Origin of the sequence: Mycobacterium sp. MFM001 (assembly GCF_003402475.1) — a bacterium.
GTDB lineage: Bacteria > Actinomycetota > Actinomycetes > Mycobacteriales > Mycobacteriaceae > Mycobacterium.
Genome location: NZ_BFAB01000015.1, coordinates 56,323 through 105,109, shown reverse-complemented (window position 1 = coordinate 105,109; position 48,787 = coordinate 56,323). Strand labels below are relative to the sequence as shown.

The following is a 48,787-nucleotide window of genomic DNA, read 5'->3' as shown; positions in this document are numbered from 1 at the left end:
CTATTTTCGAGAGAGACGCAGAATCGCGTTGTCGCGCACCAAATCGTGCGATTCTGCGTCTGCTCGCGCAAGGGAACTCAGTCGGCCAGGTCCAGAATGCCCTCGGCCACGGCATGTTTGATGCTGTCGGTCAACTTGGGGCACGACTTGGTGCGTGCGCTGTCGCCGCCGGATGCGCGAAGTTCGGCGAAATACGCGCAGCGCTGCGCTGCTTCGGTGTTCCATTGCACCGCGGTGTGGCCGGGCCCGAGTTTCTTGACGTCGACGGTGACGTGGCAGAACCGGCAGTCCACCGGCTGCAGACCGGACTTCAGGTAGCGATCGCGGTCGGCCTGGGTGGCTTCGCGCACCGCGGCGGCGCGTTGTGGATCGTCGGCGAAAGCCGGTGCCTTGGACCAGGATCGACGATCCTGCGGTATCGACGGGTGGTCGTCGTCGTGCGCCCCGTGCAGCAGCAGCATCGCCCGGGCCAGCCGGTCGACGTCGGGCGGTTCGGGGCTGCCGGTCACCCTGAAACCTGAGTCGGTTGTCCTTTTGACTCGGCTTGCCGCTTGAGGTTTTCCTCGACCTCGACGTGCCAGCGCTCGTTGGCAACCGTAGTGTCGACCTCGATCTCGAAGCGGTCGGTCATGTCCGGCGTCACCTTGTCGGCATCGACGTAGAACTGCTGATACCAGCGCCGCATCTGGTAGACAGCGCCGTCCTCCTCGACGAGCAGTGGGTTGTCGATGCGGGTCTTGTGCTTCCAGATCTCGACATCCTGCAGGAAGCCCTTGCTGACACCCTCGGTGAACGTCGCCGCGAGCTTCTCGGTGGTTGCGTCGTCGAGCCCCTTGGGTTTTTCGACGATGACGCCCCACTGCAGCACGAACGAATCCTGCGTCACCGGGTAGTGGCAGTTGATCAGGATCGACTCGGCCTTGTAGTCGCCGTATTTGTTGTGCAGCCAGTTGATCATGAACGACGGACCGAAGTAGGAGGCCTCCGAATCCAGGTGTGCCTCACCGTAAGTGGTACCCATGTCGTCGATGTCGGGGCGGCCGACGTTGTGCAGGTACTGCGAGGCGATGTGGCCCTCGAAGACGTTCTTGAAGTACGTCGGCAGACCGAAGTGGATGTAGAAGAAGTGCGCCATGTCGGTGACGTTGTCGATGATGTCGCGGCAGTTGCTGCCCTCGATCAGCATCGAATTCCACCGCCAGTCGGTCCACTCGTCGCTGGAGGCCTCGGGGATCTCGGGGATGCGCACTTCCGGCTGCGGCGGGTTGCCCTCGTGGTCGTGCCAGACGAACAGCAGTCCACCGCGCACGTCGGTGTGCCAGGCCCGCGTGCGGGCCAGCTTCGGAGTGCGCTTGGCGTAGGGGACGAGCTTGCATTTGCCGTCGCCGCCCCAGCGCCAGTCGTGGAACGGGCAGGCGACTTCGTCGCCCTTGATCGTGCCCTGGGCCAGGTTGCCGCCCATGTGCCGGCAGTACCCGTCGAGGACCTTCAGGTCGCCGTGCGAGTCGGCAAACACCACGAGGTGAGTGCCGAACGCCTCGACCCCGTGGGGCTTGCCGTCCAGATAGTTCGTGACCGGGCCAAGGCAGTGCCAGCCGCGGGCATACCTGTCGGGCAGGGTGCCGGTGTCGATCTCGCGAATGCCGGCGGTCTCGGTAGCCATGACGCCTCCAACTCGATGTCTCTAACTAGAACACGTTACAGTTTTTCCGCCGGATCGCGCAACGACGGCCGCGCCTGTCTGCGATTACCCGTGCTGCGGTATATCTGAACGATGCCGCTATTCGCATTCGAGGGCCGGTCGCCGAAGGTCGACCCGACCGCGTTCGTCGCCCCTACCGCCACGCTGATCGGCGACGTCACCGTCGAGGCCGGGGCTTCGGTGTGGTTCAACGCCGTGTTGCGCGGCGACTATGCGCCCGTCATCGTGCGTGAGGGCGCCAACGTGCAGGACGGGTCGGTGTTGCACGCACCGCCGGGCATTCCCGTCGACATCGGCCCCGGAGCGACCGTCGCGCACATGTGCACCATCCACGGGGTGCACGTCGGCGCGGAGGCGTTGATCGCCAACCACGCCACCGTGCTCGACGGCGCGGTGATCGGGGCGCGCAGCCTGATAGCGGCGGGCGCGCTGGTGGTGGCCGGCACGAAAATCCCGGAAGAGGTGCTGGTGGTCGGGGCGCCGGCCACCGTCAAGGGGCCGATCGCCGGGACCGGCGCCGAAACCTGGGTGAACGTCAATCCGCAGGCGTACCAAGACTTGGCCCGGCGCTATCTGACCGGCCTGGAGCCGCTTTAGATCTTGCGGGCGGTCGCGGTCGCGCGGTCGACTTCCCAGTAAGCCCGCAGTGCCACCAACCTGCCGTCGTCGTCGGCCCTGTAGGTGAACACTCCTTCGGCGGTGACCTGATAGCCGGCCGTCGTGATCACGATGTTGCCGACGTTGGCTTCCTCGTTGCCGCACTGGAAGGTGTCGACGAAGTTGAACTCGATCTTGTCCGTCGGTGCAATCGCCTTGTCCCAGAACGCCGAGATCGCGTCGCGGCCGCGGTGGCCTTTGCCTTCCGGGTCGAAATGCGACGGCCCGATCGGGTCCTCGACGATCGCGTCGTCGGCGAACACCGAAAGCCACGCGTCTTTGTCACGCGCGATTACCGCTTCGCGGGAACGCTTTCCGGCTTCGTGAGCCGCGTTGTCGGTCATTTGTTTTGCCATCCCGAGTGGATATAGGTGTCGGCGAAGCGCTTCAGCGAGTCCTTCTTCTTTTCCAGCGGCGCGTCGAAGCCCAACCCGTCCATCAGCCAGGGGATCACGATGTTGTCGGTGACACCGATCTCGGCCAGCTGCCGATGCCCGTCGACGCCGAACTTGTCGACGCACACCGCCTGGTATTCGAACGGCTGGTCGGCGCGGCCGTATTCGGCCCGCAAAGCGTTGAGCTTTCCGATGGTGTCGGCCAGCTGGTCGCCGGTCATCATCGCGCTGGTCCAGCCGTCGCCGACCCGGGCGGCGCGCTTGAGTGCGACGTCGGTGTGCCCGCCGACGTAGAACGGCACGGGTTCCGACGGGGCGGGGCTCATCTGCAGTCGGTCGAAATCGAAGAATTCGCCGTGGAATTCGACCATCCCGCCGCCGAGCACCAGCTTGATGACCTCGATCATTTCGTCGACGCGAGCGCCGCGCCGCGCATACGGTACCCCGCACCACTCGAATTCCTCGGGTGCCCAGCCGATTCCGACGCCGAAGCCGAAGCGGTTACCCGTCAGGTTGGCCACTGAGCCAACCTGGCGGGCGAGCAGCAGCGGGTTGCGGGAACCCAGCTTCATCACGTTGGTGTAGAAGCGCAGCGTCGACGTGACCGCGCCCATCGCCGCGGCGGCGATCAGCGGGTCCACCCAGGGGGTGTTCTCGTCCCACATCCGCGAGCCGTCCGGCGTGTACGGGTAATCCGCGGCCGCCTTTTCCATGTAGAACAGCGAATCCGGCAGCGCGATCGCGTCGAAGCCGGCCTCTTCGGCGGCCGTGGCCAGCTCGGTCAACTGGTCGATCGGGCCCATCGCGATGCTGCAGGTGTACTTCATGGCTTGTCGGCCCCCACCACCCACATCGAGTAGTACTGCGAGCCGCCGCCGTAGGCATGGCCCAAAGCCTTTCGTGCATTCGGAACCTGGTGTGCCTCACCCTTGCCCATCACCTGGATGGCCGCCTCCGCGAAGCGGATCAGACCGGACGCCCCGATCGGGTTCGACGAGAGCACCCCGCCGGACGGATTGACCGGCAGCCGCCCGCCGATCGCGGTTTCGCCGGCCTCGGTGAGCTTCCAACCTTCGCCCTCGGGCGCAAACCCCAAGTTCTCCAACCACATCGGCTCGAACCAGGAGAACGGCACGTAGATCTCGGCCGCGTCGATCTCGTCGATCGGGCTGGTGATGCCTGCTGCCTTCCACAGCGCCTTGGCGGCGTCGCGGCCGGCCTGCGGATTGACTTGGTCACGGCCGGAATACGCCAGTGGCTCGGTGCGCAACGCGGTGGCGTGGATCCAGGCCACCGGATGACCGTCGGCGAGCCGCTGATCGGCGGTCTGCTCGTCGCCGATCACCACCGCGCAGGCGCCGTCGGACGACGGGCAGGTCTCGTCGAAACGGATCGGGTCCCACAGCATCTGCGACGACATGACCTTCTCCAGTGTGATGTCGGCCTGCTGCAGATGTGCCAGCGGGTTCTTGGCGCCGTTGAGCCGATCCTTGACGGCCACCATGGCACCGATGTGTGTCGGTGCGCCCGACCGGCGGATGTAGGAGCGTACGTGGGGAGCGAAATAACCACCGGCGCCGGCGCCCACCGGCTTGGTGAACGGTACCGGAATACTCAACGCCCACATGGCGTTTGACTCCGACTGCTTTTCCCAGGCCATCGCCAGCACCCTGCGGTACTGGCCCGACTGCACCAGGCTGGCCGCCACCACACCGGTGGAGCCGCCGACCGAGCCGGCGGTGTGCACCCGGATCAGCGGTTTGCCGGTGGCGCCCACGGCGTCGGCCATGAACAGCTCCGGCATCATGACGCCCTCGAAGAAATCCGGCGCCTTGCCGACCACGACGGCGTCGATGTCGTCGAACGTCAAGCCCGAGTCGGCCAGCGCACGGTCGATCGCCTCGCGCACCAGGCCGTTCATCGACACGTCTTGCCGCTTCGCGACGTATTTGGTCTGCCCGGTACCGAGCACCGCGGCTAACTGCTTGGTCATCAGCGCCACTCCTCCTCATCGCGCTTCGCGCTCTGCATCGTCGTCGGCGCGGTCATCGTGCCTCCATAACCGCGACCAGATTCTGTTGCAGCGCAGGCCCGCTGGTGGCATGGGCCAGCACCCGCTGCGCGGAGCCGTCCCAGATGTGCTGCGCGGCAAAGCCGATGCGCTCCAGGCCGGCGACGAACATCGGGTTGGCCGCCAGCGCGCCGCCAGACGGGTTGACCCGCGTCGACGAGCCCAATCCGATCGCCTCGGTGAGGATCAGGTGCTGGTGGGTGAACGGCGCATGGATTTCCGCGACGTCGATCGAGGCGACGTCGCCGCCGGTTGCCGTCTGCGCCGACGTCGCCGTCGACGGGGAGGTGGTCAGCTCACGCGCGCCCAGCACCGGCGTCTCGATGCGATGGTCGAAACCGGTGATCCAGGCCGGGTTTTCGCGCAGTTCGCGAGCTCGGCCGTCGGCGGCCAGCACGATCGCGGCGGCGCCGTCGGTGATCGGCGCAATGTCGTGGCGGCGCAGCGGATCGGCGAAGAACGGCCGGGCAAGCAGCTCGTCGATGCTCTTGGCCGGCTTCTCCGAGTCGGTGCGCTCGGCGTGGGCGAACGAGTCCAGCGCCACCTGCGCCATCTGCTCGGCGGTCCACTTGCCGGCGTCCAGCCCGAAGCGGGCCTGCAGCCCGGCCATCGACACCGAGTCCGGCCACAACGGCGCCACGGTGTACGGGTCGGTCTGCCGCGACAGGATGCGGCGTAACACGCCTGCCGAGGACTTGCCGAACCCGTACACGAGCGCAGTGTCGACCTCACCGGTCAACAGCTTGATGTAGGCCTCATACAAAGCCCATGCGGCGTCCATCTCGACATGCGACTCGTTGATGGGCGGTACCGCGCCAATCGAGTCGATCGCCGAGATGAACGAGAACGCCCGTCCGGCAAGGTAATCCGAGGAGCCCGAACACCAGAACCCGATATCGGCTTTGGTGATGCCGAGCTCGTCGTAGAGCTCGGCGAAGCACGGCATCAGCATTTCGACGCCGTTGGTGGTGCCGTCGGTGCGGCGTACGTGCGGGGCGTGGGCGAACCCCACCACGGCTACATCACGAGTACTCATAACAGCCTTTACAGGTGGTGCTTGTAGGTGTCGTAGTCGGCGTCCGGTTCGCCAGTGGGCCGGAAATGCGAGATGTTGTCGATGCCCAGACCCCATTCCTCGCGGGGCCGCCACACCGCCTCGACCCGCATGCCCATCCGCACCTCGGACGCGTCGATGTCGGTAACCAAGTGCAGGAACGGAATATCGGCCCCGTCGAGCAGCACGTAGGCCGCCACATACGGCGGCTTGATGCGCTGGCCCGCGAACGGGATGTTGATGATGGCGAACGTCGTCACCGTGCCCTTGTCCGGCAGCTCGACGTAATTGTCGAGCGCCACACCGGTTGCCGGGTCGGCCTCGCGTGCCGGGAAATACACCTTGCCGGCCTCGCCGGTGCGGGCGCCCAGCAGCTTGCCTTCCTGAAGCGCGCGCAGATAGGCGCTTTCCGGCTGTGACGCACTGTGCTGGATCGTCAGGCTGATCGGTGTCTCGATGATCGTCACCGGGTCGCGGTCGTCGGATTGGCCCTCTGGTTCGGCTTCGTCACCCAGCGCGAAGTACGCGATGTCGGTGATGGCGCCAGCAGGCTCGTCGGCCCAGTGCACGTGCACCCGGGTGCCGCGATTGATCGCGTCGGGCGTGCCGGCATCGACGGCGTGCAGCAGCGGGGTGTCGGCGCCGTCGAGCTTGATCAGTGCCCAGGCGAACGGGCGGTCCAGCGGCTGACCCTCCAGCGGCTGGGGCTGCCACGTCCAGGACTCGACGGTGCCGGTGGCCGCCACCGGTACCATCTCGCCCAGCGGTTCGTAGCTGACCGGGTCGTATTCGGCCGGCGGCACATGCACCCGGCCATCGGTTCCGCGCACCCCGAGGATGCGGCGTTCACGAAGGGCAGTGAAGAATTTGCCCAGGGTGGGACCGACCGAACGGGTGTAGTCGAACGACAGCGTCAGCGGCGCCGAGAGGGGCGGCTCCGGGTGTTCGATCAGCGGTGGGCGAGTTGAACTAGGTGTCACGCCTTCGAGTAGAACAGGTTCTAAGAATCTGAGCAAGGAGCCGGAGATGAAGCTGGGACTGCAACTGGGATATTGGGGCGCTCAGCCGCCGGAGAACGCCGGTGAACTGGTGGCCGCGGCCGAAGAGGCCGGCTTCGACGCGGTGTTCACCGCAGAAGCGTGGGGGTCGGACGCCTACACCCCGTTGGCCTGGTGGGGAGCGTCGACCCGACGCGTGCGGCTGGGCACGTCGGTCGTGCAGCTGTCCGCGCGCACCCCGACAGCGTGCGCGATGGCCGCGCTGACTTTGGATCATCTGAGCGGTGGCCGGCACATGCTGGGCCTCGGGGTCTCCGGCCCGCAGGTGGTCGAGGGCTGGTACGGCCAGCGCTTTCCCAAGCCGCTGGCCCGCACCCGCGAGTACATCGACATCGTGCGCCAGGTCCTGGCCCGAGAGAAGCCGGTGACCAGCGACGGCCCGCACTACCCGCTGCCGTTAACCACCGACGGCACAACGGGTTTGGGCAAAGCATTGAAGCCAATCACTCATCCGCTGCGGGCCGACATCCCGATCCTGTTGGGTGCCGAAGGCCCGAAGAACGTCGCGCTGGCCGCCGAGATCTGCGACGGCTGGCTGCCGATCTTCTACACGCCGCGGCTGGCCGGCATGTACAACGAATGGCTCGACGAGGGGTTCGCTCGGCCCGGGGCGCGGCGCAGCCGCGAGGACTTCGAGGTCTGCGCGACGGCCAACATCGTCATCACCAATGACCGCGCCGCTGCCTTCGCCGCCATGAAGCCGTATATCGCGCTCTACATGGGCGGGATGGGTGCCGAAGACACCAACTTCCACGCCGACGTGTACCGCCGGATGGGCTACGCCGAGGTCGTCGACGAGGTCACCAGGCTCTTCCGCAGTGGACGCAAGGACGGCAAAGAACGAGCCGCGGAGATCATCCCGGACGAAGTCATCGACGACGCCGCGATCGTCGGCGACCTGGATTACGTGCGTGAGCAGATCAAGGCGTGGGAGGCCGCCGGCGTGACCATGATGGTGGTGTCCGGTCGCAGCACCGAGCAGATTCGCGAGCTCGCCTCGCTGATCTGACCGTTGCGGTCCGACTAGAACACGTTCTAAATTGGCGGGATGGCCCGCCCGGCGACGATGCAGAGCGCGCAGCGCGATGAGGAGGAGCCGGGCAATCGAACCCGGTCAGGTGAGCGGGTGGGCGTCGCCGAACGACATTTCCACGTTGGCGACCGACCCGGACACCATCGCGCGCTTCGGCAGGCCCAGCGACGCCAGCTCCTTGGCGTAGGGGTGATCGCCGAGCCGCACCGTCGCTCCGCCGGGCCGGCCGCGCAGCCCGCTGACCTTCATCTCCCACGGCACCTCGCGGGTGGTGCCGTCGGCGTAGGTGTAGGTCTTGAGCACCTGCCCGCGCGACGTGAAGATCGACGGCACCGGCAGGCCGCGGCCGAAGTCGATGCCGGCGATGTGCGAACCCTCGGCGCTGACGTCGAACGCAAACGTGCGTCCCTCGCGAACGGTGAAGTCCGCCATGATCTTTGGGAAACCCCAAATGGTTCGGCCTGCCTCCAGGGTGAAGGATTGGTCCACCGGCAGGTGGTGGATGAACGCCGCGGCATCCTTGAAAGCCCGCCAGCCGCCAGCCGTCGAGCCCGGCGGGTTGACCATCACGGCGGTGCCGAATTCGTGGTACTGCCCGAGATCGCCGTCGATGTAGCGGGCCAGCATCAGGTTGACCACAGCCCTGCCGGGTCGGTGCTGACAGACCCGCAGACCGCTGTAGTCGATGAGCCGCTGCGCCGCCTCGGCGTCCACCGAGAACATCGCGGTATGTACGTCAGCCTTTCGAACCCGGACCGGCATGGTCAGCACGGTCCCGGCGATGGTGTGTTGTGATTCAGGCATATCTGGAGGTTAGTAGATGACGGTCACGATTCCAGACGTTGATCTGACCGATGGCACTTTCTATGCCGACGGCCGGCGAGCCCGCGAGGCGTATCGCTGGATGCGGGCCAATCAACCGGTTTTCCGGGACCGCAACGGTTTGGCCGCCGCGACGACGTATCAGGCGATCATCGACGCCGAGCGCAATCCCGAATTGTTCTCTTCCACCGGCGGTATCCGGCCGGACCAGCCGGGTATGCCGTACATGATCGACATGGACGATCCCGCACATCTGTTGCGGCGCAAGCTCGTCAACGCCGGGTTCACCCGTAAAAGGGTGCGCGAGAAGGAGCCCTCGATTGGCCGGCTGTGCGACACGCTGATCGACGCCGTGTGTGAGCGCGGCGAGTGCGACTTCGTTCGCGATATCGCCGCGCCACTGCCGATGGCGGTGATCGGCGACATGCTGGGCGTGCTGCCCGAGGACCGCGGGATGTTGTTGAAGTGGTCCGACGATCTGGTGACCGGGCTGAGTTCGCATTTGGATCCGACGTCGGCCGAATTCGTGGCCGTGATGGACGCTTTCGCCGCCTACACCGAATTCACTAAGGACATCATCACCCAGCGCCGGTCCGAACCCACCGAAGACCTGTTCTCGATTCTGGTGAACGCCGAGGTCGACGGGCAGCGGATGTCCGACGACGAGATCGTCTTCGAGACGCTGCTGATCCTGATCGGCGGCGACGAGACCACTCGGCACACCCTGTCCGGTGGTACCGAGCAGCTGCTGCGCAACCATGACCAGTGGGAGCAGCTGGTGGCCGACCCGTCGCTGTTGCCCGGCGCCATCGAGGAGATGCTGCGATGGACGTCGCCGGTGAAGAACATGTGCCGAACCTTGACGGCGGACACCGAATTCCACGGTACGTCGTTGCGTCAGGGCGAGAAGATGATGCTGCTGTTCGAGTCGGGCAACTTCGACGAGTCGGTGTTCGACAACCCGGAGCAATTCGACATCCGCCGAGACCCCAACAACCACATGGCTTTCGGCTTCGGAACCCACTTCTGCCTGGGCAATCAGCTTGCCCGGCTGGAGCTTTCGCTGATGACGTCGCGGGTATTGCAACGGTTGCCGGATTTGCGGCTGGCCTCCGATGACGGGTTGCCGCTGCGGCCGGCCAACTTCGTCAGCGGCCTGGAATCTATGCCGGTGGTCTTCACGCCGACGGCACCCGTGCTCCCCTGACCGCCGAACGTGCGGCTGGCCGCACGCTGGTGTCCGAACGTGCGGCTGGCCGCACACTCGGCCCCAAAGGGGTTACCGCCCGCGGAACTGCGGAGCGCGCTTCTCCTTGAACGCGCGCGGGCCTTCCTTGGCGTCGTCGGACAGGAACACCTTGATGCCGAGCTGGGTGTCTATCTTGAACGCCTCGTTCTCGTGCATGCCCTCGGTCTCGCGGATGGACCGCAGGATCGCCTGCACCGCCAGCGGGCCGTTGTTCGAGATGACGTCGGCGATCTCCAAAGCCTTGGACAACGCCTGCCCGTCGGGTACGACGTGTCCGATCAGCCCGATCTCCTTGGCCTCGGCGGCGGTGATGTGCCGTCCGGTCAGCAGCAGGTCGCAGGCCACGGTGTAGGGGATCTGCCGGACCAGCCGCACCGCCGAGCCGCCCATCGGATACAGGCTCCAGCGCGCCTCCGAGATGCCGAACTTGGCGCTCTCGCCGGCCACCCGGATGTCGGTGCCCTGCAGGATCTCGGTGCCGCCGGCAATGGCCGGGCCCTCGACGGCGGCGATCAGCGGCTTGGTCAGCCGCCGCCCCTTGAGCAGCGCATCGATGCGCGACGGGTCGTAGCTGCCGTCCTTGAACGACTCGCCCGGCGGCTTGGCGGTGGCTGCCTTGAGGTCCATGCCGGCGCAGAAATAGCCGCCGGCCCCGGTCAGGACGGCGCAGCGGATGTCGGGATCGTTGTCGACGCGGTCCCACGCCTCGACCATGATTTGCATCATTTCGCCGCTCAGCGCGTTGCGCGCCGACGGCCGGTTCATCGTGACGATCAGGGTGTGTCCGCGCTGCTCAATGAGGGCGTCGGCTTCTTTTTCGGACTCGCTCACCGGTGTCCGCCTTCCTGGCTGTCGGGCCCAGACTTGTCAGAAAATGTAACACGTTCTAATTTGGGGTCCGTGGCCCTGAACATAGCCGACTTAGCCGAGCATGCCATCGACGCCGTGCCTGACCGCGTCGCCCTGATCTGTGGCGACGACCAGCTCACGTACGCGCAACTCGAGGAGAAGGCCAACCGCCTTGCGCACTACCTGATCGACCAGGGTGTGATGAAGGACGACAAGGTCGGCCTGTACTGCCGCAACCGCATCGAGATCGTGATCGCGATGCTGGGCATCGTCAAGGCCGGCGCCATCCTGGTCAACGTCAACTTCCGCTACGTCGAGGGCGAGCTGCGGTACCTGTTCGACAACTCCGACATGGTGGCGCTGGTGCACGAGCGCCAGTACTCCGACCGCGTAGCCAACGTCTTGCCGGACACCCCGAACGTCAAGACGGTGCTGGTGGTCGAGGACGGCAGCGACAAGGACTACCAGCGCTACGGCGGCGTCGAGTTTCACTCCGCCCTCGAAAAAGGCTCTCCGGAAAGAGATTTCGGCCCTCGCAGCGCCGATGACATCTACCTGCTGTACACCGGCGGCACCACCGGTTTCCCCAAGGGTGTGATGTGGCGCCACGAGGACATCTACCGGGTACTGTTCGGCGGAACCGACTTCGCCACAGGCGAATTCGTCAAGGACGAGTACGACCTGGCCAAGGCCGCCGCGCAGAATCCGCCGATGGTCCGCTACCCGATCCCGCCGATGATCCACGGTGCCACCCAGTCGGCCACCTGGATGTCGCTCTTCTCGGGTCAAACCACTGTGCTGGCACCCGAATTCGACGCCGACGAGGTGTGGCGCACGATTCACGAGCACAAGGTGAACCTGCTGTTCTTCACCGGTGACGCGATGGCGCGGCCGCTGCTCGACGCGCTGCAGAAAGACAACGATTACGACTTATCGTCGCTGTTCCTGTTGGCCAGCACCGCGGCGCTGTTCTCGCCCAGCATCAAGGAGAAACTGCTGGAGTTGCTTCCCAACAGGATCATCACCGACTCGATCGGCTCGTCGGAGACCGGCTTCGGCGGCACCAGCGTCGTCGCCAAGGACGCGCCGCACAGCGGTGGCCCGCGCGTGACCATCGACCACCGCACGGTCGTGCTCGACGAGGACGGCAACGAGGTCAAGCCCGGTTCGGGTGTGCGCGGGTTCCTCGCCAAGAAGGGCAACATCCCGGTCGGTTACTACAAAGACGAGAAGAAGACCGCCGAGACGTTCCGCACGATCAACGGTGTCCGCTACGCCATCCCCGGCGACTACGCGCAGGTGGAGGCCGACGGCACGGTCACCATGCTGGGGCGCGGCTCGGTGTCGATCAACAGCGGCGGGGAGAAGATCTACCCCGAGGAAGTCGAGGCCGCGCTCAAGGGCCATCCCGACGTGTTCGACGCGCTGGTGGTCGGCGTTCCCGACGAGCGGTACGGCCAGTGCGTGGCCGCCGTCGTGCAGCCGCGACCCGGGATGCGCCCGTCGCTGGCCGAACTCGACAAGTTCGTACGCAGCGAGATCGCGGGATACAAAGTGCCGCGGGCACTTTGGTATGTCGACGAGGTCAAGCGGTCGCCTGCCGGTAAGCCCGACTACCGCTGGGCGAAGGAGCAGACCGAGGCCCGTCCCGCCGACGAGAGGCACGCCAACCACGTCAGTGCGTGACTTACCCTCGTAAGGGTGAACGGCGCCCAGGTCTTAATCAACACTTTGGTCGAGGGTGGTGTCGACGTCTGCTTCGCCAACCCGGGCACGTCGGAGATGCATTTCGTGGCGGCGCTGGACACCGTGCCGCGGATGCGCGGGGTGCTGACCCTGTTCGAGGGAGTAGCCACCGGCGCCGCCGACGGATACGCCCGCATCGCCGATCGTCCCGCAGCGGTGCTGCTGCATCTCGGACCCGGGCTGGGCAACGGGCTGGCCAACCTCCACAACGCGCGCCGGGCCCGCGTCCCGATCGTGGTGGTCGTCGGCGACCACGCCACCTATCACAAGAAGTACGACGCCCCACTGGAATCCGATATCGAAGCGCTGGCCGGCAGCGTGTCGGGCTGGCTACGACGGTCCGACGGTGATGTCGCGGCCGATGCCGCCGACGCCGTCGCCGCCAGCCGGGCCGGCCAGCAGGTCGCCACGCTGATCCTGCCAGCGGACATTTCGTGGTCAGAAGCTACCGGCGGCGCCTCCGCGGTCACTGCGACGTCGAATCCGGAACCGGATGTCGAGCTGGCGGCCAAGGTGCTGCGTTCGGGCGAGCCGACGGTGATCCTCATCGGCGGCGACGCCACCCGCGCCGCCGGCTTGCAGGCGGCGGCCCGGGTGGCCGCGGCCACCGGTGCGCGCTGGTACTGCGAGACGTTCCCGACCCGCCTGGAGCGCGGTGTCGGCCTGCCGGCAGTCGACCGGCTCGCATACTTCGCCGAAGCCGTTGCGGCACAACTCGACGGCGCCAAGCATCTGATACTGGCCGGGGCGGCATCACCGGTGTCGTTCTTCGCCTACCCGGGCAAGCCCAGCGACCTGGTGCCCGACGGCTGCCAGGTGCACGTGCTGGCCGGCCACACCGGTGCCGCGGATGCACTCGCGGCGCTGGCCGACCAGATGGCGCCCGGCACGGTCGCGTCGGTGGCCGAGCCGTCGCGTCCGCAGCTGCCGACGGGTGCACTCACGGCCATGTCGGCAGCCGACGTGATCGGCGCTCTGCTGCCGGAGCAGGCGATCGTCGTCGACGAGTCGAACACGTCGGGTTTGCCGCTGCCCGCCGCGACGGCCGGTGCGCCTCCGCATGATTGGCTGACACTGACCGGCGGGGCGATCGGCTACGGCATCCCCGCCGCGGTCGGCGCCGCCGTCGCCGCACCGGACCGGCCGGTGCTCTGCCTGGAATCCGACGGCTCGGCGATGTACACGATCTCGGGCCTGTGGACGCAGGCGCGGGAAAACCTCGACGTCACCACCGTCGTCTACAACAACGGCGCCTACGACATCCTGCGGCTGGAGCTGCAACGCGTCGGCGCGCAGGGTGCCCCCGGCCCCAAAGCCCAGCAGCTGCTCGACTTAACCGGCCCCGCAATGGATTTCGTCAAGATAGCCGAGGGGATGGGGGTGCCCGCAAGGCGGGTCAGCGCCGTCGAAGAGTTCGCCGAAGCTCTTACAGCCGCATTCGACGAGCCGGGCCCGCATCTCGTCGAAGCGATGGTTCCCTCGATGCTGGGCTGACCGGCTACTGGATCGGTTCGTCGCCTAGCACGGTGGTGCGCAGCATCTCTCGCGGCGAATCCGGGTCGTAGGGCGCGGCGCGGTGCAGCACACCGCGGTTGTCCCAGATCACCGTGTCGCCGACCGACCAGCGGTGGCTGTACACCTTGTCCGGCACGGTGGCACGGTCCAGCAGCTCGGCCAGCAGCGCGCGGCCTTCATCCAAGTCCATGCCGACTACGTAGTCGGCTGACGCCCCCAGCACCAGCGACTTGCGGCCGTCGTTGTGTGTCCATACCAGCGGATGCTCGTGGGTAGGCCGCGACCGCCAGCGCGCCAACTGCTCAGGCGTGGGGTCGGGCGTGACGCGGCGCTGCGAAGCCTCCAGGGAGTGAATGACTTTCAGCGACGCGAACCGCTGCTTCTCGTCGTCGCTCAACGCGTCGTAAGCCGCGTACGTGCTGGCGAACTCGGTTTCGCCGCCGCGCTCGGCAACTTGCAGCGCCGAGAGAACGGTGGCCTTTTGCGGGCATTCGTCGCCCATCGGGGTGCAGCCGTCGATGTGCCAGTCGAAGGTGGCGCGCAGATACGCCGCCGAGGAGTTCTTCGACGGGTCCAGGGTGATCGGGTAGATGCCCGCCACCGGATGATGGCCGTCGGAGGAATGGTCCACTTCGCCGAGCCGACGACAAAACGCCACCTGCGCTTCGGGATTCAGATGCAGGCCGGGGAAAACCAGCACGCCGTTGTCTTCCAGCGCGTCGAGCACCGCCTCGGCGAGCACGTCGTCGGTGGCCAGCCGGTCGGGGTCGATGTCGCTGACTTCGGCGCCCACCGACTTGGTGAGCTTGCTGACGGTGAGCAGACTCATTGGCTGTCCTCTCTCATGGCACCGGTTCGCCGATGCGAACCATGACCGCGTCAGCGGCATCGGTGGGTCGGGGTTGATGCATGATTTCCACCGCCATCGCGACCATGATCAGCGAATAGATCAGGTGCAGCAGGTTCAGTGCATCCTCGGGAAGGTCGTCCAGGGAGAACTTGTCGCAATACTCGATCGCCTCTTCCAGCCGGGGAAAGAAGGCGTCGTAGAACTCCCGCATCTCGGCCATGCTGCTGGCCATCCGCCGGTTCCACCGCTCGGATTCGGTTGGCAGGCACCAAATCTGCGCGTACGGCTCGAGTTCGGCAAACGCGCTCGGCAGTAATGTGTCAGCCATGGCTGGCTCTTACCGGCGTGCGTTCGGCTTGATACTGCGCCACCCAGTCGTTGACCACCTTGTGCAAGTGACGTACCAGGATCTCCTGGTCGTTGAGTGGGAACTCGTCGACGATGCCGGTCTCCAGCGCCGCCTGGGTGCCGCCAAGCATGCCGGCGTCCTGCAGCGCGAACTCCTTGAGCACCACCGCGGCCACCTCGTGTTCGATCCGTTCGCGCACACTGCGGGCCGGCTGAAACGCGGTGTAGGCCTCGAACCGGTGAGTGTTGTGCGACGTCGGCCAATACCGGTACAGCAGATACCAGCCGCCGTAGATCAGTATCTCGAGGTTCGGGAAGATCTGGAAGTTGCTGATCCCCCACGATTCGATGCCGCCAGGATTGAGTCCGGCCGGCAGCTCACCCAGGTCGGGAGTCCGCCACGGCCCGACAAGTCCACTGCGCGTTACCCGTTCGATCGGATACATGTACTCCGGCGCTAACAGCCAGCGGCGGGTTCCCGCCGTCGACACCAGCCGGTGCGGCCCGTCGATCTGGAAGTGCGCACACTCAAACCCGGCGTTGGGATCGCGTACCTCAGGCGGAACCTGCTGCGGGTGCAGCGATGGCACGTGGTAGTACTCCTGGAATGCGTCGGCGAAGATCTTCCAGTTGCTGTTATTGTCGGCGGCCCAGTCGTAGCGCTCGGTGAGTTTGTCGAACGGGTAGCCGTCGAGGCCGGTGACCATGGGGCCCAGGAACTCTCGCAAGGTCTGGCGTGGCTCGTCGTCGAAGTTGACGAAGATGAACCCGTTCCAGACGTCACAGTGCACCGGGCGCAGCCCGTAGGCGTCGCGGTCGAGGTCGAAGAACTCCGACTCCTGCTGCACGAACGTCAGCGCGCCGTCGAGATCGTAGCGCCAGCCGTGATACTTGCAGGTGAACTGCCGGCATACGCCCTTGGTTTCCTCGTTGGGAAAGTCGTTCCACACCAGCTTGTTTCCGCGGTGCCGGCAGACGTTGTGGAACGCCCGGATCTTCTGGTCCTTACCCTTGACCACGATGATCGACGTGCCCACGGCGGCAATGTCTTTGGTGAGGTAGCTGCCGACGCGGGGGAGTTCCTCGACACGGGCGACGTTGAGCCAGGCCCGTTTGAAGATCGCCTCGCGCTCGACCGCGTAGAACTCCGGCGACGTGGAGTCCCGGAACGAAATCGGGTCGGTGCCAAGGTCTGGATAGTGCTGCGTCCAGCTGCCTTCCGCCGGCTTAGGCCATCGTGCCATCTGAATCTCCTGTCACATCACTGCTCCGCCGTTGACGCCGAGGACCTGGCCGGTGATGAAGCCGGCCTCCTCCGAGCACAGGAACCCGACCGCGGCCGCTATGTCGTCGCCGGTGCCGAGATGTCCGAGCGGGATTGTTCCGGCCATCGTTTCGTTGGACGGCAGGTTGCCTTCGGCCTGGGACTGGTGCTGCATCGGTGTTTCGATGCCCGACGGCGGGATGTTGTTGACGGTGACGCCTGCCGACGCGTACTCGCGCGCCAGCGATTTCGTCAACGTGATCAGCGCGCCCTTGGACGCGGCGTAGTGCGCCATGCCGGGGGAACCGCGTTGGGCGGACGACGACGAGATCATCACGATGCGGCCCCAGCCCGCCGCCACCATGTCGGGCAGTGCCACCTGACAACAGTGAAACGTGCCGGTGAGGTTGACGTCGATGATCCGCTGCCACGACTCGGGAGTGATCTCGGTAAACGGAGCGAAGCCCACCATGCCCGCGCTCGTGACCAGAATGCCCACCGGCCCCAGCTCGCTGCGCACCTTCGCGAACGCCTCCTCGACCGTGCGCCGGTCGCTCACGTCCGCCTCGGCCGCCAGCGCAGTGACCCCCGCAGCACGCAGCTCGTCGCAAACCCGTTGCGCGGCCTGGCCATTGACGTCGAGCACCGCGACCTTGTGGCCGCGGCGGCCCAGCTCATGGCAGGTAGCCTCGCCCATGCCCGAGGCGCCGCCGGTCACCACCGCCACCCGCTGCTCACTCATAGACCACCCGCACCGTGCGACTCGTCGGCAGCGACTGACAGGTCAGCACCCAGCCCTCGGCAACGTCGTCGTCGGTGAGTGCGTCGTTGTTGATCATCCGCACGCTGCCCTCGACCAACCGGGCCATGCATGTTGCGCACGAACCGGTCTCGCAGGACGACGGCGCCGCCAGCCCGGCCATCCGCGCGGTTTGCAAAACGGTGTTGCCCGGCCGATAGGGCACCACCGTGGTGCGGCGGTCCAGCTGGATCGTCACCTCTTCGGTGACGGTGTCGACCGCGTTCATGCTCTCTTCCATCACTCGGAAGAGTATCAAGTACTTGTGATACGTATCAAGTACTTGATTCATCGCCGGTATGGTCAGTGAATAGTGGGTTGCCGGTGCCCTTTTCGACCACGCGGGCCAGCAGGTCGTGCAGCAGCTGCTGCTCTTCGGGGCTCAGCACGCCGAACACCTGCTCGTGGGCGGCCAGCGCGTCGGCGAGGACAGCAGAGACCACAGCGCGGCCTTCGTGGGTGAGATAGGCCTGCAAGATCCGGCCGTGTTGCGGGTCTTGCTTGCGCTCCACCAGCCCGCGGTCCTCGAGCGCGGCGATTGCCAACTGCGCGCCCTGCGGGCTGATCAGCAGCCGGCGGGCCAATTCGGCCCCGGAGAGGCCTGGCTCGTTGGCCAGCTGGCGCATCAGGCCGATCTGCGCGGTGGTCACGCCGTGGCTGCTGATCGCGTCGTTGACGGTCTTCAGCGAGAAGTGGAAGGCCTGCTTGAGCAGCCACAGGATGTTGTCGGTGAGTTCCATGGTGTGTCCTACGGCCGCTTGTGAACCTGGCCACCCTTCATCACGAACCGTACGTCGAGCGTGCTCGTGATGTCGCGCGACGGGTCCCCTGGCACGGCGATGATGTCGGCGAGGTAGCCGGGCGCCAGCCGGCCCAGTTCGTCGTCGGCCTCGATGAGCTCGGCGCTGGTCACCGTCGCCGCGCGGATCGCCTGCATCGGTGTCATGCCGCGGTCGACCAGCGCGCACAGCTCCTTGGCGTTCTGGCCGTGCGGGATCGCCGGCGCGTCTGTGCCGCAGGCGATCCGTACGCCGGCGGCTATTGCCTTGGGCAGCATGGCTTTAGCTTGCGGAAACACCTCAGCGGCCTTCTTGCGCAACTCGGGCGCAACCCGGTCGACGGCCAGTGCCTCGGTCAGATAGGTCGTGGAGACCAGGAAGGTGCCGTGGTCGACCATCATCGCGATGGTGTCGTCGGTTGCCAGGAACCCGTGTTCGATGCAGTCGATTCCGGCCTTGATGCAGGCCCGGATGGCGCGGTCACCGATGGCGTGCGCGGCGACCCGGATGCCGGCGCGGTGGGCCTCGTCGGCGATCGCGGCGAATTCTTCGTCGGAGTACTGCTGCGATCCGGGTGCCGTGCTGTGCGACATCACCCCGCCCGACGCGGACACCTTGATCACCTTCGCGCCGTGGCGGATTTGGTAACGCACGCAGGCGCGCACGTCCGGTACGCCGTTGGCGATCCCTTCGGCCACCGACAGCGGCATGATGCCCGGCGCCAGCCGTTGGAACACCGTCGGGTCCAGATGTCCGCCATAGGGTGTGACGGCGTGCCCGGCCGGCACCACCCGCGGGCCGACGTGCCAGCCCGCCTCGATCGCGCGTTGCAGTGCCACGTCGAGCAGATAGCCGCCGGTCTTGACCATCAGGCCGAGATTGCGGACCGTGGTGAAGCCTGCATCCAGTGTGGTGCGCGCATTCACTGCGCCGCGCAGCGTGCGGTAGGCCGGGTCGTCCTGCACACCATGCAGGGGCGACGGCAATCCCTCCGGTCCGCCCGGACCGCCGATGAGCAGGTTGAGTTCCATGTCCATCAGCCCCGGCAGCAGCGTCATGTCGCCGAGGTCGATCTCGGTGGCCGAATCTCGGGGTGGCTCAGCAGGATTGACCGCGGTGATCCTGTCGTCGTCAACCACGACCACCGCCGGTGACCGCACCTGCCCGGTGTCGACGTCCGCCCAGCGGGCGGCCCGCAGCACGATCACGGCACCGGTTCGCTGACGCAATCCAGGGTGGACGCGCCCGAATCCGGAACGCGGGGCTGCTTCCAGCACTCGACGGGAAACGACACCATGATCATCGAGTACAGCAGGTGCATCAGATTCATGACGTCGTCGGGCAGATCGTCGAGGCTGAACTTGTCGCAATAGGCCAGCGCGTCCTCTGCACGCGGTGTGATGGCGTCGTAGAACGCCTGCATGTCGACCATCGTGCTGTTGAGTCGCTTGTGGTAGCGCTCCGGCTCGCTGGGCAGGCACCAATCGGAAAATGGTTCCAAATCAGCGAATTCGGGTGGCAGCTTGGCCGTCATGACACCCCTGCCGTAGCGCGCCGGTAGTCGTCGACCCATGCCGCGGTCTCGCGGTGTAGATGGCGGATCAGCACCTCTTGATCGTTGAGCAGAAAACCGTCGACAACACGCGATTCGATCATCGACTGGGTTGCCTCCAGCGTGTTGGCGTCCTGCAGACCGAATTCCTTGAAGGTCACCGCCGCGAGCTCCTGGGCGACCCGCTCGCGCGGAGTGCGCGGCGGCGGGAAATACAGCGTGCCTTCGAAAACATGACTGTTATAAGACGTCGGCCAGTAGTGGTAGGTCAGATACCAGCCCTGGCCCCAGATCAGGATCACGAAATTGGGGAACAGCTGAAACGAGTCCAGCCCCCACGGGTCACAGTTGGCCGGGTTGACACCGACGGGTAACTGGCCGAGGTCCGGGCTGTCCCACGGCCCGAAAAGCCCACTGCGACAGATCTCGTCGATGGGCTTACGCATATCGGCGTCCATCTCCCAGGCGCGTACACCCGACGTGCTGACCAGCCGATGCGGCCCGTCGATACGGTAGTGCGGCGCCTCGAAGCCGGCTTCGGCGGCCGCCTTGGAGTACTTGGTCGGCGACTGGTTCGCGTGCAACACCGGCGCGTGATAGAACTCCTGGAACGCGTCCAGGTACAGCTTCCAGTTCGCCTTCACTTCCGAGCGGTAACGCCACCGTGAGGTCATCTGTCCGAATGGATAGCCCTCCAGCCCGGTGACCATCGGACCCAGAAACTCTCGCAGTGACTGCTCGGGCGCGGCGGCGAAGTTGACGAAGATGAAGCCTTCCCAGACGTCGCAATGCACGGCGACCAGGCCGTAGCGGTTCTTGTCGAGGTCGAAGAACTCGCCTTCCTGCGGAACGTGAGTAAGGTTGCCGTCCAAGTCATAACGCCACGCGTGGTACTTGCACCGGAACTGGCGGCAGAAGCCGCTGGTCTCCTCGGCCGGCATGTCGTTCCACACCAGCTTGTTGCCGCGGTGCCGGCAGATGTTGTGGAATGCCTTGACCTCGCCAGTGGTGGTGCGCACCACGACAATCGACGTGTTGGCAACCTTCAGTTCCTTGGTGAAATAGCTGCCGTGGCGCGGAAGCTGTTCGACGCGACCGACATTCAGCCATACCCGCTTGAAGATCGCCGCCCGCTCGAGCTCGTAGAACTCCGGGGAGATGGAGTCCTCGTAGGAGACCGGTCCGGTGCCGAGATCGGGGTAATGCTGCGTCCAGCTGCCTTCCGGCGGCTTGGGGAAACGAGGCATGCGTACTCCTGTCGATATCCACCCGTAGCGCCGACCGTATATGCTCGACTGAGCAATCGCAAGTAGTTGATATTCCCGGGTTGGAGGTCGGTGTGCGGCGACGAGACGAACTGTTCATCGGCGGGAGTTGGTCGAAGTCGAGCGGCGACGCCGTCGTCGAAGTGGTCTCGCCGGCCACCGAAGCACCCGTCGCGCAGGTGGCGGCTGCCGGACCGGCCGACGTCGACGCTGCGGTCGGCGCCGCCCGCAAGGCGTTCGACGACGGACCCTGGCCCCGGCTCGATCCGTCCGCGCGCATTGCCGCGGTGCGACGGCTGGCCGAGCTCTACGGCGAACGGCGTTCGGAGATGGCCGATCTCATCACCGCCGAGATCGGCGCACCGATCAGCTTCGCCCAACGGGCCCAGGTCGGGCTGCCGTGGATGATGATGTCCGCGTTCTGCGATCTGGCTGACGACTTCCCGTGGCAGGAGACTCGGCGTGGACACTACGGCGCCGACATCAGCATCCGTCGGGAACCGGTCGGCGTGGTGGCCGCGATCGTGCCGTGGAACATGCCGCAGTTCCTGATCGTCACCAAGCTGGTGCCCGCGCTGCTGGCCGGCTGTTGCGTGGTCCTCAAACCGGCTCCCGAGTCGCCGCTGGACGCGCTGCTGCTGGCTGACCTACTCGAGGAGCTCGACCTGCCGGCCGGTGTGGTCAGTGTGTTGCCGGGCGGTGCCGACGTCGGCGCCTACCTGGTGGGGCACGGAGGAGTGGACAAGGTGTCGTTCACCGGCTCCACGGCCGCGGGCAAGCGGGTGGCCGGGGCGTGCGCGGCCGACTTGAAGCGGGTGAGTCTCGAGCTCGGCGGCAAGTCGGCCGCGATCGTTCTCGACGACGCCGACCCGGTTGCCGTCGCTGCCGGGATCCGATCGGCAAGCCTGTCCAACAGCGGCCAGATTTGTAACGCGCTCACCCGAATCCTTGTGCCCGCCAAGCGAAGTGATGGGTACGTCGACGCGCTGGCCGCCGAGCTGCGTGGCCTTCGGGTGGGAGATCCGGCCGATCCCGAAACGCAGCTGGGTCCATTGGTGGCGCAGCGGCAACAACAGCGTGTCCTCGGCTACATCGAGTCCGGCAAGGCCGAAGGCGCACGACTGGTCACTGGCGGCACCGGCATGCCCGACGGCGTCGAGCGCGGCTGGTATGTGCGGCCCACCCTGTTCGCCGACGCCGACAACACGATGCGGATAGCGCGCGAAGAGATCTTCGGCCCGGTGCTGACCGTCATCGGGTACGACGACGAGGACGAGGCGGTGCGGATCGCCAACGACTCCGACTACGGGCTGGCCGGCTCGGTCTTCACCGGGGACATCGAGCGTGGGGTGGCGCTGGCAGCCCGCATCCGCACCGGCACGTTCGGCGTCAACCAGGGCTACACGATGGACCCGTATGCGCCGTTCGGCGGCGTCAAATCCAGTGGCTACGGCCGGGAATTGGGCCGTGAAGGCATCGAGGGCTACCTGGACACCAAGTCGATCTCGGTGGCCGGCTAGCGCGCAACCTAGCGGCTGATCGTCCAGACCGGGTCGGGGCAGTCGACGCCGTCCGCCGACAGTTCACGTTTGAGCACCTTGAACGTCGCGGTGCGCGGCAGCGCGCGACTGATTCGCACGTACGACGGCCACTGCTTGGGTCCGAGGTCGGGCTGCTCGGCCAGAAACGCGCGGAACTTCTCGACGTCGAACTCGGCGTCTGGCGCCATCACCACCGCGGCCATGACCTTGTCGCCGACGACCTGGTCGGGCACGCCGTACACCGCCACCTCGCGGACCCCGGGGAAGCGTGCCAGCACCCGCTCGATCGGCGCGGTGCCCAGGTTTTCGCCGTCGACCCGCAGCCAATCACCCAGCCGCCCAGCGAAATACACGTAACCGTTCTCGTCGCGGTAGGCCAGGTCGCCACTATGGTAGACGCCGTCGGCCATCCGTGCCGCGTCGGCTTCGGGGTCGTTGTAGTAGCCCTCGAACCGGCCTGGGCCGGCGACGTTGACCAACTCGCCGACGACACCGGGCGGGCACGGCGCACCGGTCTCGGTGTCGCGGATCTCGATCCCGTCGGGCAGCGGGCCCAGCGAGCCGGCGGGGGCGTCGGGGGTGCGGGCGATCGCCACCCCGCCCTCGGTCGAGCCGAACCCGTCGACGGCAATACAGCCGAACCGGCGGGCAAACCGCTCGATATCGGCGGGCGCACCTTCGTTGCCGTACACCACCTTCAGCGGGTTGTCCGCGTCGTCGGGCTGTTCGGCAGTGGCCAGCACATACGACAACGGCTTGCCGACGTAGTTCGCATAGGTGACGCCGTACTTCCGGACATCAGGCAGAAAGCCCGACGCGGAAAACTTGCGCCGCAACACCATTGACCCTTGGCACGCGGCCGCCACCGACCAGCCGACCAGCACCGCATTGGAGTGAAACAGCGGCATCGACACGTAGCAGCGGTCGGCGGGTCCGAGACCGAACCGCTCGGTCATCGTCACACCCGCGATCCCGACCTTGCCGTGGCTGCATTTGACCGCCTTCGGGTCACCGCTCGTGCCCGAGGTGAAGATCAGCATGAACAGGTCTTCGGGCGCGGCATCCCGAAAGCACACCTCGGCATCGCCATGCGCGGCAACTTCGTCGGCCCACTCACCGGAATCGACATTGACGTGCGGGATATCACCAATGGCGGCAGCGGAATTCGTATCGGCGAGCACCAGCTGGCAATCCGCATAGTCGATGTCGCGTGCCAGCGCGGCGCCGCGGCGCACCGGGTTGAGTCCCACCGGCACGATGCCCGACATCCCGGCCGCGACGAGCACCGCCGAGAAGAACGGGGTGTTCTCCAGCAGCACCCCGACGTGCGGCGGCCGGGTCGGGTCGAGCCGTGCCTGCAGCGCCGCCGCCACCGCGGCGCCGTGCCGAAGATGCGAGCGCCAGTTGGTGAACGAGTCCTCGAAGTAGACGCCCCGATCGTCAATGTCGACAAGCGGTTTCAGCAAGTCGGTGACGGTCGGGAGAGCCTCCATATCTAGGCGGGCGTGTCCGCGAGCTCACGGCCGATTCGGAGCAGCTGCCCGGTAGCGCTGCCCAGCGCGAACTCGGTCTGCTTGGCTGCCAGGAAGTAGCGGTGTACCGGGTGGTCGATGTCGATGCCGACACCACCGTGCACGTGAACGATCGTGTGCGCCACCCGATGTCCGGCATCGGCGGCCCAAAACGCCGCGGTGGCCACCTCGTTGTCGGCGGGCAAATCCTCGGAGAGGCGCCACGCCGCCTGGGTAAGCGTCAACCGCAATCCCTTGACGTCGATGTAGCCGTCGGCCAACCGCTGCGACACGGCCTGGAAGCTGCCGATCGGACGGTCGAACTGCTCACGGGTACGCGCATATTCGGCGGCCATGTGCAGCCCGCGGTCCAGCACGCCGAGCTGAAACGCGCTGCGGCCCAACGAAGCGCGGGTGGAAATCCAGCTCACCACGTCGTCGCCGCCGACCCGCCGCGCATCATCCACCTCGACGCCGTTCAGCCGCACATGTCCCACACTGCCCAGGCCCGTGGTTTCCAGCGGAGTTACCGAGGCTTCGTCGGCGGTGACCAGGAAAACCGCTGTGCCGGAATCGGTTTCGGCAGCCACCAGGAAGCCGTCGGCCACCGGGCCGTAACCGACCTGGGTGCGCGTTCCGGTCAGCCGGTAGCCGTCACCCGAACGGGTGGCCTGCACCGGGCCGTCGCCCATCTCGCCGTCCAACGCGACGGTCAAAACCTTGGCACCGCTCACCGCGGCTGCGCCCCACTCCTGCTGCAGTTCGGCCGAACCGAATTGCGCCAGCGCGCCGGCGGCCAGCACGACCGATTCCAGATACGGCACGGCGGCCAGCCCCCGGCCCAACGCGACCAGCACCGCCGTCTGCTCCAGGACGCCATACCCGCCGCCGCCCAACGATTCCGGGGCTGCGGTGCTCAAGATGTCGGCGTCGACGAGCTTGCCCCACAGCGAGCGGTCGAACCGTTGCTCGAGGCCGTCCAGCTCCCGCTGATGCTCCGGCGTGCACACCGCATCGACAATGGTGCCGGCCAGCTCGCCGAGGTCGTGGGCCGCTTCGGTTGTCGAGAAGTCCATCAGAATCCTTTACCGGTTGGCTCGGGGCAGGCCCAACGCGACCATGCCGATGATGTCACGCTGAACTTCGTTGGTGCCGCCGCCGAAGGTCAGGATCAGACACGCCCGGTGCATCCGCTCCACTCGCCCCCGCAGCAGCGCGCCGAACGAGTCCTGGCGCACCGTCGCGGCGGTCCCCAGCACCTCCATCAGCAGCCGATAGGCCTCGGTGGCCAGCTCGGTGCCGAACACCTTGGCGGCCGACGCATCGGCCGGGGAGGGCGCGCTGTCAGCAGCCGACGCCAGCTCCCAGTTGATCAGCTTGAGCACTTCGACTTTGGCGTGTACCCGGGCGAGATTGAGTTGCACCCATTCCGAGTCGATCAGCCGGGCGCCGGACGCGTCCTTGGTGTTCTGCGCCCACTCGCGAACTTGGTTGAGCGCCACGATGATCGGCTGCGCGGACACCAGCGCAACGCGCTCGTGGTTGAGCTGGTTGGTGACCAGCTTCCAGCCGCCGTTCTCCTCGCCGACCCGGTTGGCCACCGGCACCCGGACGTCGGAGTAATAGGTGGCGCTGGTGTCGGGGCCGGCCATCGTGTGCACCGGGGTCCAGGAAAACCCGTCAACATCCGTCGGCACGATCAGCACGGAGATACCGCGGTGCTTCTTGACTTCGGTGTTGGTGCGCACGGCCAGCCACACGTAGTCGGCGTACTGGATCAGGGAAGTCCACATCTTCTGACCGTTGACGATGTAGTCGTCGCCGTCGCGCACCGCGGTGGTCCGCAGGTTTGCCAGGTCGGTGCCTGCACCCGGCTCGGAGTAGCCGATGGAGAAGTGCAGTTCCCCCGCAGCAATGCGCGGCAGGTAGAACTTCTTCTGCTCCTCGCTGCCGAACGCCATGATCGTCGGCGCGACGCTGTTGATCGTCAGGAACGGCACCGGCGCCCCGGCGATCGCCGCCTCGTCGGTGAAGATCAGCTGGTCCATCGCCGAGCGGGCCTGCCCGCCGTACTCCTTGGGCCAGCCCAGCGCGAGCCACCCGTCGCGGCCCATCTGCGCGACGGTCTCGCGGTACACGTTGCCGGTGCCGTACTCGCCCGACGTCGAGCTCAGCGCCTCGCGGCGCTCGGGGGTGATCAGCTTGGCGAAGTAGGACCGCAGCTCGCGGCGCAGTTCCTCCTGCTCCGGGGTATAACTGATCCGCATTGGCCGTCCTCCGGTCGTCTGTACCGAGCGTCGAGTTATCGGGTCCAAATTGGCCGATTTCGCTCAACAACTCGACGCTCGACGGTCTTTTAGGCTACCCGTCCACCAATCCTGGTTGTAACACGTTCTAGTCTGAGGGTCCAGCGAGCCGTCGTCGTATGGTGGGGACACGGCAGTGGGAAACGCCAAGTCGGCTTGCAAAGGAGGAAGCTGTGCGAGTGATAGTGGACCGCGATCGGTGCGAAGGCAACGCGGTGTGCGTGGGAATCGCACCGGATATCTTCGAGCTCGACGACGAGGATTACGCCGTGGTGAAGACGGATCCGATCCCCGCCGACCGGGAGGCGCTGGCCGAGCAGGCGATCGCCGAATGCCCGCGCGCGGCTCTCAAGCGCGAAGACTAGGCGATCGCAAGCGCGGCGAAGCCGGGCGCAGCGGGTCGCCGCCGACAGACTAGAGGTATTCATAAATTGACTAGCAGCAGTAACGCGACCGATCTGTCTGGGAAGGTCGCGGTGGTCACCGGCGCGGCCGCAGGATTGGGCCGCGCCGAGGCGATCGGCTTAGCCCGCGCCGGCGCCACCGTCGTCGTCAACGACATCGCCGGCGCGCTGGACGCCTCCGACGTGATCGACGAGATCACCGCGGCGGGTTCCAAGGCCGTCGCCGTGGCCGGCGACATCAGCCAGCGCGCCACCGCCGACGAGCTGGTCAGCACAGCCGACGGGCTGGGTGGCCTGAGCATCGTGATCAACAACGCCGGGATCACTCGCGACCGGATGCTGTTCAACATGTCCGACGAGGAGTGGGACGCCGTGATCGCCGTGCACCTGCGCGGCCACTTCCTGCTCACCCGCAATGCCGCGACGTACTGGCGCCAGAAGGCCAAGGACGCGGGAGGCTCGGTCTACGGCCGGCTCGTCAACACGTCGTCGGAGGCCGGACTGGTCGGTCCGGTCGGGCAGGCGAACTACGGCGCCGCGAAGGCCGGCATCACTGCGCTGACCCTGTCCGCGGCGCGGGCGCTGGGCCGCTACGGGGTCTGCGCCAACGCGATCTGCCCGCGGGCCCGCACCGCGATGACCGCCGACGTCTTCGGCGAGGCGCCCGAGACGGGCGAGATCGATCCGCTTTCGCCGGAGCATGTGGTGACCCTGGTCCGGTTCCTGGCCTCGCCCGCGGCCGAAGCGGTCAACGGGCAGGTGTTCATCGTCTACGGACCGCGGGTAACGCTGGTGGCCGCGCCGACGGTGGAGCAACAGTTCGCGACCGACGCGCCGGCCTGGCAGCCCGAGGAGCTGAGCGCGACCCTGCAGAATTACTTTGCTGGGCGCGACCCTGAACGCAACTTTGCGGCAACCGGCCTGATGGAGTCCTAGCGGGTGCTTGCGTCAGCCTGTAACCGCATTCGCGAGCTAGAACACGTTACAGAACGGTTTGGGCCACATAGTCTCTGACCTGGACAAACTACTAACCTTTGTCTAATTTTGCAGTTCTTTGACACTGCGAACTTGTTCTAGTTAGTATGATCCGGCTCACGCGGAGCAGCGTCCGACGATAGGGGAGACATACCGGCGCGCGCAGGGGACGCATAGGCTTCGCCGAGGTTGCAGACACCCCACCCGAGAAGGGACCGAAGGTTGATCGGACAGCTCGCGGTTCCGGCCCGGGCCGTGGGCGGGTTCGTCGAGATGTCGCTGGAGACATTCCGCGCGATGTTCCGGCGACCATTCCAGTTCCGAGAATTCCTCGACCAGACCTGGATGATCGCCCGTGTCTCGCTGATCCCGACGCTGCTGGTGGCCATCCCGTTCACCGTGCTGGTGGCCTTCACCCTCAACATTCTGCTGCGCGAACTCGGTGCCGCCGACCTGTCCGGGGCGGGCACCGCATTCGGGACCATCACCCAGCTCGGTCCCGTCGTCACCGTGCTGGTGGTTGCCGGCGCCGGCGCCACCGCGATCTGCGCGGACCTCGGCGCCCGCACCATCCGCGAGGAAATCGACGCGATGCGGGTGCTCGGCATCGACCCGATCCATCGGCTGGTGGTGCCCCGGGTGCTGGCGTCGACGTTCGTCGCGCTGCTTTTGAACGGTCTGGTGTCGGCGATCGGCATTGCCGGTGGCTATGTCTTCTCGGTGTTGTTGCAGGGCGTCAACCCAGGCGCGTTCGTCAACGGCCTGACCGTGCTGACGCACCTGGGTGAGCTGGTGCTCTCCGAGGTGAAGGCGTTGTTGTTCGGTGTCGTCGCCGGCCTGGTCGGCTGCTACCGGGGATTGACGGTCAAGGGCGGGCCGAAGGGCGTCGGCGTCGCCGTCAACGAGACCGTGGTGTACGCGTTCATCTGCCTGTTCGTGATCAACGTGATCATGACGGCCATCGGCGTGCGGGTGCTGGCCCGGTGATGCCATGAGTTACGACGCCACGCTGCGCTTCCGCCGCTTCATGTCCCGGTTCGCCGGACCGGTCGACAACTTCGGCGAGCAGGCGCTGTTCTACGGCGAATCGATGCGCTACATCCCCAATGCGTTCGGCCGCTATCGCAAGGAGACCATCCGGCTGATCGCCGAGATGACGATGGGCACCGGCGCGCTGGTGCTGATCGGCGGGACGGTGGGCGTCGCAGCGTTTCTGACGCTGGCATCCGGCGGCGTCATCGCGGTGCAGGGCTACGAGTCGCTGGGCAACATCGGCATCGAGGCGCTGACCGGGTTCCTCTCGGCGTTCCTCAATGTCCGCATCGTCGCCCCTGTCGTGGCCGGCATTGCGCTGGCCGCGACGATCGGTGCCGGCACCACTGCGCAATTGGGCGCGATGCGGGTGGCGGAGGAGATCGACGCCATCGAGTCGATGGCCGTGCACTCGGTCTCCTATCTGGTGTCGACGCGGTTGATCGCCGGGCTGATCGCGATCGTCCCGCTGTACTCACTGGCGGTGCTGGCGTCGTTCTTCGCCGCCCGGTTCACCACGGTGTTCATCAACGGGCAGTCGGCGGGTCTGTACGACCACTACTTCAATACGTTCCTCAATCCGAGCGATCTGCTGTGGTCGTTCCTGCAGGCGATCGTCATGTCGATCGCCGTGATGCTGGTCCATACCTACTACGGCTACAACGCTTCTGGCGGACCGGTGGGCGTCGGGCTGGCGGTCGGCCAGGCGGTGCGCACGTCGCTGATCGTCGTCGTCGTCATTACTTTGTTCATCTCGCTGGCCGTTTACGGCGCGTCCGGTAATTTCAACCTCTCCGGATAAAGGGAGCGATGGCAAGCACAGGGGCAAGGCGAACTCATGTCAGGCTGGCAGCGGCGCTGCTGGCCTCTCTGTTGCTGGGCTTTGTGCTGTTGACGTATCTGTCTTACAACGCGGCGTTTTCGTCGACCGACACCGTCACCGTGACCGCGCCGCGGGCCGGTTTGGTGATGGACCGCGACAATAAGGTGAAGTACCGGGGCATCCAGATCGGCAAGGTCAAGAACGTCAGGTACTCCGGGGACCAGGCTCAGCTCGAACTCGCCATCGACAGCGGCGAGATTCGCTACATCCCCTCCAATGCCACCGTGCACATCGCCAGCAACACGATCTTCGGCGCCAAGTCGGTGGAATTCATTCCGCCGCAGTCACCTTCGAAGACGTCGTTGCGGCCGGGCGCGCACGTGCAGGCCTCGGCTGTCTCGCTGGAAGTCAACACGTTATTCCAGTCGCTGATCGACCTGCTGCACAAGATCGACCCGGTCGACCTGAACGCGACACTGAGCGCCGTCGCCGAAGGCCTGCGCGGCCACGGTGACGACCTGGGCGACCTGCTGTCCGGGGTGAATACCCTGACGCGCCAGCTGAATCCGAAACTGCCTACCCTGCAGCAGGACTTCGCCAACACCGCCACGGTGGCCAACATTTACGCCGACGCCGCCCCCGACCTGGTCACCGTGTTCAACAACACTCCGACCATCGCCAAGACCGTCGTCGAGCGACAGGGCGACCTCAACGCCACCCTGTTGGCGACGATTGGGTTGGCCAACAACGCCTATGACACGCTCGCGCCGGCCGAGCAGGATCTCATCGACGGCCTCAAGCGGATGCGGGCCCCGCTGAAGGTCGCCGGCGACTACTCACCGGAATTCGGCTGCATGTTCAAGGGAATTCAGCGCGGCATCGACGAGTTCGCGCCGCTGCTCGGTGTGCGCAAGGCCGGCCTGTTCACCTCGTCGAGCTTCATCCTCGGCGCGCCGTCGTACACCTATCCGGAGAGTCTGCCGATCGTCAACGCCTCCGGCGGTCCCAATTGCCGTGGGCTGCCGGACATTCCGACCAAGCAGTTCGAAGGCTCCTGGTTCCGCTCGCCGTTCCTGGTGACCGACAACGCCTACATCCCGTACGAGCCGTTCACCGAAATGCAGGTGGATGCGCCATCGACGCTGCAATTCCTGTTCCACGGCGCCTTCGCAGAACGGGACGATTTCTGATGACCGCGCCGCACGAGTCGCACCGCTCGATGATGGTGAAGGTCGGCATCTTCACGGCGACGATGCTGCTGGTTGCCGTCGGCCTGGTGGTGATTTTCGGCGAGTTCCGGTTCGGCCCGTCGAACCTGTACCACGCCAACTTCTCCGACGCGACACGGTTGAAAGGCGGACAGAAGGTGCGCATCGCCGGGGTGCCGGTCGGTGCGGTGCGCGACGTCAAGCTCAACAAGGACAACACCGTCGACGTGGCGTTCACGGTGGACAAGCGCTACACGCTGTACTCGTCGACGCGGGCGGTGATCCGCTACGACAACCTGGTCGGCGACCGGTTCCTCGAAATCACCTCGGGCCCAGGCGAACTACGCAAGCTGCCACCGGGCGCGACCATCGACCAGCACCACACCCAGCCGGCACTCGACCTCGACGCGCTGTTGGGCGGCCTGCGCCCGGTGCTCAAGGGTCTCGACGCCGACAAGGTCAACACCGTCAGCAGCTACGTCATCCAGTTGCTGCAGGGCCAGGGCGGCGCGCTGTCCGACTTGCTGGCCAACACCAACGCATTCGGCTCGGCGCTGGGCGCCCGCGACCAGGTCATCGGCGACGTGATCAACAACCTCAACACGGTGCTGACCACAGTCGACGAGAAGGGCGCGCAATTCTCGGCCAGCATCGACCAACTGCAGCAACTGATCACGGGGTTGGCGCAGGGTCGCGACGCGGTGGCGGGTGCGATTCCGCCGCTGGCGTCTGCGGAAACGAATCTGACCGAGCTGTTGAAGGGTGCCCGCCGGCCGCTGCAGGGCGTCATCGAAAACACCCGGCCGATCGCCACCGAACTCGACGACCGAAAAGCCGAGGTGGCCGACGACATCGAGCAGCTGGGCGAAGACTATTTGCGACTGTCCGCGCTCGGTGCCTACGGGGCGTACTTCAACATCTACTTCTGCACGGTATCGCTCAAGATCAACGGGCCGGCCGGCAGCGACATCCTGATCCCGATGGGCGGCCAGCCCGATCCGAGCAAGGGGAGGTGCGCTTTTGCCAAGTAAGGCAGACACCGGCGATCCGCTGCGGACCGGCATCTTCGGCTTGGTCCTGGTGATTTGCATCGTGTTGGTGGCATTCGGATACACCGGCCTGCCGTTCTGGCCGCAGGGCAGGTCCTACGACGCCTACTTCAGTGACGCCGGCGGCATCACGCCCGGCAACGACGTCTACGTGTCGGGTATCAAAGTGGGACAGGTGAAGTCGGTTGGGCTGGCCGGCGACACCGCCAAGGTGTCGTTCACCGTGAACCGCCGCATTGCCGTCGGCAGCCAATCGCTGGCATCGATTCGGACCGACACCATCCTCGGCGAGCGGTCGATCGCCGTCACGCCGGCGGGAAGCGGTAGCGCCACCACAATCCCGCTGAGCCGGACGACCACGCCCTATGCGCTGGGCTCCGCACTGGAGGATCTGGGCCGCAACGCCGGCGACCTGGACAAGGCCCAGTTCGAGAAATCGCTGCAAGTGATTACCAATGCGCTGCACGACGCCACCCCGCAACTGCGCGGCGCGCTGGACGGTGTGACGTCGCTGTCGCGCACTCTCAACCGCCGCGACGAAGCGCTGGCCAGCCTGCTGGCCCACGCGAAGTCGGTGACCGAGGTGCTGGCGGACCGCGCCGGGCAGGTCAACAAGCTGATTCTGGACGGCAACCAGTTGTTCGCCGCGCTGGATGCGCGCCGGGCTGCGCTGAGTCAGCTGATCGCCGGAATCCGCGATGTGTCCCAACAACTTTCGGGCTTCGTGGCCGACAACCGCAAGGAGTTCGGCCCGGCGCTGTCCAAACTCAACCTGGTGCTCGACACGCTCAACGAACGCCACGAATACATCACCGAGGCGCTGAAGCGGTTGCCCGCGTACGCCACCACGCTGGGCGAGGTGGTGGGCTCCGGCCCCGGGTTCAACGTGAACGTCTACGGCGTGGTGCCGGCGCCGATCGTCGGGATCATGTTCGACGCCGTCTTCCAACCCGGCAAGCTCCCGGACAGCTTCGCAGATTATCTGCGCGGGCTTATCCAGGAGCGGTGGATCATTAGGCCGCAGTCGCCATGACCGTGTTGTCGTCTCTGCAAGAACGCAGTCGCGCACTGCGGCTGACTCTGGCGCTCACGCTTGCGGTCCTGATCGCGGCCGGCGCCTACCTGGTCTGGCCGGCACGCACCGGCCACAAGATCGTCGGCTACTTCACCTCGGCTGTCGGGCTGTATCCCGGCGACCAGGTGCGCATTGTCGGGGTGCCGGTGGGCAAGATCGATTCGATCGAACCCCGTGCATCGGACGTGAAGATCACCATGTCGGTCGACCGCGGCATCAAGGTGCCACAGGATGCGCGGGCGGTCATCATGTCGCCCAATCTGGTTGCCGCGCGGTTCATTCAGCTCGCCCCGGCCTACACTGGCGGTCCGGCGCTGTCCGACGGCGCGAGCATCGATCTTTCTCACACCGCGGTGCCGGTGGAATGGGACGAGGTCAAAGAGGCGCTGAAGGATTTGGCCGACAAGCTCAGTCCCACCGCGGGACAGATGCAGGGGCCGTTGGGCAAGCTGATCAATCAGGCCGCCGACACGTTCGACGGCAACGGCGACTCGTTCCACGCCGCGCTGCGTGAGCTGTCGCAAGCCGCCGGCCGGCTGGGGGATTCGCGCACCGACGTCTTCGGCACAGTCAAGAACTTGCAGGTGTTGGTCGAAGCGTTGTCGTCGAGCAACGAACAGATCGTCTCGTTCGCCGGACACGTCGCTTCGGTCTCGCAGGTGCTCGCCAAGAGCTCCGAGCACCTTGACCAAACGCTCGGCACGCTCAACCAGGCCCTCGGCGACGTCAAAGACTTTCTGCACCAGAACAACTCGACGCTGATCGGGACGGTCAACAAACTTGCCGATCTGACCAAGACGCTCAGCGACCAGAGCGAGAACATCGAGCAGGTGCTGCACGTCGCGGGCCCCGGGATCAGCAACTTCTACAACATCTACGACCCCGCTCAGGGCACGCTCAACGGCCTGTTGTCGATTCCCAACTTCTCCAACCCGGTCCAGTTCATCTGCGGCGGTTCGTTCGACACCGCCGCCGGGCTGGTGGCGCCCGACTACTACAAGCGCGCCGAGATATGCCGGGAGCGGCTGGCTCCGCCGCTGCGCAGACTGACCGCGAACTACCCGCCGATGATGTTCCACCCGATCAACTCGATCACCGCCTACAAGGGTCAGATCATCTACGACACCCCGGCCACCGAGGCCAAGGCGCAGACACCGATTCCGGAGCTGACCTGGATACCGGCGCCCGGGGTGCATCCGCCCAGCCCGGACGACCTGCAGGCCATGCTGGTGCCGCCCGCGCCGTCGAACGCCCCGGCACCCGGTCCCGCTCCCGCACCCGCTCCGGGAGCCGCACCCGCGCCTGCCGCTGCACCGGCCGGTCCGGCGCCCGGACCACTGCCCGCAGAGCAGGGAGCGGGCCGATGAAGCGGATGATGGTGCGCGGCACGGCAATTGCAGCGAGCGGCATGCTGCTGGCCGGTTGCAAGTTCGGCGGGCTGAACTCCCTCTCGCTGCCCGGCACCGCCGGCCATGGCGTCGGCGCCTACTCGATCACCGTCGATTTGGCCGACGTCGCCACCCTGCCACAGAACTCGCCGGTCATGGTCGACGACGTCACCGTCGGCAGCGTGTCGGGAATCGACGCGATCCAGCGCCCGGACGGAAGTTTCTTTGCCGCAGTCAAGTTGGGACTGGACCGCAACGTGGTGTTGCCGGCCAATGCGACCGCCAAGGTGGCGCAGACGTCGCTGTTGGGCTCCCAGCACATCGAGCTGGCCGCCCCGACGGACCAGAAACCGGTGGGCAGGCTGCGCGACGGCTCGACCATCCAAGAGTCGCGCACCAGTCGCTATCCCACCACCGAAGAGGTCCTCGCGGCACTCGGCGTGGTGGTCAACAAGGGCAATCTCGGTGCGCTGCAAGAGATCACCGACGAGACGTACAAGGCGGTGGCGGGCCGGCAAGGCCAGTTCGTCGACCTGGTGCCCAGACTCGCCGAGCTGACTGCGGGGCTGAACAAACAGGTCAACGACATCATCGCCGCCATCGACGGATTGGACCAGTTCTCGGCGATCCTGGCGCACAACAAGGACAGCCTGGGCCGGGCGCTGGATTCGCTGCCCGAGGCGCTGTTGGTGCTCAACAAGAATCGCGACCACATCATCGACGCGTTCGCCGCGCTCAAGAGGGTGGCAACCGTCGCCTCGCATGTGCTCGCCGAAACCAAGGTGGATTTCACCGAAGACGTCAAAAGCCTCTACTCGGTGACCAAGGCGCTGGCCGACAGCCGCAAGGAATTCGTCAGCTCGCTGCAGATCTTGCTGACGTTCCCGTTCCCCAACTTCGGCATCAAGCAGGCGGTGCGCGGCGACTACCTCAACGTGTTCACCACCTTCGACCTCACGGTGCGCCGGCTCGGTGAGACGTTCTTCACCACTTCGTGGCCGCTCGACCCGAACATGCTGCACATGGACGAAATCCTCAATCCGCCAGACTTTTTGCTCGGGTCAATGGCCAACTTGTCCGGCCAGGCGGCTGACCCGTTCAAGATCCCTCCGGGGTACTCGGAAAGCAATCACTGATGCTCGATCGCCTGACCAGAACCCAGCTGACCATCTTCGGCGTGGTCACCGTGATCACCGTCGCGGTGATGGCGATCTTCTACCTGCGGTTGCCTGCCGCGCTCGGCATCGGCACCTACCGGGTGACCGCCGACTTCGTCGCCGGCGGCGGGTTGTACAAGAACGCCAACGTCACCTACCGCGGGGTCGCAGTCGGCCGGGTGGAGTCGGTCGGGCTGAACCCGCACGGCGTCGACGCGGTCATGCGGCTGAACAGCGGCACCACGGTCCCGTCGAACGTGACCGCCACCGTGAAAAGCGTGTCGGCCATTGGTGAGCAGTACATCGACTTGGTGCCACCGGACAATCCGGCCTCGACCAAGCTGCACAACGGGTCCGTCATCGCGCGGGACAACACCCGCATCCCGCTGGACATCGCCACCCTGCTGCGCCAGTCCGAGACGCTGGTCAACAGCGTGGCCGACACCCGGCTGCGGGAGCTGCTGCACGAAACGTTCAAGGCGTTCAACGGATCCGGGCCCGAATTGGCCCGGCTGATCGAGTCGTCACGGCTGCTGGTGGACGAGGCCAACGCCAACTTCCCGCAGACCGAGCAGCTGGTCGACCAGGTGGGCCCGTTCCTGCAGGCCCAGATCCGCGCCGGAGACGACATCAAGTCGCTGGCGGATGGGTTGGCGCACTTCACTTCCGAGGTCCGGCAAGCCGATCCGCAGCTTCGCACCCTGCTGGGCGTCGTGCCGCCGGCCGCCGACGAGGCCAACACCGCGTTCTCGGGCATCCGGCCGTCGTTCCCGATGCTGGCGGCCAACCTGGCCAACCTGGGCCGGGTCGGCGTGATCTACCACAAGTCGCTCGAACACCTGCTGGTCGTGTTGCCGGCGCTGTTCGCGGCGATCATCACCGCCGCCAACGGCGAACCGCAGGACGAGGGCGCAAAGCTGGACTTCAAGATCAACATCGACCCGCCGCCCTGCAACACCGGTTTCATTCCGCCGCCGCTGATCCGGACGCCCGCCGACGAGACGGTGCGCGAGATCCCGAACGACTTGTACTGCAAGACCGCCCAGAACGACCCGTCCACGGTGCGTGGCGCCCGCAACTACCCGTGTCAGGAGTTTCCGGGCAAGCGGGCACCGACGGTGGCGCTGTGTCGTGACCCGCGCGGCTATGTGCCGATCGGCACCAACCCGTGGCGCGGACCGCCGATCCCCTACGGCACGCCGGTGACGAATGGGCTGAACATCTTGCCGCCCAACAAGTTCCCGTACATCCCGCCGGGCGCCGACCCGGATCCGGGCACACCGATCGTGGGACCGCCCCCGCCCGGGGTGGTGCCGGGACCGGGGCCGGCACCGCATCAGCCGTTCCCGACGCCGCCGCCGCCCAACACCGGTGGCACTGACGGACGCCAGGCGTGGATACCGCCGGCGCCCTACCCGCCGCAGCCGCCGATGATTCCGTTCCCGAAGGCGGTTCCGCCACCCGGACCACCGGAAGGCCTCTCACCCCCGCCGCCATTCCCCCCGCCCGAAAAGCCGTGGGGTCCGCCGCCGGGGCCGGTGCCGCAGGCTAGCGGTACGGCCTACACCACCTACGACGACAGCACGGGAACGTTTCAGGACCCGGCAGGTGGCACTGGTATCTTCGCGCCCGGCAGATCATCGAGCGCCGAGACCTGGGTGGACCTGATGCGCGATCCGAGGCAGTTGTGAGCGAGGAAGAACCGACGACGCGGCGCGCGCGTCGGCGGGCTTCGCGCGCGGCCGGCCCGACCGGGGGCGAAGCAGCGATGGCCACCGTCCGTGTCGAGGCGCCGGCCGAACCGGTCAAGAGGCGGGCCACGCCGCTCGGGCCGCCGCAGCGCCGGCCCGCCAACCGCCGGCTCGTCGGGCTGATCGCGCTGGTGGCCGGGCTGGTCGGGATCGGCGCGCTGAGCGCGGCGCTGTCGGTCCTGGTGGTGCAGCAGCGCCATGCGGACGCCGCGCAGGCCCGCGACCAGCGCTTCGTCGACACGGCTACCCAAACCGTCGTCAACATGTTCAGCTACACGCAGGACAACATCGACGAGAGCGTGCGCCGGTTCTACGACGGCACCAGTGGACCCCTGCGCGGCATGCTGAGCTCCAACAACAACGTCGAAAACATCAAGGCTCTCTTTCGGCACACCAACGCGACCTCAGAAGCGGTCGTCAACGGGGCTGCGCTGGAGGAGATCGACAGCGTCACCGACAACGCGTCGGTGCTGGTGTCGGTCCGGGTCACGGTCACCGACATCGACGGCGTCAACAAACCGTCCCAGCCCTACCGGATGCGCGTGATCGTGCACGAGGACGAGAACGGCCACATGACCGGCTACGACCTGAAGTATCCGGAGGGCGGCAACTGATGCGGTGGTTTGTCGCTGCCGTCGCCGCCCTGCTGACCTCCGCGTTCGTCGGGCTGGGCGCGGCCAGCGGATGGTTCTACTGGGACCGGGTGCAGACTCGGGGCGAGCAGTCGGCGCGTGCGGTGCTGCCCAAGCTGGCCGCTAAGGAAGTAGCGCAGGTGTTCGGCTACGACTACCAGACCGTCGAGCGCAGCCTGACCGAGGCGTATCCGCTGCTCACGCCGGGCTATCGGCAGGAGTTCGAGAAGAGCGCCACCCAACAGATCATCCCGGAAGCCAAGAAGCGCGAAGTGGTCGTCCAGGCCAACATCGTCGGCGTGGGAGTCATGGAGGCCAAACGCGATTCGGCGTCGGTGATGGTGTACCTGAACCGCACAGTGACCGACAAATCGCGGCAGCCGGTTTACGACGGCAGCCGGCTACGCGTCGACTACAAGCGGGTCGGCGGCAAGTGGCTAATCAACTACATCACGCCGATTTAGCGGGTCGCCGCCATTGATTTCGGCGCGGTAATCGTCGCTCAGCGACGGAAACCGCGCCGAAACCGCTCAGCGGCACTGCCCGATTTCGTTGCAGTCCAACGGGTAACGCTCGACCGGTACCGGCAGTGGCTCCTTGAACGCCAGTGTGAACGGGGTTTTGGTCATTCCCGGCTGCAGGCCGCAGACCGCGCCGTGGATGCTGGTGTGGGTGCCGGCGAGCGTCACGTCGTCGAAGGCATACGTGTCGGTCGACGGCGCGGTCGTGCCGTCCGGACACGAGACCCCGGTCGACTTGCCCACTTGGAATGTCCATAGATCGCTGGTAAGCCGGGCCCGGCCGATGTAGTTCGCGAGCTTCTCGTCGGGAGTGATTTTCCGCGGTGTGGTGCTCGAGACATTGAGTGCGCACAGGTCGGCCGCAATGACCGGGTCGGTGAAGTCCGGAATGGCGCGTTGCCGGGACGGCGCGTCACACAACGCCGAGATCTTCCACGTGGCCGGGGGCACCCCCGCTTCGCTGAAGGTATAGATGCCGTCCGGTGGCGGGCCCAATGCCTTGGCGGGGCTGGCCGTTCCCACCGCCACCAATGCCATGACGGCGGCGGCGGTCATGCCACGGGAGATGATCATGCGTCGATTATTGCAGCGCCCCAACGGGCATATCACCGGTTCAGTGGTTCTGCGGATGCGCTTCGGCGAGCGCGTCGAGAAATGACCGGGCCCAACGGTCGACGTCGTGAGCGAGCACTTGCCGTCGCAGCGCCCGCATCCGGCGCCGTCCCTCTTCCTCGGGCTGGTTGAGCGCCGCCTCGATTGCGTCCTTGACGCCTTCGGTGTCGTGCGGGTTGACCAGGTAGGCCTGGCGGAGTTCGGCTGCGGCGCCGGTGAATTCGGACAGCACCAGCGCACCGCCGAGGTCGCTGCGGCAGGCAACGTACTCCTTGGCCACCAGGTTCATCCCGTCGCGCAGCGGAGTGACCAGCATGACGTCGCTGGCCACGAAGAACGCGATCAGCTCGTCGCGGGGGACCGGGCGGTGCAGGTAATGCACCACCGGGTGGCCGACCTCGCCGTATTCGCCGTTGATGTGGCCGACTTGGCGCTCGATGTCGTTGCGCAGGATCTGATAGCTCTCGACGCGTTCGCGGCTGGGCGTGGCCAACTGCACGAGCACTGCGTCGTCACCTTTGACGCGCCCCTCGGCGAGCAACTCGGAGAAGGCCTTCAGCCGGACGTCGATGCCCTTGGTGTAGTCGAGCCGGTCGACGCCGAGCAGGATCTTGCGGGGGTTGCCGATCTCGGCGCGGATCTCGCGGGCCCGTCGCCGGACGCTGCGGTCACGTGCTTTGCGGTCGAGGTTGCCCGAGTCGATCGAGATCGGGAAGGCGCCCACCCGGACGGTGCGGGAATCGAGCTCCACCTCGCCGAACCGCGACCGCACTCCGACCGAGCCGCGAGATGTGTTGGCGCCCACCAGCCGTCGCGACAGGATCAGAAAGTTCTGCGCACCGCCGGGCAGGTGGAAGCCCACCAGGTCGGCGCCGAGCAGACCTTCCACGATCTCGGTGCGCCAGGGCATCTGCATGAACAATTCGACCGGCGGAAACGGGATGTGCAGGAAGAAGCCGATGGTCAGGTCGGGCCGCAGCTCGCGCAGCATCTTGGGGACAAGCTGCAGCTGGTAGTCCTGCACCCACACCGTCGCGCCTTTCGCGGCGGCGCGTGAGGTGGCCTCGGCGAAGCGGCGGTTGACGTCGACGTAGCGCTCCCACCACTCCCGGTGGTAGAGCGGTTTGACGATGACGTCGTGGTACAGCGGCCACAGTGTCGCGTTGGAGAACCCCTCGTAGTACTGCGCGACGTCGTCGGCGGACAACCGCACCGGATGCAGGCGCAGGTCCTCAGCTTCGATGGGCTTCTCGTCGGCATCCACAATGCCCGGCCAGCCCACCCAGGCCCCGCGCTGGCGGCGCAGCAGCGGCTCTAACGCCGTGACCAGCCCACCGGGACTGCGTTTCCAGGTGGTGCTGCCGTCGGGCAGCCGCTCCATGTCGATGGGCAGCCGGTTGGCGACCACCACGAAGTCGGAATCCCCCGAGCTCTTGGCTGGCCGGGGAGCCATTTACGCCTCGTTTTTCGCTGGCCCAATACCGAGCATCGACAGGAAAATCCGGCACTCGTCGGCGTCGTTCGCATACGCCGCGACGACACGCCTGGCCTGGCGTGCGGTGCTGTCGGCCAACGGTTCCACATCGCCGATTTCGGCAGGATCAGATTTAGCAGGCATGACATAACTGTATGCGAAAGTGTGTTTTGGGTCGCACCCGCGGCCGGGGCCAGCGGCGGGCGCGTTACGCGCGGGCCGTAATGTGTAAGCGTCCAACAACCCAGGTGAGGTGGCGAAATGGCAGTCCACGACGATGTGGGCACCAGCGCGGTCGACGGTGATTCCGCTGAGCTGGTGACCTACGAGAAGCTCGACGAGGGCCGTATCGCCAGGGTCTGGCTCAACCGGCCCGAGGCGCACAACGCGCAGAACCGCACCCTGCTGGTTCAGCTCGACGAGGCGTTCCTGCGTGCCGAGGCCGACGACGACGTGCGGGTGGTGATTCTGGCGGCGCGCGGCAAGAATTTCTCCGCCGGCCACGACCTGGGTTCGGAGGCGGCGCTGGCCGAGCGCATGCCCGGCCCGGGGCAGCATCCGACGTTTCAGGGGTATGGCGCCACCCGCGATCCGATCGCCGAGAAAACCTATCTGCAGGAGTGGCATTTCTATTTCCAGAACACCTGCCGCTGGCGGGATCTGCGAAAGATCACCATTGCTCAGGTACAGGGCAATGCGATTTCCGCGGGTTTGATGCTGATCTGGGCGTGCGATCTGATCGTGGCTGCGGACAACGCGAAGTTTTCCGACGTGGTCGGGGTGCGGATGGGTATGCCGGGCGTCGAATACTACGCTCACCCTTGGGAATTCGGCCCGCGCAAAGCCAAAGAGCTTCTGCTGACCGGTGATTCGCTGGACGCCGACGAGGCCTACCGGCTCGGCATGGTATCCAAGGTGTTTCCGGCCGGCGAGCTCGAGGACAAGACGCTGGAGTTCGCCCGGCGCATCGCCGAACGGCCCACGATGGCTGCGCTGCTGATCAAGGACTCGGTGAACGCCGCCTCCGACGCAATGGGTTTCACCGAGGCGCTGCGCCACGCGTTCCATGTTCACGAGCTCGGGCATGCGCACTGGGCGGCCCGCAACGAGAACCGGTATCCGATCGGGTTGCCGCCCGACGTCGAGGACTGGCGCACCGCCAAGCCGTCGAAGATCGCCCGCCGCGACGAGCCGTAATTTCTGCTCGCGCAACCGCAAGGAGCAGCATGGAACTTTCGTTCGAAGACCGTACCTACCTGGTCACCGGCGGTGGCACGGGAATCGGTAAGGCGGTGGCGGCGGGCTTGGCCGCGGCCGGGGCGGCGGTCGTCATCGTCGCGCGCAATGCCGATCGGTTGGAAGCGGCCGCCAAGGAGATCGGCGGCGACGTCCGGCCCGAGCCGGCCGACGTCACCGACGAAGACCAGGTTGCGCGGGTCGTCGACGCCGCGACGGCGTGGCGCGGCCGGCTGCACGGCGTGGTGCATTGCGCGGGCGGCTCCGAGACGATCGGACCGATCACCCAGGTCGACTCCGACGCGTGGCGGCGCACGGTCGACCTCAACGTCAACGGCACCATGTATGTGCTCAAACATGCTGCGCGACAACTGGTTCGCGGTGGTGGCGGGTCGTTCGTCGGGATCTCGTCGATCGCGGCCAGCAACACGCATCGCTGGTTTGGCGCGTATGGGGTGACCAAATCGGCGGTCGACCATCTGATGAAGCTGGCGGCCGACGAGCTGGGCCCGTCGTGGGTGCGGGTCAACGGTATCCGGCCGGGGCTGATCCGCACCGACCTCGTCGCGCCGATCACCGAGTCGCCGGAGTTGTCCGAGGATTACCGGATCTGCACGCCGCTGCCGCGGGCCGGCGAGGTGGAGGACGTCGCCAACGCGGCGATGTTCCTGCTCAGCGACGCCGCCGCGTGGATCACCGGCCAGGTCATCAACGTCGACGGTGGGCACATGCTGCGCCGCGGCCCGGACTTCACCGCGATGCTGGAGCCGGTGTTCGGCGCCGACGGGTTACGCGGAGTGGTCTGAGCCGGGCATCTGGGGCCGACCCGCTGCGCCCGGCTTCGCCGCGCTGGCGATCGCCCCTGCGTCCCGTCCCGCGAGGGTGGCGATCGCCGACCAATCCTGGTGGCCGCGCCCGTCGGCCAGCAGCGCGAGGAACCGGTCGCGCAGCAGGCTGGCGACGGGCAGGGGCACCTGCATGTCCTCGGCGGCGGCCAGTGCCAGCCGGACGTCCTTGAGCCCCAGCGTCGCGGCGAACCCGGCCGGCTCGAATTCGCCACGCGCGATCAGCCCGCCGTACGTCTGGTAGGCCGGCGCGCTGAACAACGTCGAGGTCAGGATGTCGACGTAGTGCAGCGGGTCCACCCCCGCCTTGCCGACCAGCGCGATGGCCTCGCCCAGTGACTCGATCACCGACGCGATCAAGAAGTTGCCCGACAGCTTGACCAGGCTGGCTGCCTCCGGTTTCTCGGACACCACGAAGGTGCGCTGGCCGATCGCGTCAAACAATGGCGCCACTTGCTCGAGCACCGCGGGCGCGCCCGCTGCGACCACGAAAAGCTTTGCGGCAGAGGCGGCTTCGGGGCGGCCGAACACCGGCGCGGCCACATATTGCTGCCCGGCGTCAGCATGTGCAGCGGCCAACCGCTGAGACAGCGCGACGCTGATGGTGCTCGACGAGACGTGCACAGCGCCGGGTGCCAGTGACGCGAGCACGCCGTCCTCGCCGAACACCACGTCGTCGACGGCGTAGTCGTCGGCCAGCATCGTGACCACAACCTCGCCGCGGCAGGCCTCGGCGACGGTGAGCGCGCGTGTTGCGCCCTGGTCGGTCAGTGCGTCGGCCTTGCCGGGGGAGCGGTTGTAGACGGTGACGCGATGACCCGCGTTGACGAGGTTGGCGGCCATGCCGCGGCCCATGTTGCCCAGGCCGATGAATCCGATGTCCATGGTGTCCAGCTTGCCCGGTCGTCCGCTCACTGAGACAAAGATCTTGCGCTCGCCGGCCTGACGGGAAGGCTAGCCTCGTATACACCGACGCCGGAGGACACCATGGCTGCAACCTGGGACACGATCGATCGTTATGTGGTCATCTCGACGGACACCCACGCCGGGGCCGACCTCTACGACTACAAGCAGTACCTGCCGGCCGGGCTGCACGACGAGTTCGACGCGTGGGCCAAGACATACGTCAGCCCGTTCGACGACTTGATCATCGCCACCGCCGCCCGCAACTGGGACCACGAGTTGCGGCTATCCGAGATGGACGCCGACGGCGTGGCCGGCGAGGTGCTGCTGCCCAACACCGTGCCCCCGTTTTTCCCGACCACGCCCAACATCACGATCAGCCTGCCGCGCACTCGCGACGAGTTAGAGAAGCGTTGGGCCGGCGTGCAAGCGCACAACCGGTGGCAGGTCGACTTCTGTTCGCTGGCGCCCACGCGGCGCCGCGGACTGATTCAGATCTTTCCCAACGACGTCGAGCTTGCGTTGCAGGAGATCCGTTGGGGCGCCGAGCAAGACTGCTTCGGCGGCGTGCTGATCCCGCCGGTCTCGCCCGGCGACCCGCAGGTCGCCCCGTTGTTCCACACCCGCTACGAGCCGATCTGGGCGCTGTGCGCGGAGCTGGACCTGACCGTGGTGCAGCATGCGGGGGCCGGCAGTCCCGAGATGCCGATGGACCAGCCGGCATCCAACGCGGTGCTGATCACCGAGATGGCGATGTGGGCGAACCGCACGCTCGGCCACCTGATTCTGGCCGGGGTGTTCGAGCGGTATCCGACGCTGCGGTTCGTCCCGACCGAGCAGGGCACGCTGTGGGTCCAGTCGCAATTGGCGGTGCTCGACGCGATGGTGCCCACCATGAAATCGGAGGCGCACAACCGCACCTACGGGATGTTCGGCGGTTCGTCGGTCGACGAGTTGACGCTGTCGCCCAGCGAATATGCCCGGCGCAACGTGTATTTGGCCAGCGAGCTGGCGCCCTACGACGCGGCGATGATCGACTTCATGGGGGCAGACCACATCATGTGGGGCAGTGACTATCCCCACGAGGAAGGCTTCACGCCGCAGTCGAAGCTGGCGATCCGCTGGGCTCTGCATGACAGGTCCGAGGATGTCTGTCGGAAGATCTTGGGCGGCAACGCCGGTCGCCTCTACCGCTTCGACCTGGACGCACTGGCGCCCGTCGCGGCCAAGATCGGCCCGACCGTCGCCGAGGTGCATACCGCGTTGGGCGACACCGGCTACCAGGCGCCGGCGGCGTTCGGCTACCGGCCGTTCGAAGGCGGGCTGGCGCTGAAGCGGCTGGCGCCGGCCCGCAGCTAGCGATTTACCGCCGGTTCTCCCGCGGGTGGATGAACACGCCGTCAGCCTCGACGGTCACGCCACCCGCATCCGCGATGTGGCCGACGGCAAACGTCTTGACCCCCTCCACATGGTCGATGCGTGCCTCTGCCCGCAGCTTGCCCAGCGGGGTTCCTCGCAGGTAGCGCAACGTCAGCGTGCCGGTGTAGGCCGGTCTACCCGGCTTGTGCGCGGTGGCGCCCAGGACATGGTCGAGGACCATCGCGCACACCCCGCCATGTACGTGGCCGGGCGGACCCTCGTAGGCCGCGCCGAGAGCGAAGTCCGCCCGCACCAGGCCGTCGGCTCCGTGGTGAATCACCAGCGGAGGCGCGACAGGGTTGCGCAGACCGACCACGACGTTTCCCCATACCATCGGTTGACCATCGGTGGTCTGCGTACCGAAAGAGCCGGGAATCAGCGCCGCGCTCAATTCCTCAGTCGCGCAATCGATCTTCTCCTTCACCCTGGCAAGCGTCATCGCGTCGGCTTTTGTCCGGATTGTGGCGTCGACGAGGCGCCGGACCGACTCGGTCAACGGCCCGTACACCGACTCCAGCTGCACGAGTTCCGAGGTCACAGGACACAGCGTGCGCGGTGGGCGTGCCCTTGGCAATGTCGTCTCCCGGCCAGTGGTAAGCGGCCAGCCTGCAGCACCGCGAAGTTGTTAACCTGGGCAAATGGAGGGCAGCGATCTACGGGGTAAGCCGAACCTGGCGGCAACCAGCTGGGCGCTGCTCGGCGTGCTCTCCTACGAGTACGAGCTGTCTGGCTACGACATCCGAAAGTGGATCGACTGGAGCATGCGCTTCTATTACGGCAGCCCGGCGTACAGCCAGATCTACTCCGAGCTCAAGAAGTTAGAGCAACTGGGCTTGGTGACGTCTCGTGTCGAGAACACAACCGGCACGCGCAATCGCAGGCTCTACAAGATCACCGAAGCCGGGATGGACGCGCTTACCCGGTGGGCGAACGAAGCGCCGGTCGACCCACCGACGTTGAAGCATGGCCCGCTGCTGCGGGTCACGATGGGACACCTCACCAGCCCAGAAAGGCTGAAAGAGGTGCTGCAGGAACACGTGGCCTACGCCGACCAGATGCACCGCAATGCGGCCAAGGACGCACGGTGGGCCGGCGCCGATCCGTCCTGGGCATACGCGCGCGTCGCGCTGCAGTGGGCCGAGCGGTATTACGCCAACGAACGTGAACTCGCCCTGAAAATGATCAAAGAGCTCGACGAGGCCGAAGCCGCGTTCCCTCAGGCCGGCAAGGGCGGCCGGACCAAGATCCCTTGGCCCCCACCGGAATTCTGGTACGAGATCGAAAAGCGGGCCAATGCCGATGAGCCGAATTGATTAACCGGTGGCCGCGTCGCGGGCGGCGACGTAGCCGTACACCAATCCCTGGGCAATCGTTGCGCCCGCTCCGGGATAGGTGGCGCCGAACGCGTTGGCCGCGGTGTTGCCGATCGCGTAGAGGCCCTTGATGACGCTGCCGTCCTCGCGCAACACGCGGGCACGGTCGTCGGCGCGCAGACCGCCGCAGGTGCCGAGGTCGCTGAGCACCATCTTGACCGCATAGAAGGGCCCACGGTCGAGAGCGCGCAGATTGGGGTTCGGTTTGATGGTGGGATCGCCGTAGTAGCGGTCGTAGGCGCTGCGGCCGCGGTGGAAGTCCGCGTCCAATCCGGCTCGTGCCATCTCGTTGAACCGGTGCACGGTGGCCGCGAACTGTGATCGGGGAACACCTATTTTGTCCGCGAGTTCAGCCAGGCTATTCGAGCGGTGGGCGATGCCGGCGGCGTACCACGGCTGCGGGATTGGCATCCGGGGAAACAGTTCGCCGGCGAAGACATAACTGTTGCGGTACTGCTGGTCGAACACGATCCACATGGACTCGACCGGATCTCCTGAGCGTTCCCGTTCCAGCAGCCGCTGCCCGAACGACATGTAATCCGTTGCCTCGTTGGCGAAGCGGATGCCGTGCTGATCGACGATCAGCGAACCGGGCAGGGATCGTTCGGCCAGCATCACCAGTGGCGTCGCGCCCGGTAGTGGTGCGACGGCCGGGAACCACCATGCTTGGCTCATGAGATCGGTTGCGGCGCCGAGGTCTTGCGCGACGCGGATGGCATCGCCGGTGTTGGACTCGGCGCCCAGGCTCATGTGCTCGCCGAGAGATTCGGACTGGAACTTCCAGCGCATGGCCATGGCGTGGTCGAACCCGCCGGCGGCCAACACCACGCCCCGCCGCGCGGTGACGGTAACTTCCCGCGCGTCGTGCCCGACCACTGCGCCGGTGACCCGGGCGCCGTCCGTGGTCAAGCGATGCAGCGCGGTGTCGGTCCATATCGGGACTCCCGCGCGTAGCACACCGGCGAACAGGCCGGCGGTAAGCGCCTGCCCGCCCGCGACGTAGCGCCGGCCAAGCAGACGTCCACCCACCCCTTGACCGAGCCGTTTGGCGATGGTCGGTATGCCTTTGCGCGGGACCCGGGCCATCAGGTTCATCCACCGGTAGTCGGCCCCGGTGGTGGGCATGGGGATCTTGACCTCCAGTACTCCGGGTCTCAGCTGGTTCCGGTATTCACCGAGGATCGCGGAGTTCAACGGGCGGCACTCGCAGGTGCGACCGACGGCGGTTCCGCCGGGCGCCTCGGGGTGGTAGTCCGAATAGTCTTTGGCCCAGATGAACTTCATCGGTGTGGTGCGCCGCAGCATTTCGACGGTCGCGGTCACGTGCCGCAAGAAGCCGGCGGATCGCTCGGCCGGTGCGGTGCCCGCGACCACCGACCGCAGATAAGTCTCGGCACGTTCCACGGTGTCGGCGTCGACGTCCAATATCGGACTCGCCGGAAGCCACAAGGCGCCGCCCGAGCGAGCCGTCGAACCCCCGACATAGGACGACTTCTCCACGATCAATACGTTCAATCCGCATTCCTGCGCCGCCAACGCAGCTGCCATTCCGGTGCCCGAACCGACGACCAAGAGGTCTACCGTCAGGTCGCGGACGGGCAGGCCGGCGGGGATGCTAGTCGACACGAAAACGACATTAGGTCGCCGACTTGGCTCCGTGACTTGGTTTCCCTGCCAGCGGGACGTTGGCCGCCAGAGCCGGCCGCGACCGTTTCTCTGGCATCCGCCGTGTCGGTCATGCCAGCTGAAAGGCGCTGATCGGTGCGTCGTCCGGATAGCTCGACGGACCGCCCAGGTCGTAGGCCGCGTTGAGCGTGCGGATGAACTCTGGGTTGTGCAGCGGGTCGTCCGGCAAAGACAGCTTGATACCTTGGGCGTTGACGTCCTTGACCAACGTGTCGATTGCCTGCTCGATGGTCAGATCGTCGGAGCCGTCCATGTTTTTCTTCAACTCGTCGTAGTCGGAGAAGACCTCGGCCGACCAGTGGACCAGGAAGCGCAGCTCGTCGGTGTGGTGGCGGGCGATCACATCGTTGCCGTTCTGCAGTAGCCACCAGTCGCGGTCGGCGGGATCACCGGTGAACGTGGTGTCGAAGCTCAGCCCGGCCGGGATCTGTTGTTCCAGTGGCCCATTGGCTTCACCGCGGTGCATCATCATCTCGTTTTGCACCACAACACCGCGGTTGTAGACCGGCGGCAGAATGCGCTGCGGCGGCTTGAGCGGCCCGTCTGGCCAATACGTGAAGCCGCTGCCCGGGTCGAGAGAAAACCAGGCGATCACTTGCGCCATCTTGATCAGGTAGTCCTGGAATAGGCCGGATTTGCCCATGACGCTTGTCAGCCAGGTCGGTGCGTTCTCGTGGCGCACCCCGCGGAAGCTCGGCGAATCCAGGTGTCCCGGATCGCGATTGGCGCATGGGCCGTTGATGTTGAATAGCATCATCTGCGGCTTGGCGTATTCGGCTTTCCAGTAGGCCTTGGCCATCTCCACGAAGCGTGCGTTGTAGAAGCAGTCGTGCACTTGTGGGTACAACACCGCGCCGT

Annotated in this window: 49 protein-coding genes and 1 pseudogene (1 of these 50 cut by a window edge); 22 read left to right on the top strand and 28 right to left on the bottom strand. The window is 66.3% G+C overall.

Going from position 1 to position 48,787, the window contains the following annotated elements:
- Positions 1-77: 77 nt before the first annotated feature.
- Together MFM001_RS21230 and MFM001_RS21225 are read right to left on the bottom strand one after the other, a co-directional pair.
- Entirely contained in the window at positions 78-461 is a 384-nt protein-coding gene (locus MFM001_RS21230; protein WP_116377252.1) for a hypothetical protein, read from the bottom strand.
- 44 nt (positions 462-505) lie between these two features.
- Positions 506-1,663, bottom strand: a complete 1,158-nt coding sequence (locus MFM001_RS21225) for a Rieske 2Fe-2S domain-containing protein (protein WP_116377235.1) — start codon at positions 1,661-1,663, stop codon at positions 506-508.
- Between the two features lie 111 nt (positions 1,664-1,774).
- On the opposite strand from MFM001_RS21225, the gene MFM001_RS21220 reads away from it, so the two are divergent.
- The gene (locus tag MFM001_RS21220; RefSeq protein WP_116377234.1) at positions 1,775-2,299 is read left to right on the top strand and encodes a gamma carbonic anhydrase family protein; all 525 of its coding nucleotides are present in this window, start codon (positions 1,775-1,777) and stop codon (positions 2,297-2,299) included.
- Here the strand turns inward: MFM001_RS21220 and MFM001_RS21215 are convergent.
- From MFM001_RS21215 to MFM001_RS21195, 5 genes are read right to left on the bottom strand one after another with little or no spacing between them, the layout of a single operon-like run.
- Complete coding sequence (locus MFM001_RS21215) at positions 2,296-2,703, bottom strand: nuclear transport factor 2 family protein (RefSeq protein WP_116377233.1); 408 nt, start codon at positions 2,701-2,703, stop codon at positions 2,296-2,298. The two genes, MFM001_RS21220 and MFM001_RS21215, sit on opposite strands and share 4 nt — an antisense overlap.
- Positions 2,700-3,581 (bottom strand): TIGR03619 family F420-dependent LLM class oxidoreductase, encoded by an 882-nt coding sequence (locus MFM001_RS21210; protein WP_116377232.1) that lies wholly within the window; start codon positions 3,579-3,581, stop codon positions 2,700-2,702. The genes MFM001_RS21215 and MFM001_RS21210 overlap by 4 nt, the downstream gene beginning before the upstream one ends.
- Positions 3,578-4,747, bottom strand: a complete 1,170-nt coding sequence (locus MFM001_RS21205) for a thiolase domain-containing protein (RefSeq protein ID WP_116377251.1) — start codon at positions 4,745-4,747, stop codon at positions 3,578-3,580. The genes MFM001_RS21210 and MFM001_RS21205 overlap by 4 nt, the downstream gene beginning before the upstream one ends.
- Before the next feature lie 52 nt (positions 4,748-4,799).
- Positions 4,800-5,861: a thiolase domain-containing protein gene (locus MFM001_RS21200; RefSeq protein ID WP_116377231.1), complete on the bottom strand. Its 1,062-nt coding sequence runs from the start codon at positions 5,859-5,861 to the stop codon at positions 4,800-4,802.
- A gap of 8 nt (positions 5,862-5,869) precedes the next feature.
- Positions 5,870-6,832, bottom strand: a complete 963-nt coding sequence (locus tag MFM001_RS21195) for an OB-fold nucleic acid binding domain-containing protein (RefSeq protein WP_192887015.1) — start codon at positions 6,830-6,832, stop codon at positions 5,870-5,872.
- Positions 6,833-6,905: 73 nt separating this feature from the next.
- Between MFM001_RS21195 and MFM001_RS21190 the strand changes: the two genes are divergently transcribed.
- The gene (locus tag MFM001_RS21190) at positions 6,906-7,946 is read left to right on the top strand and encodes an LLM class F420-dependent oxidoreductase (RefSeq protein ID WP_116377229.1); all 1,041 of its coding nucleotides are present in this window, start codon (positions 6,906-6,908) and stop codon (positions 7,944-7,946) included.
- Between the two features lie 105 nt (positions 7,947-8,051).
- Here MFM001_RS21190 and MFM001_RS21185 read toward each other — a convergent pair whose 3' ends face one another.
- A complete protein-coding gene (locus MFM001_RS21185) occupies positions 8,052-8,774 on the bottom strand; it encodes an acetoacetate decarboxylase family protein (RefSeq protein ID WP_192887012.1) in 723 nt (240 codons plus the stop codon).
- A 16-nt stretch (positions 8,775-8,790) separates the two neighbouring features.
- Between MFM001_RS21185 and MFM001_RS21180 the strand changes: the two genes are divergently transcribed.
- On the top strand, positions 8,791-9,999 hold the full coding sequence (locus MFM001_RS21180; protein WP_116377228.1) for a cytochrome P450: 1,209 nt from the start codon (positions 8,791-8,793) through the stop codon (positions 9,997-9,999).
- 72 nt (positions 10,000-10,071) lie between these two features.
- On the opposite strand, the gene MFM001_RS21175 is transcribed toward MFM001_RS21180, so the two are convergent.
- The gene (locus MFM001_RS21175; protein WP_116377227.1) at positions 10,072-10,872 is read right to left on the bottom strand and encodes a crotonase/enoyl-CoA hydratase family protein; all 801 of its coding nucleotides are present in this window, start codon (positions 10,870-10,872) and stop codon (positions 10,072-10,074) included.
- Between the two features lie 60 nt (positions 10,873-10,932).
- Between MFM001_RS21175 and MFM001_RS21170 the strand changes: the two genes are divergently transcribed.
- Positions 10,933-12,576 (top strand): acyl-CoA synthetase, encoded by a 1,644-nt coding sequence (locus MFM001_RS21170; RefSeq protein ID WP_116377226.1) that lies wholly within the window; start codon positions 10,933-10,935, stop codon positions 12,574-12,576.
- A gap of 15 nt (positions 12,577-12,591) precedes the next feature.
- Entirely contained in the window at positions 12,592-14,130 is a 1,539-nt protein-coding gene (locus MFM001_RS21165; RefSeq protein WP_116377225.1) for an acetolactate synthase large subunit, read from the top strand.
- Between the two features lie 4 nt (positions 14,131-14,134).
- On the opposite strand, the gene MFM001_RS21160 is transcribed toward MFM001_RS21165, so the two are convergent.
- From MFM001_RS21160 to MFM001_RS21120, 9 genes and pseudogenes are all read right to left on the bottom strand, one after another.
- Positions 14,135-14,980 carry a TauD/TfdA family dioxygenase gene (locus MFM001_RS21160; protein WP_116377224.1) on the bottom strand — a complete coding sequence of 282 codons (846 nt, stop codon included), beginning with the start codon at positions 14,978-14,980 and terminating at the stop codon, positions 14,135-14,137.
- Between the two features lie 13 nt (positions 14,981-14,993).
- Positions 14,994-15,329, bottom strand: coding sequence for a hypothetical protein (locus tag MFM001_RS21155; RefSeq protein ID WP_116377223.1), 336 nt, complete (start codon positions 15,327-15,329; stop codon positions 14,994-14,996).
- Complete coding sequence (locus tag MFM001_RS21150; protein WP_116377222.1) at positions 15,322-16,593, bottom strand: SRPBCC family protein; 1,272 nt, start codon at positions 16,591-16,593, stop codon at positions 15,322-15,324. The genes MFM001_RS21155 and MFM001_RS21150 overlap by 8 nt, the downstream gene beginning before the upstream one ends.
- Positions 16,594-16,605: 12 nt before the next feature.
- Positions 16,606-17,355 (bottom strand): SDR family NAD(P)-dependent oxidoreductase, encoded by a 750-nt coding sequence (locus tag MFM001_RS21145; protein WP_116377221.1) that lies wholly within the window; start codon positions 17,353-17,355, stop codon positions 16,606-16,608.
- Positions 17,348-17,620: pseudogene (locus MFM001_RS21140) on the bottom strand (2Fe-2S iron-sulfur cluster-binding protein); the annotation flags it as partial. The pseudogene MFM001_RS21140 and the gene MFM001_RS21145, both read right to left, overlap by 8 nt.
- Before the next feature lie 67 nt (positions 17,621-17,687).
- On the bottom strand, positions 17,688-18,152 hold the full coding sequence (locus tag MFM001_RS21135; protein ID WP_116377219.1) for a MarR family winged helix-turn-helix transcriptional regulator: 465 nt from the start codon (positions 18,150-18,152) through the stop codon (positions 17,688-17,690).
- Between the two features lie 8 nt (positions 18,153-18,160).
- Positions 18,161-19,399, bottom strand: coding sequence for an amidohydrolase family protein (locus tag MFM001_RS21130; protein WP_116377218.1), 1,239 nt, complete (start codon positions 19,397-19,399; stop codon positions 18,161-18,163).
- Positions 19,396-19,725 carry a hypothetical protein gene (locus tag MFM001_RS21125; protein ID WP_116377217.1) on the bottom strand — a complete coding sequence of 110 codons (330 nt, stop codon included), beginning with the start codon at positions 19,723-19,725 and terminating at the stop codon, positions 19,396-19,398. The genes MFM001_RS21130 and MFM001_RS21125 overlap by 4 nt, the downstream gene beginning before the upstream one ends.
- Complete coding sequence (locus tag MFM001_RS21120; RefSeq protein ID WP_116377216.1) at positions 19,722-20,990, bottom strand: aromatic ring-hydroxylating dioxygenase subunit alpha; 1,269 nt, start codon at positions 20,988-20,990, stop codon at positions 19,722-19,724. Before MFM001_RS21120 ends, MFM001_RS21125 begins: the two co-directional genes overlap by 4 nt.
- Before the next feature lie 92 nt (positions 20,991-21,082).
- On the opposite strand from MFM001_RS21120, the gene MFM001_RS21115 reads away from it, so the two are divergent.
- Entirely contained in the window at positions 21,083-22,528 is a 1,446-nt protein-coding gene (locus MFM001_RS21115) for an aldehyde dehydrogenase (RefSeq protein ID WP_116377249.1), read from the top strand.
- A gap of 8 nt (positions 22,529-22,536) precedes the next feature.
- Here MFM001_RS21115 and fadD17 read toward each other — a convergent pair whose 3' ends face one another.
- From fadD17 to MFM001_RS21100, 3 genes are read right to left on the bottom strand one after another with little or no spacing between them, the layout of a single operon-like run.
- Positions 22,537-24,042, bottom strand: coding sequence for a long-chain-fatty-acid--CoA ligase FadD17 (gene fadD17, locus MFM001_RS21110; protein WP_116377215.1), 1,506 nt, complete (start codon positions 24,040-24,042; stop codon positions 22,537-22,539).
- Between the two features lie 2 nt (positions 24,043-24,044).
- A complete protein-coding gene (locus tag MFM001_RS21105; RefSeq protein ID WP_116377214.1) occupies positions 24,045-25,136 on the bottom strand; it encodes an acyl-CoA dehydrogenase family protein in 1,092 nt (363 codons plus the stop codon).
- Between the two features lie 9 nt (positions 25,137-25,145).
- Positions 25,146-26,327 (bottom strand): acyl-CoA dehydrogenase family protein, encoded by a 1,182-nt coding sequence (locus tag MFM001_RS21100; RefSeq protein WP_116377213.1) that lies wholly within the window; start codon positions 26,325-26,327, stop codon positions 25,146-25,148.
- A gap of 212 nt (positions 26,328-26,539) precedes the next feature.
- Here MFM001_RS21100 and MFM001_RS21095 point away from each other — a divergent pair, with 212 nt between their 5' ends.
- The 12 genes from MFM001_RS21095 to MFM001_RS21040 all read left to right on the top strand — a co-directional run bounded on the left by MFM001_RS21095 (position 26,540) and on the right by MFM001_RS21040 (position 38,324).
- Positions 26,540-26,731 (top strand): ferredoxin, encoded by a 192-nt coding sequence (locus MFM001_RS21095; RefSeq protein WP_116377212.1) that lies wholly within the window; start codon positions 26,540-26,542, stop codon positions 26,729-26,731.
- A gap of 66 nt (positions 26,732-26,797) precedes the next feature.
- The gene (locus MFM001_RS21090; RefSeq protein ID WP_116377211.1) at positions 26,798-27,706 is read left to right on the top strand and encodes a 3-oxoacyl-ACP reductase; all 909 of its coding nucleotides are present in this window, start codon (positions 26,798-26,800) and stop codon (positions 27,704-27,706) included.
- 261 nt (positions 27,707-27,967) lie between these two features.
- The gene (locus tag MFM001_RS21085) at positions 27,968-28,732 is read left to right on the top strand and encodes an ABC transporter permease (protein ID WP_116377210.1); all 765 of its coding nucleotides are present in this window, start codon (positions 27,968-27,970) and stop codon (positions 28,730-28,732) included.
- A 4-nt stretch (positions 28,733-28,736) separates the two neighbouring features.
- Positions 28,737-29,579 carry an ABC transporter permease gene (locus MFM001_RS21080; protein WP_116377209.1) on the top strand — a complete coding sequence of 281 codons (843 nt, stop codon included), beginning with the start codon at positions 28,737-28,739 and terminating at the stop codon, positions 29,577-29,579.
- Positions 29,580-29,587: 8 nt separating this feature from the next.
- The gene (locus MFM001_RS21075; protein ID WP_116377208.1) at positions 29,588-30,790 is read left to right on the top strand and encodes an MCE family protein; all 1,203 of its coding nucleotides are present in this window, start codon (positions 29,588-29,590) and stop codon (positions 30,788-30,790) included.
- A complete protein-coding gene (locus MFM001_RS21070; RefSeq protein WP_116377207.1) occupies positions 30,790-31,839 on the top strand; it encodes an MCE family protein in 1,050 nt (349 codons plus the stop codon). Before MFM001_RS21075 ends, MFM001_RS21070 begins: the two co-directional genes overlap by 1 nt.
- Entirely contained in the window at positions 31,829-32,890 is a 1,062-nt protein-coding gene (locus MFM001_RS21065; protein ID WP_116377206.1) for an MCE family protein, read from the top strand. The genes MFM001_RS21070 and MFM001_RS21065 overlap by 11 nt, the downstream gene beginning before the upstream one ends.
- A complete protein-coding gene (locus MFM001_RS21060) occupies positions 32,887-34,299 on the top strand; it encodes a virulence factor Mce family protein (RefSeq protein ID WP_116377205.1) in 1,413 nt (470 codons plus the stop codon). The genes MFM001_RS21065 and MFM001_RS21060 overlap by 4 nt, the downstream gene beginning before the upstream one ends.
- Positions 34,296-35,456, top strand: coding sequence for a virulence factor Mce family protein (locus MFM001_RS21055; RefSeq protein WP_238159319.1), 1,161 nt, complete (start codon positions 34,296-34,298; stop codon positions 35,454-35,456). The genes MFM001_RS21060 and MFM001_RS21055 overlap by 4 nt, the downstream gene beginning before the upstream one ends.
- On the top strand, positions 35,456-37,168 hold the full coding sequence (locus MFM001_RS21050; protein WP_116377204.1) for a virulence factor Mce family protein: 1,713 nt from the start codon (positions 35,456-35,458) through the stop codon (positions 37,166-37,168). The genes MFM001_RS21055 and MFM001_RS21050 overlap by 1 nt, the downstream gene beginning before the upstream one ends.
- On the top strand, positions 37,132-37,842 hold the full coding sequence (locus MFM001_RS21045) for a mammalian cell entry protein (RefSeq protein ID WP_192887014.1): 711 nt from the start codon (positions 37,132-37,134) through the stop codon (positions 37,840-37,842). Before MFM001_RS21050 ends, MFM001_RS21045 begins: the two co-directional genes overlap by 37 nt.
- Positions 37,842-38,324, top strand: a complete 483-nt coding sequence (locus MFM001_RS21040; RefSeq protein ID WP_116377202.1) for a mammalian cell entry protein — start codon at positions 37,842-37,844, stop codon at positions 38,322-38,324. The genes MFM001_RS21045 and MFM001_RS21040 overlap by 1 nt, the downstream gene beginning before the upstream one ends.
- 66 nt (positions 38,325-38,390) lie before the next feature.
- Here MFM001_RS21040 and MFM001_RS21035 read toward each other — a convergent pair whose 3' ends face one another.
- Genes MFM001_RS21035 through MFM001_RS24645 form a run of 3 tightly spaced genes read right to left on the bottom strand, consistent with a single transcriptional unit; the run spans position 38,391 to position 40,611 of the window.
- The gene (locus MFM001_RS21035) at positions 38,391-38,954 is read right to left on the bottom strand and encodes a hypothetical protein (RefSeq protein WP_116377201.1); all 564 of its coding nucleotides are present in this window, start codon (positions 38,952-38,954) and stop codon (positions 38,391-38,393) included.
- A gap of 40 nt (positions 38,955-38,994) precedes the next feature.
- Positions 38,995-40,446 (bottom strand): trehalose-6-phosphate synthase, encoded by a 1,452-nt coding sequence (locus MFM001_RS21030; RefSeq protein ID WP_116377200.1) that lies wholly within the window; start codon positions 40,444-40,446, stop codon positions 38,995-38,997.
- The gene (locus MFM001_RS24645) at positions 40,447-40,611 is read right to left on the bottom strand and encodes a hypothetical protein (protein WP_192887011.1); all 165 of its coding nucleotides are present in this window, start codon (positions 40,609-40,611) and stop codon (positions 40,447-40,449) included.
- Positions 40,612-40,728: 117 nt separating this feature from the next.
- Here MFM001_RS24645 and MFM001_RS21025 point away from each other — a divergent pair, with 117 nt between their 5' ends.
- Positions 40,729-41,664 carry an enoyl-CoA hydratase gene (locus MFM001_RS21025; RefSeq protein WP_116377199.1) on the top strand — a complete coding sequence of 312 codons (936 nt, stop codon included), beginning with the start codon at positions 40,729-40,731 and terminating at the stop codon, positions 41,662-41,664.
- 29 nt (positions 41,665-41,693) lie between these two features.
- The gene (locus MFM001_RS21020) at positions 41,694-42,509 is read left to right on the top strand and encodes an SDR family oxidoreductase (RefSeq protein WP_116377198.1); all 816 of its coding nucleotides are present in this window, start codon (positions 41,694-41,696) and stop codon (positions 42,507-42,509) included.
- Here MFM001_RS21020 and MFM001_RS21015 read toward each other — a convergent pair.
- A complete protein-coding gene (locus MFM001_RS21015) occupies positions 42,492-43,433 on the bottom strand; it encodes an NAD(P)-dependent oxidoreductase (RefSeq protein ID WP_116377247.1) in 942 nt (313 codons plus the stop codon). The two genes, MFM001_RS21020 and MFM001_RS21015, sit on opposite strands and share 18 nt — an antisense overlap.
- A 102-nt stretch (positions 43,434-43,535) precedes the next feature.
- Between MFM001_RS21015 and MFM001_RS21010 the strand changes: the two genes are divergently transcribed.
- Positions 43,536-44,810: an amidohydrolase family protein gene (locus tag MFM001_RS21010; protein ID WP_116377197.1), complete on the top strand. Its 1,275-nt coding sequence runs from the start codon at positions 43,536-43,538 to the stop codon at positions 44,808-44,810.
- Between the two features lie 4 nt (positions 44,811-44,814).
- Here the strand turns inward: MFM001_RS21010 and MFM001_RS21005 are convergent, their stop codons facing one another.
- On the bottom strand, positions 44,815-45,417 hold the full coding sequence (locus MFM001_RS21005) for a PaaI family thioesterase (protein WP_238159320.1): 603 nt from the start codon (positions 45,415-45,417) through the stop codon (positions 44,815-44,817).
- A 91-nt stretch (positions 45,418-45,508) separates the two neighbouring features.
- Between MFM001_RS21005 and MFM001_RS21000 the strand changes: the two genes are divergently transcribed.
- A complete protein-coding gene (locus MFM001_RS21000; RefSeq protein ID WP_116377196.1) occupies positions 45,509-46,183 on the top strand; it encodes a PadR family transcriptional regulator in 675 nt (224 codons plus the stop codon).
- Here MFM001_RS21000 and MFM001_RS20995 read toward each other — a convergent pair whose 3' ends face one another.
- Together MFM001_RS20995 and MFM001_RS20990 are read right to left on the bottom strand one after the other, a co-directional pair.
- Positions 46,184-47,869: a 3-ketosteroid-delta-1-dehydrogenase gene (locus MFM001_RS20995; protein WP_116377195.1), complete on the bottom strand. Its 1,686-nt coding sequence runs from the start codon at positions 47,867-47,869 to the stop codon at positions 46,184-46,186.
- Positions 47,870-47,978: 109 nt separating this feature from the next.
- Positions 47,979-48,787, bottom strand: the 3' portion of a protein-coding gene (locus MFM001_RS20990) for a hypothetical protein (RefSeq protein WP_116377194.1). It continues 268 nt past the right edge of the window; the window shows 809 of its 1,077 coding nt (coding positions 269-1,077); its start codon lies beyond the right edge, outside the window; the stop codon is at positions 47,979-47,981.

Bases quoted from the DNA above. Each gene is read 5' to 3' on its own strand.
- MFM001_RS21080 (WP_116377209.1), top strand. From the start codon at position 28,737: ATGAGTTACGACGCCACGCTGCGCTTCCGCCGCTTCATGTCCCGGTTC.
- MFM001_RS21230 (WP_116377252.1), bottom strand. From the start codon at position 461: ATGCTGCTGCTGCACGGGGCGCACGACGACGACCACCCGTCGATACCG.
- MFM001_RS21210 (WP_116377232.1), bottom strand. From the start codon at position 3,581: ATGAAGTACACCTGCAGCATCGCGATGGGCCCGATCGACCAGTTGACC.
- fadD17 (WP_116377215.1), bottom strand. From the start codon at position 24,042: ATGGAGGCTCTCCCGACCGTCACCGACTTGCTGAAACCGCTTGTCGAC.
- MFM001_RS21015 (WP_116377247.1), bottom strand. From the start codon at position 43,433: ATGGACATCGGATTCATCGGCCTGGGCAACATGGGCCGCGGCATGGCC.
- MFM001_RS21050 (WP_116377204.1), top strand. From the start codon at position 35,456: ATGCTCGATCGCCTGACCAGAACCCAGCTGACCATCTTCGGCGTGGTC.
- MFM001_RS21055 (WP_238159319.1), top strand. From the start codon at position 34,296: ATGAAGCGGATGATGGTGCGCGGCACGGCAATTGCAGCGAGCGGCATG.
- MFM001_RS21125 (WP_116377217.1), bottom strand. From the start codon at position 19,725: ATGACGGCCAAGCTGCCACCCGAATTCGCTGATTTGGAACCATTTTCC.
- MFM001_RS21020 (WP_116377198.1), top strand. From the start codon at position 41,694: ATGGAACTTTCGTTCGAAGACCGTACCTACCTGGTCACCGGCGGTGGC.
- MFM001_RS21205 (WP_116377251.1), bottom strand. From the start codon at position 4,747: ATGACCAAGCAGTTAGCCGCGGTGCTCGGTACCGGGCAGACCAAATAC.
- MFM001_RS21040 (WP_116377202.1), top strand. From the start codon at position 37,842: ATGCGGTGGTTTGTCGCTGCCGTCGCCGCCCTGCTGACCTCCGCGTTC.
- MFM001_RS21070 (WP_116377207.1), top strand. From the start codon at position 30,790: ATGACCGCGCCGCACGAGTCGCACCGCTCGATGATGGTGAAGGTCGGC.
- MFM001_RS21010 (WP_116377197.1), top strand. From the start codon at position 43,536: ATGGCTGCAACCTGGGACACGATCGATCGTTATGTGGTCATCTCGACG.
- MFM001_RS21030 (WP_116377200.1), bottom strand. From the start codon at position 40,446: ATGGCTCCCCGGCCAGCCAAGAGCTCGGGGGATTCCGACTTCGTGGTG.
- MFM001_RS21215 (WP_116377233.1), bottom strand. From the start codon at position 2,703: ATGACCGACAACGCGGCTCACGAAGCCGGAAAGCGTTCCCGCGAAGCG.
- MFM001_RS21185 (WP_192887012.1), bottom strand. From the start codon at position 8,774: ATGCCTGAATCACAACACACCATCGCCGGGACCGTGCTGACCATGCCG.
- MFM001_RS21135 (WP_116377219.1), bottom strand. From the start codon at position 18,152: ATGGAACTCACCGACAACATCCTGTGGCTGCTCAAGCAGGCCTTCCAC.
- MFM001_RS21000 (WP_116377196.1), top strand. From the start codon at position 45,509: ATGGAGGGCAGCGATCTACGGGGTAAGCCGAACCTGGCGGCAACCAGC.
- MFM001_RS21150 (WP_116377222.1), bottom strand. From the start codon at position 16,593: ATGGCACGATGGCCTAAGCCGGCGGAAGGCAGCTGGACGCAGCACTAT.
- MFM001_RS21190 (WP_116377229.1), top strand. From the start codon at position 6,906: ATGAAGCTGGGACTGCAACTGGGATATTGGGGCGCTCAGCCGCCGGAG.
- MFM001_RS24645 (WP_192887011.1), bottom strand. From the start codon at position 40,611: ATGCCTGCTAAATCTGATCCTGCCGAAATCGGCGATGTGGAACCGTTG.
- MFM001_RS21200 (WP_116377231.1), bottom strand. From the start codon at position 5,861: ATGAGTACTCGTGATGTAGCCGTGGTGGGGTTCGCCCACGCCCCGCAC.
- MFM001_RS21035 (WP_116377201.1), bottom strand. From the start codon at position 38,954: ATGATCATCTCCCGTGGCATGACCGCCGCCGCCGTCATGGCATTGGTG.
- MFM001_RS21100 (WP_116377213.1), bottom strand. From the start codon at position 26,327: ATGCGGATCAGTTATACCCCGGAGCAGGAGGAACTGCGCCGCGAGCTG.
- MFM001_RS21155 (WP_116377223.1), bottom strand. From the start codon at position 15,329: ATGGCTGACACATTACTGCCGAGCGCGTTTGCCGAACTCGAGCCGTAC.
- MFM001_RS21145 (WP_116377221.1), bottom strand. From the start codon at position 17,355: ATGAGTGAGCAGCGGGTGGCGGTGGTGACCGGCGGCGCCTCGGGCATG.
- MFM001_RS21160 (WP_116377224.1), bottom strand. From the start codon at position 14,980: ATGAGTCTGCTCACCGTCAGCAAGCTCACCAAGTCGGTGGGCGCCGAA.
- MFM001_RS21105 (WP_116377214.1), bottom strand. From the start codon at position 25,136: ATGGACTTCTCGACAACCGAAGCGGCCCACGACCTCGGCGAGCTGGCC.
- MFM001_RS21180 (WP_116377228.1), top strand. From the start codon at position 8,791: ATGACGGTCACGATTCCAGACGTTGATCTGACCGATGGCACTTTCTAT.
- MFM001_RS21225 (WP_116377235.1), bottom strand. From the start codon at position 1,663: ATGGCTACCGAGACCGCCGGCATTCGCGAGATCGACACCGGCACCCTG.
- MFM001_RS21220 (WP_116377234.1), top strand. From the start codon at position 1,775: ATGCCGCTATTCGCATTCGAGGGCCGGTCGCCGAAGGTCGACCCGACC.
- MFM001_RS21075 (WP_116377208.1), top strand. From the start codon at position 29,588: ATGGCAAGCACAGGGGCAAGGCGAACTCATGTCAGGCTGGCAGCGGCG.
- MFM001_RS21060 (WP_116377205.1), top strand. From the start codon at position 32,887: ATGACCGTGTTGTCGTCTCTGCAAGAACGCAGTCGCGCACTGCGGCTG.
- MFM001_RS21025 (WP_116377199.1), top strand. From the start codon at position 40,729: ATGGCAGTCCACGACGATGTGGGCACCAGCGCGGTCGACGGTGATTCC.
- MFM001_RS21120 (WP_116377216.1), bottom strand. From the start codon at position 20,990: ATGCCTCGTTTCCCCAAGCCGCCGGAAGGCAGCTGGACGCAGCATTAC.